Raw genomic sequence first — 49,139 nt, 5'->3', positions numbered from 1 at the left:
CATTCCAAGACCCAGCATACAGGAGGCGCTTTTTTCTTTCAAAGCTCAAATTTCTTCATTACAGGAATGGCTCCTCGAATTTCAGCTGACGTATAATTGGCGAATTGTTAACGAATCAGCAATGGTTTAACTTCATCAATAATCTTTTCTAACGCTTTTGAACATTGCTCGTACATCTGCTTTGTATTTTGTTCTTTGGTAGATAAGCCAAACATTTCGAGATCCGCTTCACACTTTTTCAATGTTGCAAGCAACGCGGCTTTTTTCTGGGGTTTCGGTACTTTGATCTGATCATCAAATAAATCAACGTATAGCTGGCCATAGGAATCCACCTGTCCAAGATATACGTTATCAATCGAAACACCTAATTTCTCCAGTTCCGTATCCAACCATTGCCTGTTTAGACCTATCGTGGCAAGCGGCTCGTCCATTATTTTTCCATCCATAATGACCGTTTGAGGCTCTTGTTCCGGCCCGACATTTACTCCAAGGTGTTTAGGCGTTAACGGTTGGTTTTCCTTGGTTAAAAGAACGCTAATGTCACCGCTCGGCTCCATGACTGCGAATTCAACATCGGCAGCTTTGAACACATTTTTTTTTCGAAGCTGTTCCATAAGTTCATCCGAGGTAATCCTTTCTTTTTTTAGGTTATCCTCCATGATCTTGCCGTCCTTAATGAGCACTGTTGCTTTGCCGTCGAATAGGTCTCTTGCCGTTTTGCTTTTCAGCTGTAAAAATTCAATCCCTAAAGAAACAACGGTCCAAACCGTCATCGCAACCAAGCCCAGATACCAAGTGGACTCCAGATCCAACGAAACGTAAGCTGCAAGGCTGCCGATCGTGATTCCGGTGATATACTCAAACAATGAAAGCTGTGATACCTGTCGTTTACCCAATATCTTCGTTAGGACAAAAAGAACCCCCATAGCCAATAACGTTCGCAAAGCGATTTCTACCCAATCCGGCATAATATCACCATTCCTTTCCGATCACATTAATCGACAAAGGTTAATATGTCCCTATTCCATTATTTTCATGCATTTCCATCTGAAAATTTTTCTAACGTATGCTTTTGTTGCGAGACGGAAATATTAATTTCGGTATGGGGAGAATGTAAGCATCTATTCCTATTACCTGTGAAACATTATCCTATCCTAAGGTAAAGGAGGTGACGTTCCGTGACAGTTGCTTCTCAAGTGAAAACGTGCGTAGCATCTTTAAAAAGTGCTCAGGCGAGTCTTGAACAATTTGCTTTGGAAACACAAAATCAAGAAGCAAAATCGCTCTTTACGAATGCGGCCCAACAAACCCAACAAATCGTGCAGCAAGTAGAAAGCCGCGTACAACAGTTGGAAAATGAAGAGCCTCAATATAAGGGGTTTTAAGAAAAACAGACAAACCATGAATATTGAGGACATGGCTTGTCTGTTTTCATCGGTGAACAGATTAGAAAAGAGATCAAACCCTACAAGTTGAGTAGGGTTTGATCTCTTTTCGCCACTATTCTTTTGTTTAGACAGCTAACCTTCTAGTCCCTGGGCAGCCGTTGAACCGCTAAAAAAACGAGAAGTATCACACCCATATATCCAAACAGCGGATAAAGATAAGTAAGTAAGGAGGTGAAACCGGCTTGACTAATCAAAAAACTAGCAAGTAATATGCCGAGAACTAACCAACTTTTAGGAAGATGATATAGACTTTGGATTTGACGAGAAATTCCGAAGACATTGCCTATCAATGTGGTGAATATTTCTCCATAGATTACGAGCAAAAACAATACATGAAAAAACTGCCCGAAATCTCGAATAATCTCGGCCATCGGAATATCGTATTGAAGAATCTCGGGCATCTTTGAGCTCATTGCAAAATGGCTGACAAGAAGCATAAAACCAAGACCAATGCCTCCCCAAAACCCTCCCCATTTTAATGCGCTTTCGTCATCCACCTCACTCCCTAGAGGAACCATAACGGCTAAAATAAAAGCAAAATTCAATCCTGCATACACAAACGGACTCACGAACCACTTCAAATTGTACAGTTGTTGGTTCTGCCAACCGACTATATCAAAAATATTGTCTATTCTGACAACCTTTACGACAAGGAGAATAGTGAAAAAAAGCATCATGGGAACGACTAACGAGTTTACGAACATAATTCCGCTGATTTCCTTCGTCATCACCAGATAACACAAAATGATGCTGATGATAATACCCAGTTGATAGGGTAGACGGAGTTGTTCTTCGAAAATGGTACCGGTACCTGAAAGCATCACGGCCGTTACCCCAAATAGAATAATAAAAGTCAAGGCATTTGCGACTTTGCCGAAACTCTTGCCAAACAGATAAACATTAAACTCCTGATATGAAAATGCTTTGATCTGGTGAGCTAGAATCATCATTTTAGTGCCGATCCATACAAAAAGAAAGGTGCTGCATAAAATGCCTAATACCCCATAGGCTCCGTATACCGTGAAAAACTGCATAATCGACTGTCCTGAGGCAAATCCGGCTCCCACCACGGTTCCCGTATATGTCGCGGCGATTTGTATTATCATATTTGTTTTTTTCTTCATATTTCACCCATGTCCTGGTAGAGAATAGAATCATTAAATTCTATGCTTAAAAAAATTGCTTATTCCAAAAGGAACTCGTTGTCAGCCGTTATGACGAGAAACGATAGTGGTCCGGTAGATCATCAATTAACAAACTTGAGTCTTTAACAATGACATGGTAAATATGCAGCTCATGAATCTGGGCATGATTTTTGGAATCGGTAAACTTATGGTTTTGGCCTTTATTTATCTACCGAGGATGAATCTGTGCAATCAACGCCCCGCTTGGCGATGCTCGAAGCCAGCAGATATAGCCCGACATAGATCGGAAATGAATAGATATTGCTTCCAGTGAATGGAATGATATAAATCAGCCATTTGTGAGATCGGCTCGGCCACAAAAGCGGAAAAACCCCCAAATAGGAGAGCCTTTATCAGCGGGTTCCGGCTTGTACTGGTTTAAGAACATCACTGTGGCGGGAAGAAGTGAAAAATTCCTTGGAAAATTGGCCGACATGAACGGTAGGACTTCCCTGTGATAATGCCAGAGTCCCATGGCAATCCCAAGCTGGTTCGGCCATGATGACACGATAATCATCGTAAACCCGGATAGTAGAAACTGTCCCGTAGCCCTCTTATCCCGAAATCCGATTCAAAATAGCCAGGAGTTCGAATCGATCGAAGAGCTTGCTGAGATGTCTGTCCAACGTCTTGTCGACTTCTTGGTGCAGCACGGCAGGAACCGTTTCGAAAATCCTGAAGCGGTCGCCAAGCCTTGCAGAAAGCCGCTCGCTCTTCGTATCGATTGCCCCAAGCGATGGCGGACTCTTTCAATCTCGCTATGGCTTCGAGTATCCCGTTCCTGCAGGCCAACATAATGAGGACGCATCCTTTTCGATTCCTGTGAATACGGTCATTATATTCAGCAACTTCTGAACAGGCAATCCCGCCAGAAGTTGGACGTTACCTTTCAGCGGAAACACAATACTGTCCACAAAGCAATGGCTAAATGGAAACTCATCCCTCTCCTCGACATTTGTTGGCGTTTTTCAATTATAGCGGTTGATTCTTAATGCAGACAGGTTTTGAACAAAATTGTTTCAGTCCATCCCAGTTGCCCCAGATGCAATTTTTGCATCGATTCGGTTGTCTTGGGGCAGAGGTAGTCCGGTTTTCAACGCTTGTACTGGATGTTGGTGACATGCAGGTATCCACCTTTCCAAATTTATGCAAACAGCATTTAAGTTGTCCAGAAACGAATTATCCTATTCCGCCAAGCAGCAATCCGCATCGTGAAAGTTCCACTTTGATCCAATCTACTCCAGCCCCCGCATACAAATATCAAAGACCGGATCTGTCCATATTGGACAACAGCCGGGCTTTGGTCCTATTTCGCAGGATAAGTTGTCTTCGAAAATTATACTTTGAATTTTCCAACTAACGCGCGAAGCGAGCAAAGCAATCACTTTCTCTCCGGCGACTTGAATTTCAGTTTTTCCTGCTAGTCCGGGTTATCGGCGACAAGTCCGAACAGAGCGTCATAGTACGTCTGCCAGTTTTAATTCCCGTTATTATAAGGATCCAAATATTGCGCTTCTCCGATTATCACAAAACCACGCTGGCCCGTTTCCATATCGACAAGATCTTATTCGATGGATTGAGCCAGGCTGTGTACTTCCATATCATGATTCGTAATAAACTCGGTTTCCTTCTGGAATGCAGCCATCTGCATCCGGTTTGCCCAGAAAGCGAGGGACAAAAATCCGAAAGGCGCTGAAATCGAATACAAACTGACCGGACGCACAGGGGGGGACATCACGGTTTCCTCCCGGTTACGCGCATCCGTTGCAACGTCTTCAAATAAGCTGGCCTTGTACGCATTTTGGATAGCGGCAAACGAAGCACTGTATCTTTCCAGTCGCTAGCAAAAAACGGGCTAAGTGGTTGCAAGTACGGCTGCCCGAGCGAAGTCAGTCCATGCAGGTGGATGCAGAACCAGATCAAACCAAGACCGATACCCCACATGCCAAGCCATGCCGCCAGAATCAACAGTGAAAATTGAAGAAGCTTGCTCGCATTTGTCATTAAATAATTGGGAACGAGAAAGGAGGCATGGCGGAAATGGCGATTACAATCACCATCACGTTGCTTGCGATTCCCGCCTCCACGGCTGCTTGACCGATGACAATACCGCCTACGATGCCGAGTGTTTGGCTGGATTTGGTGGGCATGCGCAAACTGGCTTTCTTTAATATTTCCAGAGTCAGCAGCATGAGCAGCGCCTCCCAGAACGGTGGATATGGAATTTCACTCCGTGATTACATCAGAAGAAATAGCATCTCCAAAGGAACCACCTGATAATGATGAACCGTCACCGCTACGTAAGCCGGGGTCAAAAACAAAGCAATTACAAACGCGACAAAACGAAGTCCCCGCAGGAAGGTGCTTACCAACCAGCGATGTACATAGTCTTCTGGGGATTGAAACAAATTAAGCTCAAGCTTTTGTCCAACTGCTCGGTTAGGCTGTCTTTAGGGCCGTACACAATCGATTCCTGCTCGGAAGAATCGATGGCGCGGCCCAACTGATTCTGCTTTTTGATTGCACAAACGTTCCCGATTTCATCAAAAACAAGGATTCCTCCTTGCAAGATGAGCTCTTCGGTTTGCTGCAGCGTCGTTACGTCCACCCGATCTTCGGAAATCACCTTTTGTCCTGCTTGTTCGTCCGGGGCGTGCAAAAGGGGAAGCACGATGTCGCTTTCGACCTGATTTTGATCCACAAAGGAACGGATGTAGAACAGCTTGACTTTCCGCCCTCCCGCATCCAACTCATGCACTTGTGCATCGTGAATATCGTGAAACAATTGCTGCACGTGCTGCGGAGACAAGTTACCTGCAGGAGGTTGGGTATCGGCTTCTTTTGGCGTATCGCTTTTGTCTTGCTTTTTAAACCAACCGATCCAACGCATCGTCTCCCTGCCTTTCGCGTTCAGTCCATGTATTATTTTTCCCGATATAACAAAAAACATGCTTCGCAGTTCCGGGTTGTTGGCAGTCTTGAGATTATGAGTCGGTTCGTGAAAAAACCACCGATTTTACTACCGGTGGCTTGAATCGTGAACATTTCGCAAACACTGATTCTCCCAGTTGTTGCAGAAGTCCTCATACACTTGCTCGACTCCGCTGTCGGATATCATGTGTCTGGCCAGAAAGTCGTACCAGAACTGATCGAAAGACAAGGGCATCCGGGTTCCATATTGGGAACGAAGGGTTACATAACGGTCCCAGATTTTGATTCGGAATGCTGCCAATTCATCACATCGCTCCATGTCGGTTCGCCTTTAAGCGGCGCTGGTATCGCTGGATATTTCTGACGTTTTCGCTCTTTCTTCGGCCAGCTTTTGAAATTGTTTTGCTCTTTCCAGATGAAAGGCACGCAATTGTTCGTGATATTGAGCCATTTTCATGTGCCAGTCGTACATTTGCCTGACATAAGCGGCGTGGTCATGCGTAAACATGGGCATTGCCTGTTTAGTAAACTGCATTTGAAAACATTCCTCCTTGGGTTAGGTAAAGTTGATCTTACAGCATTAGTCTATGGCAGGCGCATAGAAGAGACAACGGCATCCGCCCGGTTTCCAGTAATTTTTATCGGGTTGTTTGTCTAGACGCGGATGGAAACACAACCTCCCGTTCTTCAGCATAGGCTAAAAGGAAACCGAGATCGAGGAGGAGATTTCAACGTGTATGCTTATCCAAATGGAATGTACAGGGAAACGGCAAATTCCACATTATCTACAGTAACTTTGGTTGACCCGTATTTTTATCACACCTTGCGCTCGCTTCAAGGAAAGCCGGTGGTTATTGAAACGTTTCGAGGTCCTGTTCGGGGTACGATAACCGACGTGAGACCGGATCATGTTGGGCTGCAAACAGACAGTGCTTCTTTCTTCTTACGTACGCAGCAAATGATCTGGGTTATGCCTTCTTAGCGCTCCGGCGCGGCATGAGACAAACGTCCCCTGTCATAAAGATAATAAGAACCATCAATTTGGTAAGGGGATGATGTCCGCCATGTTCAAGCGCATCAATCGATTGCCCATTGCATTGCCTGTTCCCAAACATCCGGACGCTAACGCCGCCGCGGCCGTGCAGGAACTATTAGGCGGCCGTTTCGGGGAGATGTCTACGTTGAATAATTATTTGGTCCAATCTTCGAATTTTCGCAGCAAAAAAAAGCTGAAGCCTTTTTATGAACTTGTGGCCAGCATTACGGCGGAGGAGGTTGGCCATGTGGAATTGGTGATGAACTCCATTAATTTATGCCTGTCCGGTTCCACATTTCCGGCAGATCCGGATGAGTCCCCTCTGCGCAACGGGGTTGACAAACGCAATACCTACCATTTTATTGCATCAGCTCAAACCTCGTTGCCCGGCGATTCGATGGGCAAAGCATGGAACGGCGATTATGTCTTTAACAGTGGCAATCTGGTACTTGATCTGCTGCATAACTTTTTTCTCGAATGCGGCGCCCGCACCCATAAGATGCGCGTGTACGAGATGACAGATCATCCTGTCGCCCGCGAAATGACGGGTTACTTGCTGGTCCGCGGGGGAGTTCATGTGCTTGCTTACGCGAAGGCGCTCGAAATCATGACCGGAGTCGACTTAAAAAAAATGCTCCCTATTCCCAATCTTGAGAATCGGGCATTTGATGCGACCCGCAAATACGAAGAACAGGGAATTCATCGAAAGTTATATACGTTTAGCGATTCAGACTATGAAGATATCGCTCAAATCTGGAAAGGATCCCACCCTTCCGACGGAGAGCGATTGGAAGTCGTCAGAGGAGTTCCCCAAGGAGGGGAAGTGCCCGATCTTGAAGAAGTGCCGGAAGAATTTGCCCCTGGCATCTCGAATGAGGATTTTATGCAGATTGCCCAACGGCTGCAAAAGCTCGCCGGATTGTAAGGTGTTGCGTTCCTATACGGGTAAGGGTTGCTGCTTATATGGCATGTATACGAAACCTTTATTTATGTTTATTTCTATTAGCCGTGCGCGACTCCCAGCGTGCGGCTCGTCACATGGTGGTGGTCAAGCACAAGCCTTTATTTGAATGGTTTCAATTGCCTATCCCTTAGTTCTTGAATTTTATTTTCTAAATATTCGATGCGAGATTTTAGTTGTGCTTTCTCTATGACATGTTTTCTGCATATTTCCAGAAGTTTCTCGTTCTTTTCCTTCTCATTCTGAAGCGCCTGCTTAACTTTTTCATACCGATTCTCAAGCAATCTTTTGCCGCTTGGTCTGGTTGACGTTTCGATTGCAGTAGCTGCAATTTCTTCTGCCCCTTTTTCAATTTCCATCTGCAGCAAAATGGCTTGATCACAGCGTTCCTTAAGATCAGGACGATTATAGATCGTCTTTCGCTCAATGCCAGCTTTTTTAGCAATCGCTGATATGGACAGTTTTTTCTTTCCTTTTCGGAGGTTTGTTATTGCTTGTTCGATACGCTCCAGTGTAACGAGTTTATTTTCTTTAGAAGGGTCACTCATGCCATTCCCTCCCATTCGCTTGGTGTGATATTGTAATCTGAATGATTATCAATTCCGGAATAATTCACCTGGGTTTCCAACTCATCAATAATTCCTACGAGGTATTTTTCAATTGTCTTTAACTTGTTCTCATAAGGACCTCCAGCAGGTGCAGATGCCAATTCGCCACGAATTTTTTTCAACCGGCCTTTATGAACTTCAAGAAAGTCCGGAGTAGTCAAAAAATTGCGGCATCCTAAACATATCCCGTCGCCTTCACAAGGTTCATTTCGCATTGGATGGTGAAGACAAAGTCCATGTGACAAAATTTGAATCTTATGCGCTTTACGCAATTTATCAACTTGTTCGATGGTCTTTCCTTTGAATGGGTTAATTACTTTAAGTTTTTCTTTTATTTGAAGAGCCTGCTTACCAACAAGAACTGCGCCTTCATTGAATACTTTCGCGAACTTGTTCCTTACATCCTCTTGAAGCAGGTGTGTATAGTGCTGTGTACCTCTAATGGACTTGTGATTTAACAATTCCCGTATGGTTTCCAGAGAGGCCCCGCCTTTTAAAGCATACGTAGCGCAAGCGTGGCGGAATGTATGAGATGAAAAATCAGCAATATCTCCATTTTTATATCGGAGATTGTGTTTTTGAAGCCAGGGTCTTAGAAAATTCTTTGACCAATTTGCATGGGAAACTATACCCACGGGATATCCTTTGACATTACGTATTCGATTAAGAAATAAATACGGTAAGCCCGATTCTTTTCTTAACGGATCCGTGTATTTTTCAACTTTCGTAATGGCTTGTACGACAAGGGCATTCGCTGGTTTATACACCCTCGTAGGTTCGGCTTGCAGTTTACCGGTGTTGTATACTAATTTAGTTTCTCCGCCAATTGGCTCAATGGAGGCATTATACATCGTAATGATTTCGCTAATGCGAAGTCCAAGCTGCAATCCAACTACTACGCTAGCTGCAACAAGTATATTTTCGTCCATATCTAAATCACTTACTGCTTTACGCAATATCTGATCGATCAACTGTTCGTCCGAAATTTTATCAATGTTTACTTGCTCTGCTTGCTTGGCATCCTTCTTTAACGCTTTGTTATTAATAATGAGCTCATTGTACATACCCTGAACAAATCGAACATCTTTTGGAACATCCCAGCCTTTAATATTTCCCTTTAATAAGATTTCTTTTAACGCCAATGCACTTTTCTTGATTGAAACAGAACTTATTAACTGACCGCTTGTCTCGCTTTTCGCTTCAGGCAAATACGTAAAATACATCTCCAATAAAATCTGATCAATTTCTGAAAACGACTCCACTTCCGGCGCATATTCTTTTATAAATTTAGAAAATCGAACAACACCGTCTAAATTTCGTTTGGCAGTTGAAAACTTGCCCGTGGTTAACTCATGATGCATAAACCATTTTATTACTTCTAGCATTTTGGGCTTATCAACAACAAATTCAAAATCAATCATAAGCCTCTTGCCAGACAAATGCTCTACATTAATAAATCCGTTAAAATCCCATACATTGTCTGAGAATTTACTATTACCGCAACGGAAATCTGATTGGGGTATTAGGGGGTTGTAATCAAACAATTGAAGCTTTATACTTTCAACCACTCTGCATCGCCTCCAAACGCCCTATAATCGTTTCTAAGGCGTATTCAACAGTCTCAAGATGATGTGTCGTCCCGATATACTCCTGAGCCATATATGCCTCTCTGTTGGCTCTGAGACGATCCAAATGGTCTTTATGAATTGGTAAGTGTTCGGGAGTCGTGATAAACTTAGGACAGATCACGCACATATTAAATTTAGAGCATATCTTGCCCTCATTATTTATCGGCTTCTGACAAGCCCCATCAGGCAATGAAGCAGACAATAGCGTTTCCGTGTCGAGATTCTTTCCTTGACCAAGTTCCTTCTCATTGATTTCCTTGACTATCATGCCAATAAATCCAAGCTTTTTATATTCGCTTTCAACTTTTGGATTTTGGACTTTTGCATATAAGCTTGTGGAGTGCAATGATTCGTGACCTAGATATTCTTGAATTTCAAACATGCTCATGCCCTTATTTAGCATGTCCGTTCCAAGCGTATGCCTAAATGCGTGAAAGGTTAATGGGTATAATTCGCCATTGTTATCTCTGATATCATGCTTTTTGACAAACCGATAAAGTTTATCTCGAAATATTTTTTGGAGCAGTCTGGCGTACCGTATATTCCGTTTTTGCCAGTAAAGACAAATGTAGTTTGTTGCAAGTTCTTTCCTGGCCACTTCTGAGTATTGTTCAAGTAGTTGAACTGCCCGTTTGACTCGATTTGATACGGGGATATATCTGTCAGCCTTATTTTTCGGAGAGAAAACATACAATACGGGTTTTCCTGTAAAATCTTCAGTTATACAACCCTCGGTTAGGTCCAAAACCTCTGAAAGCCTTATTCCCGAATCGATGCCGATCTCCACAATAGACTTCAAGAGGATGTTATTCTCCTTTTTTAAAGCTATTTCAATCTGTTCCATTACATTATCGGGTATATACCTTGTCCTTAAAACATCATCTTGCTTCAGTGCTTGGTACTCATCTCCATCAAAAACCTGTCCCTCCGGAAAACCATCATACTCAAAAAACTGCCCATGTTCTACTACCCATTTTAGTGCAGACATAGCAACCGATCTTGTAGAGTTTGCTAAATGAATCTGTTGTAAATAATAAATATACATTTGAGTAATTTGGTGCGATAAATCGGCATAATCCATAATTTTCAAGTTGTATTCTTTCAGGAATTCAAAGAACCGTTTCAATGAATAATTATATCGATACAGTGTTTCGACGCTCGGCTTCCCTAGACTCATGCATTCAATTGTTATTTGCTTATGTATTTTCTTGAACCATTTATTTGGCAAATATGAAAATTCAAAAGATAATTTATCACCATAACTCGATTGATACGGAACCTCCCATCTATCAGTTTTTGTATCAACTGTTGAAATATACGCTCTACTCAATTCAACTCCGCGCTCCTTCTCTGACGCATGAAGCTTTCATATGCCGTTGTTTTCGCTTCAAGCGACAAATGTTGATACTTACTCGTAGACTTAACATCATTATGACCTAACCTATCTTGGACATAACGCATATCAAATCCCGATTCGGTGAGTTCGGTTCCATGGGTGTGCCTAAGCATGTGAGGAGTGCATTTTATACCCACTTGTTCAGATAGCTTATTGAAGAGCTTTGTTATCGTATCGCGGATCATATATTGGCCAGGGCTGGTTTCATGATTCACAAATATCGTAAGATGTTTTCCATCATCAGGGCGATGATACAAGATATAATCCTCTATGGCAAAGACAATATCTCTGCTGACGGGTATTTCCCTTTCTAGTGATTTGATGTTGTGGTCTTTATGGTATAGTGGATCATGCTCTTTTACCTTTATAACCCCAACTTTTGTTTGAATCTCATAATCACCTATACGAAGACCTAATGCCTCACTAATCCGGCAACCCGTTTCATAAAGAAATCTGAACAATAACTGATTTCGGGCATTTAAGCTCTCATCTGACTGTAACATCTCAAGTCCTTGATAGAGCTTTTCAACCTGTTCCCGAGTCAAACGCTTACCCTTAACTGATTTTTTCTCTTTAACTCGGAAGAAATTAAAACCCATATCTTTACGACTAACTTTCTGAACTAGGAAATGTCTGTTTTTTGAATCATCTTTATAAGTTAATGGGTTCTCCGTCACAAAGCCCCCAATCACTTCATAAAATCGATAAAATGAGGCTATTGTTGCCATATACTTATTCTTTGTCTTTGCAGATTTCTCTTTGTCCGTCTTTCCGACTTTCGTTTTCAAATACTCAAGCCAAGAAAACATATCCGCTTTCCTAACCTCGTAAAATTTAAGCCCCACTTCGTTTAACCAAGTGAAATATTCCTTTAAGTCTCTACTATAACCTTCGATTGTGTTCTCAGAGTGCCCCTTCTCTTCTAAATAGTGAAGAAACAATGTTATTTCCTCGACAATGTTGTAGTCCTCATCCACAACTACTACATTTCGTTTTCCGGCCTCATTGAGAGTTTTTTCAATTTTCAGATTACCCATATTCATCACCACCAAGATCAATACTATATGATGTTCAGCCAATGTTTTCCCACTTTAACCGAACTTGAGTGTATATATCATCCATCATCTATTATTATGGAGCTAATTGTCAATTATCATAGTTGAGTTCTGTTGAGTTCCGGACTAAACTCAAGAAACAAAAGGAACGATTCGCATATGCAATGCTCTTCCGCCGCGGGTACAATGAACTCTTTTGTGCTGCCATAGAAAAAGGTGTGTTGCCATAAGGCCAACACACCTTTTTCCTAGATATTATCCGTTGTGTACGGAAGCAACGCTACCGCCCTAGCACGTTTAATTGCAACTGTTAAAGCACGTTGATATTTTGCGCTTGTTCCAGTCACACGGCGAGGAAGAATCTTCCCCCGTTCACTAATGAACTTTTTAAGAACTTCCGTATTTTTGTAATCAATATGAGTAATTTTATTGACTGTAAAGTAGCAAACTTTTCTACGTTTACCTTTGCCACCTCTACGTGGAGCAAACTTTCTTTCGCCACGTTCTTCGTCATTTCTTTGTGCAAATGCCATTGTTATACTCTCGTTCCTTTCATTATGCATATTGGTCAAACGTAATAAGCTTTCTCTGGCTATCCCCAACTTCTCACTACGGGGCTGTACCCACATCTTGAAATAAGGATGGTCATCATCACTAGACTACATTGACTGTCATAACATATTACACATTTTACTCAACATCGTGCGATCTTAATAAACCGTGGATGCTGGTCGTAAATGAAGATTACCATTACACAGTTAAAATGCTTTAAAACCCCTTGTTTTACTGAGGTCTTAAAGCATTTTCTTGCTCTCAGATGTTACGCTCTCTAAAACGGCAAGTCGTCATCAGAAATGTTGATCGGCTTGCCTGCACTCGCGAAGGGATCACCAAACGGATCAAAGTCATTGTTTCTCTGACCGGATGGCTTGTTTCCGCCACCAAATCCTGGTCCTGGATCGTATCCTGCGTTGTCTCCGCCGCCTTCATTGCCTCGACCGCCCAAAAATTGAACGTTCTCCGCAACGACCTCTGTTACATATACGCGTTTTCCTTCTTTATTATCGTAGGAGCGCGTTTGAATGCGTCCTTCGATGGCAGCTTGTCTTCCTTTGCGCAAGTAGCTTGCACAAAGATCGGCAAGTTTTTGCCAAGCGACAATATTAATGAAATCGGCTTCTCTCTCGCCTGCCTGATTGGTGCGAGGACGATTGACAGCCACGGTAAAAGTAGCAACGGCAACGCCATTCGGCGTGTAGCGAAGTTCAGGATCTTTCGTCAGGTTGCCGATGAGAATAACTTTATTCATCTTGGTTCCCCCTCTGACCGCGACAATGATTACTTCTCATCACGAACGAACATGAAGCGGATTACGTCGTCGTTGATTTTCATCAGACGCTCAGCTTCCGCAACAGCATCAGCGTTCGCTTTGAAGTTCATCAGAACGTAGTAACCTTCACGGAACTTATTGATCTCGTACGCAAGACGACGTTTACCCATTTCTTGAAGCTTAGAGATTTCGCCACCGTAGTTGGTCACAATTTCACTGTAACGAGCTACATTGGATTTTACTTTCTCTTCTTCAAGGTCTGGACGCAATACATACATAACTTCGTATTGACGCATACCTTTTCACCTCCTTATGGACTTTGCGGCCCTGTACGGGCAAGGAGCGAGTGCTAAAACGAAACGCACAAAACATGCACTCCATAAATACTCGCATTATCGTATTATAGCAAAACGCCTATAGTGAAGCAACTATTTCGTACTAAACATTGAAGCGGAAATGCATGACATCTCCGTCAGCCACAACGTACTCTTTCCCTTCAAGACGGTACTTCCCGCGCTCTCTGGCTGCCGCAACCGATCCAGCATCTACCAGGTCGTCGTAAGCAATAACCTCTGCGCGAATAAAGCCGCGCTCGAAATCGGTATGAATCACGCCTGCCGCACCTGGAGCTTTTGTGCCCTTGCGAATGGTCCACGCGCGCACTTCCTGTACCCCTGCCGTAAAGTAGGTAACCAGACCGAGCAGCTTGTAAGCAGCGCGAATCAGGCGGTCCAGACCGGACTCGGCCAAACCGAGCTCTTGCAGGAACATTTCTTTGTCTTCGCCTTCCAGTTCAGCAATTTCTGCCTCGACCTTGGCGCTGATGACAACGACCTCTGCTCCTTCCTTCGCCGCATGCTCGCGAACAGCCTGCACGTGAGGATTGTTGTCTGCGTCATTGATTCCGTCCTCTGCCACGTTGCACACGTACAGCATCGGCTTGATCGTCAAAAGGTGCAGGTCGCGAATCCATTTGCGCTCTTCGTCGTCCAACTCCACGCTGCGCGCGGACTGGCCTTCTTCGAATGCAGCCTTCAGTTTTTCCAGCACGTCCAACTCCTGCTTGGACTCCTTGTCGCCGGATTTCACCTTGCGCGCGATACGGTCGATACGGCGCTCGACTGAATCCAGATCGGCAAAAATCAGCTCCAGATTGATCGTTTCGATATCGCTCAGTGGATCGACACGGCCTGCCACGTGCGTGATGTTTTCATCCTCGAAGCAGCGAACGACATGCGCGATCGCGTCTACTTCCCGGATATGTCCGAGGAACTGGTTGCCAAGCCCCTCGCCTTTGCTCGCGCCTTTTACCAGGCCGGCAATGTCCACGAACTCAAATGCCGTCGGAACGACTTTGTTCGGCACTACGATCTCTGTCAGCTTTGTGAGACGCGGATCCGGAACTTCTACGATCCCCACGTTCGGGTCAATCGTACAGAACGGGTAGTTCGCCGACTCCGCACCCGCTTGTGTAATGGCATTGAACAGTGTTGATTTCCCCACGTTGGGAAGCCCAACAATACCGCAAGATGCACCCATCTATATACACTCCCTTGTCATCGTCCTAACATCCTTTTAAGTATATAGATTTGGATTTAAGAATACAATTGTCTCCTTGTGGCAACTTTGGGCCCTGACAGGAAGCTCACCGTGCTGTCGGAATGTCCCCCTTTCCACTTCCACGATAGCTGATGGTGGTGGGACAAAAAAAGAAATGCTAGACTTACACTAGCAAAAAAACTGTTGACCCGATCACTCATTCATGTTCATGAGGTGAATACATAATGAAGCTTTTGCTTTTCGGCGCCACCGGCCGCGTCGGCAGCCATATTTTACGGCACGCGCTGGCAGATGGCCATGAAGCTACGATTTTGGTGCGCTCTGCGGACAAGCTCCCCCAGCCTTTGCCCGAAAACGTGCGCGTGCTTACGGGAAACGTCTTGAATGAACAGGACGTCAAACTGGCGATGCAGGGCGTCGATGCCGTTATCAGCGCCCTTGGCACAGATGGCACGACCACACTGTCGGAGGGCATGCCGCTCATCCTGCATGCCATGAAGCAGGAAGGCGTCTCCCGAATTGTCACAGTAGGCACAGCGGGAATTTTGCAAAGCAGAGTCTCCCCCGATTTGCTCCGCTACCAGTCCAGCGAATCGCGGCAAAAGCTGACCAGGGCCGCCGAGGAGCACCACAAGGCGTACTTGCTCCTGCAACAATCCGGACTGGACTGGACGATTGTGTGCCCGACCTATTTGCCTGACGGCAGCTACACAGGCAATTACCGGGTCGAGGCCGATTACTTGCCTGCAGATGGCATGCAAATTTCCGTTCCCGATACGGCGGAGTTTACGTACAGGCAGCTCGGCAGTTCTGATTATTTGCGTGTACGGGTAGGGATTGCTTATTAGTTACCGTTTGAATGAAGCACGAAACCTTTTCCTTTTTTTCCGTCCTATTAAATAGCTCAAAATGATGTGTCACTTTATGTGGGAGGGAAAATGATAAAAAAACTTTTGCTAGTATGCGCGAATAGCATCATCGCCATATGGTTCTTTCTCCTTTGGTGTAACAAGATGCTGCTTGCCAGTGATATTCCCATAAACATCAGTTATGAGGAGATGAAAAGCGAAATTATTGCCATTCTCGTTTCTACAGCCATTGCTGTCCTTTACGTGAAACTGACTCCCGGCAACCCACTATATTATTTCCTTATATTTCCTACCTTTCTTTGGGGCTTTTCCATGACTCAATCATTCATGTACAACTATCACAAATACGATACGATCATGGCTATTACCGGATTTCTTTGCAGTACGTTTATTTGGATTGTTTTATTTTGTACGGCTAGACGTACAGCCACGTCCCCGTAAATACGGTCCTAACAAGAAAAACGTTCTTGTTCTTGTTTCTTCGTGGCATAAGCTATTGTGTCACAGTTCGCAGCTGAAAAGTCCTTTGATTGCCCAAAAAAGGCTCCCTGCCGCTTACAGACAGGGAGCCTTTGCTTTGTTTATGCAGCGCTAAACGCTTTACTTTTCGTTCACCAGTTTTTCCAGCTCATTCAACGTCTCTTCGAAAATCTCCATGGCCTGCTCGATCGGCTTCGATGTAGACATGTCTACGCCCGCTGCCTTCAGCACTTCGATTGGCGGAGCAGAGCTGCCCGCTTCAAGGAAGTTTTTGCGGATACGGTCAACTGCCGGCTGTCCTTCATCCAGGATTTGTTTCGCCAGCGCCTGGGACGCCGCAAAGCTCGTAGAGTATTGGTACACGTAGTACTTATAGTTGAAGAAATGGGAAACGCGCGCCCATTCCATCGCGATTTCCTCGTCGGAAACCATGTCTTTGCCGTAGTACTTTTTGTTGATGTCGAGGTAGATTTTTTTGATCGCCTCGGCGTTGAGCGATTCTCCTGCCTGCTCCTTGTCGTGAATCGCTTTTTCAAACTCGGCAAATTGCGTTTGGCGGAACAAGGTCGAGCGGAAGTTCTCCAGGTAGTGGTTCAGGAGATACATTTTCTCTTCCTTCGTCTTCGCCTGCGCGTACATGCTCTTGAACAGCAGCGTCTCATTCATCGTGGAAGCCACTTCCGCCGTAAAGGTCGGATAGTTCGACGAAATGTACGGCTGGTTTTTGTTCGTGTAGTACGACTGCATCGCATGCCCCATCTCGTGGGCGATGGTGTACACGTCATCGAGTGTGCCCTGATGGTTCAAAAGCACGTACGGATGCGTGTCGTAGGCTCCCCACTGGTAAGCGCCGGTGCGTTTGTCGTCGGTCGAATAGACGTCTACCCAGCCGCCATCCAGTCCTTCCGCCAGCACCTTCACGTAATCGTCGCCCATTGCTTTCAAACCTTCGGTGACGATTTTTTTCCCTTCCTCGAAGGAAATGTATTTGTCGTCGGATGGAACGATCGGCACATAGATGTCGTACATGTGCAGCTCCTTCACTCCGAGCATTTTTTTCTTCAAGGCAATATAGCGGTGCAGCAGCGGCAAGTTGTCGTTGACCGTGTCGATCAGCTCATCGTACACCTTGGTCGGGATGTTGTTCGGCGTCAGGCTCGCTTCCAGCGCAGAGTTGTAGTTGCGTGCCTGCGCGTAGAAATTGTCTGCCTTCACTTTTGCTGCCAGTGTCTGTGCGAACGAATCCTGGAAGTCAATCAAGGCGCTGTAGTATGCCTTGAAAGCATCCCTTCTCACACGCTGGTCCTTGCTTTCCATATACGAAATGAAGTTGGCACGCGTCAGTTGGACTTCCTTGCCTTGTTCATCCTTGATTTTCGGGAACTTCACATCTTTGGACAGCATGCTGTAAATGTTGGTTGGCGCATTGCCCAGCGGAGAGGATTTTGCCAGCAGCTCCTCCATCTCTGTGGAGAGCGAATGCGGCTTGGTTCTCAGCATGTCCTCAATGAAAAGCTTGTACGGCGCCAAAGACTTGTCAGCGAGCAAGCTCTTCATTTTCTCATCCGGAATGGCAACGATTTCTGGCTGGAGCCATGCCGTTTTTTCCGAAACAAGCGTGTACATTTTCTCGGCGCGGTCTGCCAGCTTCTGCAGCTCAGAGTTGGCCGAGTTTACGTCCAGCGACATGTTGGCGTACACATACGCCTTGTCGTTGAGCCGCATCATGTCCACGTAATCATCGAAAGCAGCGAGCATCGCCGCAGCAGAAGTCCCCAGCTTGCCCTGGTGCTTGGTAAAAGCATTCGCCAAAGCCTCCACCTTGACTACGTCTTTTTCCCAATCCTGAACAGTCGGGTAAATATGATTCAGTTTCCACTTATATTGGTCTGGAATTTCAGCGCGGGTCTGATAATTTGGCTTTTCCGCAGCAAAAGCGACTGCCGGCGTGCTGTACGGAATAAATGGTACCGATACGGCCGAAAACGCAATAGCCAAAGCTGTAACTGATGCAAACACTTGCTTTTTCAAATCTCAATCGCCCCTTTTCCTTACTCTTTATCTTTTCCAATTTCTAGTTAGTGTAATTACGTTGTTGCACGTCCAAATTCCTTCTTATTAAGAAAAATATTTTAAATATTTAGGGCTTGCTGAACATATTGCATTTACGCCCATTGAGGCTGACGACACAGATTCAGCAGCAGTCTGAAAAGCGGCAAAAAGAGAACGCGCAGCTTGCGTTCGAGATTCATTACGAGCAGTTGAAGCGCAATAACGGTTTCGCTTGTCTCTCGAAGGCGTGCTCGAATACGCCCCAGTCCATAGGAGCGTTTGCCTTCTCCGAATTTTCCTTCAATCGCGTTACGGACGGAAGCATCCTGCCGTGCCTGCTTCCGATCTTGTTGTTCGTCTTTCTTTGGGCGTCCTAAGCTCGGACCGCTCAGACGGATTCCGTGTTGTTTGCAAAAGCGTAGGTTCTCTCGGTTTCGGTAGATTTGATCGGCAAGAATCGCTTCGGGATAGCATCCGTGTCGTTGAACATACGTGTCTACAGCAGCTTTCAAGGTCATGCTCTCGTTGAAGTTATCCCAAGACAGCTTTTCCATCCGGGCGTACCCATCCACCAGACTGATCGCCATTTTGGCTCCGAACTCCACAGGTGCATTCACTTTTCCGCGGACAATGGGACGTACATGTGGCTGGGAAAGACTCACGATGCGATCTTCCACCGAGTGGGAGCGTTTGTCGTACATCTCTTGTTGCTGGCGGTACAGTTCGGATATGACAAGCAGTTGCCGATACTGCCATGCACTCAGTTGAGTCAAGCTGGTTTTCTCTGCAAGCATTTTGATGATACGAAGGTTCCGCGAGACATAACGGAGCTGTTTTCCAATCGCTTTCCGTATGGCTTTGGCACCGGCCCGACGTTTCTTCGCAATCTCGAGGTAGCGTTTACGGGCTGTTTGACGATAGGTTCTCGGTTTCTTGTCCTTCCCGGCGAAAGGCTCATGAAGGACATCGATGATCGCTTCGAGTTTCTCTCGTGCTTCGTTCAACAATTTGAGATCGGTTGGATACGAGATGTCCGCTGGTGCGCAGGTCGCGTCGAGCATCAAGGTGCCTTTATTGCTCGCGGTCTCTTTCTTTTTGCCATCCTGTTTTACGGACGTCCCATCCTCAGCGCCATGACCGCCACTCGGAGGATCTTGGTGATCGTTCTTGTCTGGTTGCTTTTGACGTTCCGTTTCTTCTTCCAACATCCATTCGTTGATTTGATGGATCACATCTGCGCCGAGACGCTTACGGAAATGTGTCATCAGCGAATGATGAAAGGGTGGCTTATCCTGATAACCTGGCAAACCGATGAAGTATTGGTAATACGGGTTTTCCGTGATCTGTTGCACGGTTTCACGGTCATCCAACTGCTGGCGCTGTTGAATATACAAAGCGCCAAGAGCAACCCGAACCGATACCGGCTTTTGCCCGCGCATGGATTTTCGGAATGCCTTGGCATATTTCTCTTCCGCACGCCACCATGGAATCATCGCCGCAAGTTGAACCCAGCGGTTTTCTTTATTCAATTTGCCGCCAAACGGCAAGAAGAAATCTTCAAACAGTTGTAATTGACTCTCGGGTCGATGGTACATGGTTCTTCTCTCCACGTGCACAATTTTTTGCGGGAAATTCGCATTTTCCATGCATCTTATTTCGACTCAAGAGTACGTAAACCCTTGTAAAATCTACCGAAATTGATTATTCAGCAAGCCCTATTTACTAACAACAGTCAATTTATCCAGAGAAAATTCAGATTTGTGGATAATTTTGTGGATAACTGTCTATCCACAGCTTGTTTATTCCCAACCCCCTTTTCCGTTTTGCATTTTTCGACAAAAAGTTGTCCACATTTTCTGTGGATAGAGTGTGAATAACTTATTTTCGTCGGAACCAGGGCATTCGCCCATACCTATTTTCATGTTCCTACATAGCATGAGTATTGAAACTAGGGTAGGAGGTGTTAGCAAGTGGGTCTCTTTAACGGCTTCGACGATTTCGCGCTGATCCTGGTTCTTTTCATCCTTCTCGTAATCGTAGGTTGTGACTGCGACTAAGCTTCCCGCTGCCATCCGGCCTATCTGAAGGTAAGCTTGCACGACCATGCATCTTACCTTCCCCATTCCACATAGATCATTGACTGGCTACGCAGCCGACGGAAAATGATCGGTCATAACCTTAAAGTACAATCACCGGGAGATACATCTGATCGTACAAAAAGGAAAAAAGGATGCGCCGCTTGCTACGGGTTGCATCCTTTTTTTATCCACAACCAAACTTCCATTACTTCGCGCCACTCGTGAAACTCGACCATTGTGACTTATTCACATTGCCCGCCTGATCTTGCAGCAGGCCGCCAGCGAGACTGACCTGATAGCTCGTATGCGGCTGCCATTTTCCTTTTGGCTTGATCGACAGCATTCGCTTGCTCTTGTTCCAGGTGACGGTATGCGGGACAGCCTGGCCTTTTTCATCTGTCAAGCGCACAAGTCCTGCCGCCGTTTTGCTGGAGAGTGCTCCTCCGCTTGCCAGAGTCACTTCCTCCGCAAACTGCAGCGTCACTTTCTCCTCCAGCTTCACCTGCTTGGCGCCATGACCAGGCAAAATAATCGCCTGCGGAGCAATGTTATCCACGGGCTTTTTTGTCGTGAACGCAGCGGACAGCTCCGGGTTCAGCTCCCCTCGCGCATCCTTCAGCTTTTTGGCGAGCAGTGTGACGCGATACGCTTTTCCCGCCTCCAGGTTACCCACAGGGTCGATCACGATGCTTTTCGCTGTCTTGTTCCACTTGGCTGTGAACGGGACTTTCTTTTTCTTTTCGTCCACAAGCTGCACGATGGACAGCAACGACTTGTCCGTGATGTCACGCGAATTTGCCAAACGGACCGTCCCGGAAAACGTCAGCGTAATGACAGCGTCTGCTGCTACCTCTGTCGCTTTGTCCGTCGGCGAGACGCTTATCTTCCAGTTGCTTGCGTCCTTCGCCCATGCCGCCTGTGAAAACGCAAGCAGCATCCCCAGCACAGCGATCCATTGCATCCACAACCGTCTGGCACTCATCCTAACCATCCCTTTCGTCTGCGTGGCGAAAGCTTTTGGTCAGCTCCACCACTGTTTACGGACAGTGTAGAAAAAGACAGACGGTTCCTTCAAAAGTTTTTTGCTTTACTCTTTCGGCTCTTCCTCTGCGCGCACCAATATTTTTTTCAGTTTGCGTTCAAATTCAAGACGACCGATCATGACACTGTGGTCGCAGCCCGTACATTTGATTCGCACGTCCATGCCCATGCGAATGACTTTCCACGCATTTGTTCCGCATGGATGCGGCTTTTTCATTTGTACGATGTCCCCCAGCCCAAATTGCTTCCTTTCCATCTCTCTTCTCCCCTCTACTCTATGCTTGGCCTTGTGCCTTGCCCGACATCGCGACGATTTTCGGATACGGAATCTGAATGCCCCGTTTGGTAAACTCGGTGCGAATCATCGCCCGCAGGTTGCGATTGACGCCGTGGTGGGTGTTCGGCTTGCACTCGGCAGTCACCCGCATGACGACCTCAGACGGCCCCAATGCTTGTACGCCCAAAATTTGTGGCTCCGCCACGATATCTGTCAGCTCGGCTTGCGCTTTTGCCAGCACTTCTTTCAGCACTTCTTCAACCTGACCCAGATTTTCCTCGTACGCTACCGAGACATCCACAACAGCCAACGTATTTTGCAGCGAAAAATTGGTCACTTGCGTAATGGTTCCGTTCGGGAAAATAAATACTTCTCCCGTCCAACTGCGCACGCGTGTGATCCGCAGGCCAATCTCCTGTACGGTCCCGGTCATGTTATTGATCGTCACGACATCCCCTACAGCAAACTGGTCTTCAAAAATGATAAAGAAACCAGTGATAATATCGCGCACGAGACTTTGCGCCCCAAAGCCGACAGCCAGCCCGAGCACCCCTGCGCTCACCAACACAGGCCGCAAGTCGATCCCGATCAGTTGCAAGATCATCAAAATCGCCAGGAAATAAATCGTGTACTGAATGATATTGTTAACGAGCACGCGCATCGTATCGACACGGCGTTGATCCAGTTGGAGCTTGCCGCCTCCGTGGCGATGATGAAAAATGCGGTTGACTGTCGCGTGCAACAACGAAACAACAATACGCGAGGCAATGATGATCGCCAAAATTTTCGCCAGCACCATCCCTACAGTTACCCACATGTCGGCATCTGTGAGATAGTCGTAAATTTGGTTGTACAGCTTTTGAAAAAAGCCTTCTGCATTTGTAGTATTCATTCTGTCCTCTCCTTCTGTCTGCCGTATTCGTCAACCTCCTGGTATCGGCCAGCAAACTGACGAAAATATCCTCGAATGACTACTTGCTGCTCTTCCATGATCGTTTTCGCGCGAGAATAGTCAGGCAAAGGAAACTCAATGGAAAGGGCACAGCCAGCCGTTATCTCTTTTGGCGTCGGTCTTGTGTCGATATCAATATCTTCGTACTCCAGCAGCATTTCTGCACGCAAAGCTTGCTGTGTGGAATCAAATGCAATCAGTACAGTCTCTCCTTCCATCCCTCTCCCTCCTTCGTGTCCTTGTTTTCTTTTTCACAAGGCTTTGCTGACGTGCTTCTCTTATTTTACCCGTTCAATTTCCGGCTTGCCAGCTTCGCTGATTTTTCAAAACCTCCACAACCTTCCCATTAGCAGGTATAAAAATGACTTCCCGGTACTATACTGTGAATACTCTTCTATAACGTTTAGGCCAAGTCCGCAAGAGTGGGGGTAGCCATGAGTACATTTGAAAATCTCAAAAACTGTTCTTTGCCACCTTTTAAAGTGGAATACCGCAGTGAAAACGCAGACGATCATCTGGCTAGACACCTTGCGCAGCGCTTTCGCTTAAAACCGTATGATGAAGACATTGTAATTATATGTATCGGCACAGACCGTTCGACAGGCGACGCGCTTGGGCCGCTCGTCGGAACCAAGCTGCAAACTGCCGCGCCCAGTCATTTGCAAGTGTACGGAACGCTGGACGATCCGGTGCATGCGATGAATCTCAAGGAAAAACTCGATTCCATCCAAACGAACCACCCCAGCGCTACACTGATTGCCGTAGACGCCTGTCTGGGCCAATTCAGCCACGTCGGCAACATCAATGTCATCAGCGGTCCGCTAAAGCCAGGTGCCGGGGTCAAAAAGGAGTTGCCGCCTGTCGGTACGTTTCACATTACTGGAATCGTCAATGTCGGCGGCTTCATGGAGTATTTCGTACTCCAAAACACGCGACTTGCCGTCGTCATGAACATGGCCGAGATTATTGCCTCTGGTTTGGCCAAAGCCGCGACACTCGCTGCTGCGCCGAACCGTTTGGATAGTGTTTTGCACGACTGACCATCTTCCCTCGACCTTTTCAAATCAATAGCCATTTTCTTTGACTTGCCCGGTCCCTCTGCGGATGGCAAGTCTCTTTTTTTAGACGAAAATCACCTGTTGACCGGGAAGCATTTTCACCTGAACGGGGGTTTCCCCCATCAATTCGCCATCGGCATGAACCATGAGCGGCACAGCCGTTTCAATCGTGACCTGGCTCCCGCGGAAAAAGGAAACTTTCGGATGCGTGACATGGGTGCCTGTGTATATTTTCAAAAAGGCGCGCAGCAGCTCGCCCCGGCTTACATTGCTGACGACGCAAATATCCGTCAGGCCATCGTCGGCGACCGCCATTGGGCAAATTTTCATTCCCCCGCCGTAATTCGGAATATTGGCTGCTGTCACAAGCCAAACTCCCGACTTGTCGATCGTTTGCCCGTCGACCTGCAAGCTCAGATGGCCCGGCTTGAAGTTGCGCAGCTCCCGTAAAACGGAAATGACATAAGCCAGTCCACCCAGTCCGTATCGGTTCAGCCACGCTTTATATTGCGCTGCATCGGTCGCTTTCGCTACTTGCGCATCAAAGCCTGCTCCAATCGAATTTGCAGCAATTCGCCCGTTCATCAGCATCAGATCAATCCGTCTTTCTGCTTTTTCTGACAAAATTCGCTCCACTGCCTCGATCGGATCGTTGACAATGCCGTGCGCCCGGGCAAAGTCGTTCCCTGATCCAGCCGGCACCAAGCCAAACTTGCATGCTTGTCCGGACTGATAGATCCCGTTCAACACGCCATGAACGGTTCCGTCTCCCCCTATTGCAATGATTTTATTTACTCCCTCTTTTTGAATCAACTCTTTTGCCAGCTTTTCCGCGTCTCCCTCTCCCGATGTCTCCCTCACGGAAAAAACCGCTCCTAAGCCATTTACAGCAGGCTCTATCCTCTCCCATACTCTCTTCCCTTTGCCATTTCCCGCCACGGGATTGACGATAAAACCCACCATTGACTTTCTCTCCCCACAAGACGCTTTCCGTTCTAATGGTCATTATCGCACGACATTTTCTTTTGATGATAGCGGTTTTTTTTATGCCAAACTTACATGTCGCATTCCTTTCGCTCCGTTGTTCCTCGCTGTATGGTTTACAGTGGCATGGCCCGTTCGTCGCGTCAAAAAAAGTAAGTCTCAGCAGCTCCGTTTACTGTTTACTTGGTCTCACACTATTATTGCGAGTTGTTGTGGACAGTCCCTTGAAATCAAATGGCTATGTGTGTGCCTTTTGCAGTAGGTCATTTCAAACGGCACAGCGCACGGCTACCTGTCATGCTCTCTGGTTTCTGGTTTCTTCTTTCTGCCTTTTCCCTTTGTCCTGCTTCATTTCTCTTCCCCACTCTTCCTACTTGCTCCCTAGCTTTTACTCCGAACCCCCGACTCCCCCTACAGCTTTGCCTTTGCCTGCTCCCATCTTTAAAATGTCCGCCCTGAGTTCTACGCGCCCCATCGCCCTGCATGAAAAAAAGACCCCTCCTGCACGCTACCCGCGCACAGAAAAAGTCTTTTCCCGCTATCTTGCCATCTTATAAAAAACTGGACAACCACTGGCTAATCGGAACTCCCAATGCTGCAATCACCAGTGCGGGCAGCATGTTCGCTACATTGATATTTTTGATCTCCAAAATGTTGATCCCAATCGCGATAATCATCAAGCCACCCACTGCCGTTACTTCTGCCAGCATCGCATCGAGCATCGTTTGGCTCACCACACTGTAAATTTGGGTAGCCAGCAACGTCAGCACACTTTGGTACAAAAACACAGGTACTGCTGAAAATATGACGCCAATCCCTAGCGTCGAAGTGAAAATAATCGCGGAAAAGCCGTCCAGAAGCGCTTTGGTGAACAAAATGTCGTGGTTGTTTCGCAACCCGCTGTCCATCGCTCCCAAAACAGCCATTGCGCCGATACAATAGACCAGAGTAGCTGTTACAAACCCGGTGGCAATACTGCCTTTTCCGCCGCCAACCTTCCGCTCCAGCCAGTGCCCCAGACGATTCAAGCCTTTTTCAATCCCCATCAATTCCCCGATAATTGCCCCCAAAACAATGCTGACGATCACCAATAAGAAGTTGCCCGATCCAAGGCTCATCTTGACGCCCAAAATCATCACAGCCAGCCCGATTCCTTGCATGACTGTATGTCGGATCGAATCGGGAATCCTCGTCAAGAGCCTCCCCAACAAAGCTCCTACTATGATGGCGCCAGCGTTTACCAGGGTTCCTAACAAGATCACGTGTGTGTCCTCCTACCGCTACCTTACGAAAACGCCGATGCTATCTCTCTAACAGCGTTCATAAGAGCTTCTACGTCTTTCTCTGTATTGAACATCCCAAAACTGGCCCGCACCGCTCCCCGCTGCTCGGTCCCTGCCGTATGGTGCCCCAGCGGCGTGCAATGATAGCCCGATCTCGTTGCGATTCCGTATTGTTGATCGAGAATAAAGGATACCTCCGATGCATCCACCTGCCCGATGTTGAACGCGATTACTGCGACCCGCTCTGTTTCAATTCCCGGACCGTACACCTCTACTCCAGGAATTTGCTGCAGACCTGTGATCGTTTGCTTGGCAAGCTCCCATTCATGCTGGCGAATGTTTTCCACGCCTTTTTCCAGGACAAATTCGACCCCGGCCAGTAATCCTGCCAAACCGACTGTATTCAACGTCCCGCTCTCGTAGCGGTCCGGACGCGTAGTCGGTTGCTCAATCGCTTCTGATTGACTGCCAGTTCCCCCATGCAGCAACGGCTCCAGATCAATGTCGCTGTGCACATACAATCCGCCTGTCCCTTGTGGACCATACAGCCCTTTGTGCCCGGGAAACGCCAGCATGCCAATATTCATTTCTTCGACGTGAATAGGCAGCACTCCCGCCGACTGCGAGGCGTCTACCAGAAACGTGATACCCTTCTCTTTGGCCAGTTTGCCCAACTCTGCAATCGGCAAAATAACACCTGTCAGGTTGGAAGCGTGGCTTACGACCAGCAGACGCGTGTTTGGCTGGATCGCCTTGGCAAAATCGTCAACATGAAAAAGATGATCGCCTCTAGGCTCGACAAAAGTAGCTTCTACCTGATGGACGCGGCGCATATATTCAATAGGACGTCTCACTGAATTATGCTCCACTGACGAAGAAATCACATGATCGCCCGGCTTTAGAAACCCTTTGATCGCCTGGTTGAGTGCTTGTGTCGCATTTAGATAAAAAAAGAGGTTATTCGGGTTTTGAATCCCAAACAACCGCGACAACTGCACTCGTGTCCGAAACACGGTCTTGCTCGCTTTCATCGCCAAGGTATGTCCACCCCGGCCAGGGTTGGCGGCAAAATCTTCGATGACTTCAGCCATCCGCTCTTTCACGCCGGGTGGCTTCGGCCAAGTTGAAGCTGCGTTATCCAAATAGATGATCGCCATGACTACCTCCTGGACTTACTTCTCATCATTCAGTATCTCAATGATCCGCTGCAAATCTTCCTGCGAATAAAAGTCAATTTCGATCTTGCCGCGTTTCGCGCCTTTTTTAATTTTCACGGCGGTTCCAAAGCGACTGCGCAGCCGTTCTTCCAGCTCAACCAAAATTGGCTCGCTTTTTGCCGGCTTTTTCTTCTTTGTTTCACGTGAAACACTCAACTGTTTGACCAACTCTTCCAGTTGTCGCACGTTCAGCCCTTTTTCCACTACATCCTTCGCAAGCTGCTTTTGCACTTTCTCATCTGAGACACCCAAAAGCGCCCGAGCGTGGCCCATGGACAACTCTGCTGCTGAAACCATTTTTCGAATGCTTTCCGGAAGTTGCAACAGCCGCAGCATGTTCGCTACATGCGGTCTGCTTTTTCCGATTCGCTGAGCAAGCTGCTCTTGGGTATAATCGTGGTGCGCGATCAGCTTTTCATATGCTTCCGCTTCTTCCAACGGATTGAGGTTTTCCCGCTGCAGATTTTCAATCAGCGCAATTTCCATCAACTGCTGATCGGTGTAGGCTTTGACGACTACCGGAACCTGCTTCAAGCCCGCGAGCTTCGCTGCACGCAAGCGTCTTTCTCCCGCTACCAGCTCGTAACCCTTGATGCTTTTCCGGACAATCAGCGGCTGGATAATGCCATGTTCCCGTATCGAGTTTGCCAATTCATCAATAGCCGATTGTTCGAATTCTTTACGGGGCTGATACGGGTTGGGACGAATCTCACTGACGGAAACCTCTTTTACTTGCTCCCCTTCTTCAATGAGATTGGACGTAATAAGTGCATTCAGCCCTTTTCCCAAACCTCTACTCATACCCCTACCACTTCCTTCGCCAAGTCAGAATAAACTTCTGCACCACGCGAGCGTGGATCGTACGTTATAATGGCTTGTCCATGTGATGGCGCTTCGCTCAAACGAACATTTCGCGGAATAATCGTTTTGTACACTTTCTCCTGGAAGTACTTTTTCACTTCCTCAATCACTTGCAGCCCCAAATTCGTGCGTGCATCCAGCATGGTCAGCACGACGCCTTCAATCGCCAATTGCGAATTGAGATGCTTTTGTACCAGGCGAATTGTGTTCAACAGTTGGCTCAACCCTTCCAATGCGTAGTATTCACATTGAATCGGGATCAAGACCGAGTCAGCAGCAGTCAGGGAGTTGACTGTCAAAATTCCCAAGGAAGGCGGGCAATCGATAATGACAAAGTCGTATTTGTCCTTCACAACCTCCAAGGCTTTTTTCAGACGAACCTCCCGGGATATCGTTGGAACCAATTCAATTTCTGCTCCCGCCAATTGAATCGTCGCCGGAATAATCATCAATCCTTCAATCTCGGTAGGCAGAGTCGCATCTACGGGGCTGATGTCGTTAATGAGAACATCATAAATACAATAGCGGACATCGGCTTTGTTTACTCCGATACCACTGGTTGCGTTCCCTTGTGGATCAATATCCACCAGCAGCACCTTTTTCCCCAATGCGGCCAGACAAGCACTTAGATTGACGGACGTAGTCGTTTTCCCGACGCCGCCTTTCTGGTTCGCAACCGCAATGATTTTACCCAACTTCTCCACCTCATTTTTCTCGTGTAGGAAAGCTTGTGATTTTGCCTAGCAAGATACAATCGCCAGCTTTCCGGAACGCCTTCAAGAATATCTGGTTTGTGCCAAAAGACTCGTGATCGGTTATCTTCAACTGCCTATGCTCTGCCTGATCCGGCTGGACCCGGGCAGATTCTTTAACTATCTAAGAACTTTTCAATGTGGGGCCTGTGACGTTGCCTCTGAAATGTGTGTATCAGGTAGCGTTATGGAAAAGCTTTTTGCGGGATGGCGGTTGTTGTTTCCAACCAGGAAGAAGCTTTCGGACAGCTTTTTCAGGCTTCCATCCGTTCCAAACTTCCCCTTCTGAAGCAAAAAGCTGCGCTAGCTTGTCTGTTATACACAAAACGAAACCTCATCGCGAAACAACGACTACCCCAAAACGTAAAAAAAGCTTGGTACTACCCATGTTACCAGATTTATTGCTTGCCCGTACGCTGTTTTTTTGATATTGAGACAATTTGTCCTTAATTTTGTCCGAACAGTTCCGATTGTCCCCTTTTTGCCAGAAAAAGATGCTTCTTACGCAAGCAAAGCTTGGAAAAAACGGTCAAGGCCGCGCATGCAAACTCCCAAAAAGAATCGGTCGTGCAGGTAGTCGGGCACAGTCGTAAGTGCTCGCTGCTCCGATCTATTACTTTTCTCATTCGGATTTGCCCAAAAAGAAAGGCGACCCTGTCGCCACGCCCTTGCCGTTTTTTCGTTTTATGTTTTGATATGTTCTTTTTTTATGGGAGTGGCTTTCTGTTCTCTATTATCTATTATTATAGAGACAGAGGTATAGTGGGGCAGGTGTTGCCGTTCATGCTCTTATGTTGCGATTCTTGGCGTTTTTTCGGACTGTTGGCTTTCTAAAGGGTACGGGACACGATTTGATTTCAACTCGCATGGATTTCGCGAGGTCACGCGGGCGGGCACGACGGCACTTTAGTTCGTAAGCTTTTGCAAAAGCATGATCCGCAGCGTCACTTCAACTCGTTAGGTTTTTGTAAGGACATCGTTTTCAACGGTACTATCGCTCGTAGGCTTTTGGCAATGCCAGATTTACAACGGCATTTCAACTCGTAGGCTTTCGCGAGGACACGATTCACAACGCCATTTCTCGCAAGCTTTTGGCAATGCCATGATTCGCACGCCATTTTAGCTCGTCAGCTTTTGGCAATGCTATGATTCACACGCCATTTCAGCTCGTAACCATTTGGCAAGCCACGGTTCACAGCGCCGCTTCTATTCGAAATCTATTCGTAAGATCACCATTCACGACGGCACTTCAACCCACAATCTTTTCTCACAGCCTTCATTCTCGCCGCCCTTTTAACTCGACAACTTTTGCAACGCTCCGCCCTTAAATCGCAGGCTTAGCGCAAGGGCACGATTCGGAATATCACTTCAACTGGCGAGCTTTTCCCAAGTCTACGATTTTTGACGCTATTCAACTCGCAAGCTGTTTCCCAAGTCCACCATTCACAACGCAACTTCAACTCACAAGCTTTGCGCAAGGCAACGATCAAAACCGCCTTCAAATCGCAGACTTTTTGCAAGGCCGCGATTCTCAATACGTGTTCAACTCGTAGGCTTTCGCTAGGACACGATTCACCATGCCCACAACTCATGACGAAGCCCATCTCGCCCAAAAGCCACTACCCGAAATCGACTACGCCCTTCTTGCAAAAACAGCCCTTCTCATAGAAGAGAAGGCAGCTAAGCCCTTCGCCTACCATACTTCGTACACTTGCTTCCTACTTGTTATTTTTCGGAATCCGAATGGTGAATTGATAAAATTCATCATGGTCTTCCTCGTTCGTCTCTACTGGCAAGCCCGTCTGCATGACCATGTCAATCGACTGGCGCACTGTATTGATCGCGATGCGGGCATCTCTGGAGAATGCTTTCCAGCGCGGTTTTGACTCTTTTTCCGCCTTTGGATTTTCCGCCGCTTCCAGAAGCTGCTTGACGCGCACCTCTGTCTGCTTGACATTCCACTCTCGCTCCAGGATTTCTGCCAGCACTTTTACTTGCAGTTCCGCGTCCTTGAGTGGAATCAATGCTCGCGCATGGCGCTCTGTCACCTGGCGAGTCAACAGCGCATCTTGCACCTCCTGCGGCAAATGCAAAAGTCGCAGCTTGTTGGCGATGGTCGACTGCCCTTTTCCCAGACGCTGCGCCAGACTCTCCTGCGTCAAATCGTGCAAATCGATCAGCTTCTGATAGGCAACAGCCTCTTCAATCGCCGTCAGTCCTTCGCGCTGAAGATTTTCAATCAAGGCAATCGAAGCTGTTTGTGCATCGTTGAAATCTTTGATGATCGCAGGAATTTTCTCCATGCCTAACTTTTTTGTTGCGCGCAAACGCCGTTCTCCGGCAATCAACTCGTAGCGGCCGTCTCTCACCCGGACAACGATCGGTTGAATCAGCCCATGAGTGCGAATCGTTTGACACAGCTCGTCGATTTTCTCGTCATCAAAAACCGTTCGAGGCTGATATGGATTTGGCACAATCTCTTCGACTGGAAGCTGCCTGATTTCTTCATTATCTGTCTTGTCTGTCAATCCAAAAATCCGAGAAAATGAATCCTTCACTGCCATAGAAAAATCCCCCACTTCTACCCGTTCCATCGCGCTAATGTAAAACCACTGCTGCTCTGTGCGTAAAGCTTTCGAGACTCCAGCTCTCTAAGCATCTGCCGAAGAACTGAATGCCAAGCGGCACGGGCTTCTTCATCAGTCATTCCAAGCCTCGCCGCCAAGTCGACGCGACTAGCTGCGCTGCCTTTGCATCATCACCTGCAAAAAGTAATCCTGCGACGCCAAAAGCTGTCTGTAATCAACCGTTTTGCTTAAACAGGCAATCCTGTACAAATTTTTGCGTGGTGAAAACGAAAAACATCCCTCCACGTGAAAAAAAGGTCCTGTCCATTCACATGGCAGAATCTCGGCAAAAAGCTATTTGTCTTTCTGGTGTAAATATCGGCTGGAATTGACTGTTAAAACATATACACATTCGCTAGTCCGCGCGCCTTGCCATTTTGTCAGGCATGACGAAGTGCATCAGCGCCCGCTTCAGGCATTTTTTCGCTAAAAACCCTCCGCTATGCTGCCAGCAGCCGCTCAGAGTTGCATGGGACTGATCGAGTCTTCCCTATACCGTTAAGTGGATGCTGCTGTCCGGTGTCCACTGTGAAACGAGGCTAGTTCTTCAGAGCTAGTTTCCGTCCCCCTCGCCTTTCAGATCGTTAGCCACTTAACGCAGAAATGCCCCCTTCCTTGCATTCCCCCATTTTCATTGGAGAATTGCGGTCAACACCCGCGAACAAGGTTCCCAAGCACTACACGATGCACTTCCTGCCAGACTCGTATTGCCTATCCGATCGTTTTGAAAAATCCCCTTTGACCTATTGCCATTTTCTCTGTAAATGACTTAGTTTTCTTTTATATTAGTAATTCTGCAAGCTTCGCCCAATTCCTGCTTGGGAAAAACGTTTCACGTGAAACATCAATCGTGATCGTGGTCATAGAAATTGGCTTTGCCACTGTGTTTTCCCCGCTCTTCCCCACCTATGCTCTCATCGGTAGGATGTGAAATCTTGGTGACAGAAAAGAGCTTGGGAAACAACCGATGGAAGTCCAGAGTCAGGTAAGCAAAAAATGCAGCTACAATCGCCGTTATGTACATGCCCGCACTAAACATCAGTCCGATCGCCGACGCCACCCACATCCCGGCCGCAGTCGTCAAGCCTTTCACTGAGCCGTTGAATTTGATGATCGCCCCCGCCCCCAAAAAACCCATGCCCGTAACCACCTGTGCAGCTACCCTGCCGGGATCGTTGTTCACCCCGCTGGATTGAAAGCCGTAAATGGAGGCCAGTCCAAACAGACAAGATCCGAAACAAACGAGGCTGTAAGTCCGAAAGCCAGCTCCTCGTTGCCTGCTCACGTCCTTAATAAAACGCTCCCGCTCCCACCCCATGATGGCTCCCGCCAAAAAGGCAAGGAACAGCCGCAACAAAATAGTCGGAAGCTCCGGTGGAAAAAGGGAAGTCCACGCTTCTTCCATATCTATCATCCTCTCAGAACGGTAATCGTTATCGTCACTGTTACTCGTATGTATATGCGCCCTGAGAGAGCTGCATGCGCCTAAGCGGTAGATTCATTTTGGCGTGTAAGGACTCGAATGTTGGTTGGTCGCGGGTAAAAGGACTTCTCATAAAGGACCGAAGAAGCTTTGGAGGTCGACTGTCCGCTCGCGCAGGCCACGACTACCTCCACCCGAACTCGCCTCTGCTCACGAGAGTAAGTCGCTTCGTTCCAAACGTTCTGCCGTGAGAAAAGAAAACTTCGCCAACCAAGCCAAAACAGCTTATGGGTCCGAATGTCTGGCTGGTGTCTGGCTGGCTGTCCACCTGCCTGCCTGTCTGCCTGCTCGCCCACCCCACAACCACCTACACTCCAATTTTCCTCTCTACACACACATATCCCCTTTAACCTCGCGCTAATCGTTCCTCGCGCACCATAGCCATATAAGAAAAAGAACTTTGACCAAAGCAAAAAAGCCCCAAAAGTTTTCAGGCTGCTTTTCAGACCGCTTTTCAGCCTGTTCCCCAGGCCGCTAGCCACTCTAACTCCCCAAGACCACGCCCGCCTCGCTCAAAAACACCTCCCCACTTACAACACATGCCCACCCCCTCCGTTCCAATCCCACCAATACCGACTTACGCTCTCCCGACCAATAACGACCGATAGCAAAAAAACTCCACCAAAAACCCTTTAACTCCCTTAGCCCCCTAAAACAATAAAAACCACCTTATCCCCGCTCATCTTCCCCTAACTCTCTCTCCACTTCCCAAAACAAAAAAAGACCGCAGCCCCGCTCTGCGATCTTCTCCAATCCTCTTACTATACCAACGGCTTCTTAGCCGGAACCCCCGCCTTGCGCGGATAGTTTTTCGGCGTCGCCTCTATTTTTTCAATGATGACGATGTTGCGCTCCCCTGCGTCCTCCAGCAGTTGGAACGTCTCCACCTTTCGCGTTTTGCCGCCCAACGTTTTGATCGCCTTTTTCGCTTCGTTCAACTCAGTCGTAATATCTGCCCCTTTGAGAGCGATAAAATGGCCCTTCGGCTGGGCAAATGGCAGACAAAATTCAGCCAGCAAGTTCAGCCGTGCCACAGCGCGGGCAACTACGAGATCGAACTGCTCGCGATAGCCGGCCTCTTGTCCGCGATCCTCTGCCCGTCCATGGACGGGATGAACGTCTGCCAGCCCCAATTCGCTCGCCACATGCTGCAAAAAGCTCATGCGCTTGTTCAGCGAATCAATAATCGTCATTTTCAGATGCGGGAAGCAAATTTTCAGCGGGATGCTCGGGAAGCCGGCACCGCCGCCAATATCTACGACCGACTTTACCTGGTCAAAAGGGAAGTAAAAGGCAGGCGTGATCGAATCGTAAAAGTGCTTGATGTACACTTGCCCCTCTTCGGTAATGCCCGTCAGATTCATTTTCTCGTTCCATTCCACAAGCAGACGGAAAAATTGGTCAAACTGCTCCTTCTGACGATCCGTTAACGAAATGCCTTGCGCTGCGAGAGCCTCGGCAAACTGTTCTTTGGTCATTTAGCTGATCTCCTTACTCCGCTGCACCTGCGCGTTTATACTCCAGATACACCATCAAAACGGAAATGTCTGCAGGAGTTACCCCTGCGATGCGCGCCGCTTGCCCGATGTTCAAAGGGCGGATTTTGGACATATTTTCCCGGGACTCTTTGGACAAGCCGGAAATCTGATGGTAGTCGATGTCTGCCGGAATGCGGCGTTCCTCCATCTTTTTCATCCGTTCGACCTGCTGCAAAGACTTTTTAATGTAGCCGTCGTATTTGATCTGGATTTCTACCTGCTCTTTCACTTCCTCCGGCAACGCTTGCGGCGCGGGAACCATCGCTTCGATATGGCTATAAGTCAGCTCCGGGCGGCGCAGCAGTTGCGCCAGCTCAATCACCTCTGTCAGTTCTGGCGAGCCCGCTGCACGCAACACTTCCTGTACATGCTCCATGTCGGGACGCACGCGCGTATTTTCCACGCGCTCCTTTTCCTGCTCGATCAAGCGGCGTTTTTCGGTAAAACGCTTGTAGCGTTCTTCGCTAATCAAGCCGATTTCGTAGCCGATGTCGGTCAGACGCAGGTCGGCATTGTCATGACGCAAAAGCAGACGATACTCGGCGCGGGAAGTAAGCAGACGATAAGGCTCATGTGTCCCTTTTGTCACCAGGTCGTCGATCAAAACGCCAATGTACGCCTCTTCCCGGCCCAAAATGACTGGCGGTTTGCCCTGAACCCGGCGCGCTGCGTTGATGCCCGCCATCAGCCCTTGGCCCGCTGCCTCTTCATACCCCGAAGTTCCGTTGATTTGACCGGCCGTAAACAGGCCAGGCAATTTTTTCGTTTCCAAAGACGGCCATAGTTGCGTCGGCACAATCGAATCGTACTCGATCGCATAGCCTGGGCGCATCATTTTGACTTCTTCCATCCCCGCCATCGAACGCAGCATCGACAATTGCACGTCTTCCGGCAAGCTTGTAGACAAGCCCTGCACGTACATTTCTTCCGTATTCCGCCCTTCCGGCTCCAGGAAGATTTGATGGCGCGGTTTGTCGTTAAAGCGCACGACTTTGTCCTCAATAGACGGGCAGTAACGCGGTCCGGTCCCTTCGATCATGCCCGAGTACATCGGAGCACGGTGCAGGTTCGAATTGATGAGCCCGTGCGTCTCCTCATTGGTATATGTCAGCCAGCAAGGCAACTGGTCCATGATAAACTCCGTTGTTTCATACGAAAAGGCGCGTGGCACCGAGTCTCCAGGCTGAATCTCCATTTTGGAAAAATCGACGCTGTTTTTGTGCACGCGCGGAGGCGTACCTGTCTTGAAGCGCGTCATTTCAAAGCCGAGTTCTTTCAGATGATGGGCCAGGCGAATCGACGGACGCATGTTGTTCGGGCCGCTCTCGTACTGCAAATCGCCGAGAATGATTTTTCCGCGCAAATACGTTCCGGTCGTCAAAACAACCGATTTTGCCTTGTACCGCGCCCCTGTCTGGGTGATAACCCCTACACAGACACCGTCCTCGACGAGCAGCTCCTCTACCATCGCTTGACGGAGGATCAAATTTGGCGTATTTTCAATCGTTTTTTTCATTTCATGCTGATAGGCGAATTTGTCCGCCTGCGCGCGCAAAGCATGTACAGCAGGACCTTTTCCCGTATTGAGCATGCGCATTTGAATGTGCGTTTTATCGGTATTGCGTCCCATTTCGCCGCCGAGGGCATCCAGCTCCCGCACGACGTGGCCTTTTGCCGGTCCACCTACCGACGGGTTGCACGGCATGTACGCAACAGCGTCCAGGTTGATCGTCAAAAGCAACGTGCTGCAGCCCATGCGCGCCGCCGCCAAAGCCGCTTCACAGCCGGCATGACCTGCCCCGATTACGATGACGTCAAACGAGCCCGCTTCATACGCAGGTACAACGTTCATTTTTGTTTTCCCCCTTACTCGTGAGTGACTCTCTCGCACACGACTTCCTTTTAAACAGGACGATGTGTCCTCCAAATACTTCTATGCTGCGTCCATTTCGCTTCGATTACTTGCCCAGACAAAACTGAGAGAAAATCTGGTCGATCAAATCTTCGCCGACACTCTCCCCAATCACTTCGCCGAGCAGCTCCCACGACTTTTTGATGTCGATCTGGATCATGTCGACAGGCATCAAATCATCAATTCCGGCCAGCGCCTCGTCAATCGCTTTTTCAGCCTGGCGAAGCAGTTGAATATGACGGGCATTGCTCACATAGGTCAAATCATCCTGCTGCACGCGTCCACTGAAGAAAATGTCTCCGATCGCCTGCTCCAGCAAGTCGATCCCCTTCTCCTCACGCGCTGAGGTCATGATAAGCGGCTGCTGCGGGAAATGACGCTTGATCTCTTCCAGGTCCACTTTTTGCGGCAAGTCGAACTTGTTTACGATCACGATGACCTGAAAGCCTTTTGCCGCTTCAAAAATCGCATAGTCGTCAGCCGTGAGCGGCTCATTGTAATTGACGACGAGCAGAACAAGATCAGCCTTTTGCAAAAGCTGACGCGATTTTTCCACCCCGATTTTCTCCACGATATCTTCCGTATCGCGAATCCCTGCCGTATCAATGAGACGCAGAGGAACCCCGCGCACGTTGACGTACTCTTCAATCACGTCACGAGTCGTTCCGGCCACATCGGTGACGATTGCTTTTTCCTCCTGAACGAGACTGTTCAGAAGAGAGGACTTTCCTACATTCGGCCGCCCGATAATCGCCGTAGACAAGCCTTCGCGCAATATTTTCCCTTGCTTGGCTGTCTGCAAAAGCCGCTGAATCTCGCCTTTTACCTCCTGGCATTTTCCGCGCAGGAAGTTTTGCGTAAACTCCTCGACGTCATGCTCGGGATAGTCCAGCGTTACTTCTATATGCGCCATGGCTTCAATCAAATTTTGGCGCAACTGTCGAATGAGCCGCGACAGCTTGCCCTCTACCTGGTTCAAAGCCACCTTCATCGCTCTGTCTGTTTTCGCCCGGATCAAATCAATCACGGCCTCAGCCTGAGACAAATCGACGCGTCCGTTTAAAAACGCACGCTTCGTAAATTCGCCCGGCTCCGCCAGTCTGGCGCCGTTATCCAGAATCAGCTCCAACACCTTTTCAACGGACACGATTCCTCCGTGGCAGTTTACCTCCACTACATCCTCTCGCGTGAACGTACGCGGAGCCTTCATCACAGACACAAGCACCTCTTCCACCCGTTCACCCGTTTCTGGATCGTACAGGTGACCGTAGTGGATCGTATGGCTATCCACTGTGGACAACCGCTGTTTTCCTTTATATATCTTATCCACAACGTCGATCGCTTCCGCACCGCTTACCCGAATGACGGCGATGCCGCCTTCGCCCATCGGTGTCGCAACCGCTGCTATTGTATCGAATTTCATGACCTTCACCTCAAGCTTTCCAATCAGACAAGTCAGCCACTAACTTACTAGCTTAACAGATCGCCCTGAAAAATTCCAAATGAAAGTGCAAATTTTGCACGCTCTCCTTCCCCAACCAGAAAAAGCAACCCCGCCGTCCAAGGTTGCTGTCCGTTCTCGTTATCCACAGTATGATCTTTTTGCGAAAAGCTCAACCCTTCCCGCGCTTATCCACAGTGGACAACTGTTTTTGGCGGCCACGCTGCAAGCGCGCACGTCGCAATTTGTCGATTTTCCTCGCTCTCGCGCCCGCTCCAACTGGCGAACCGTTCTCCGTCTATTTCGAGCGAAGCCAAAAAAAGAAGCCTAACGAGAGGCTTCTTTCGGTGCAATGACGATATATCGGTTTGGCTCGTCTCCTTCGCTGAAGGTGACGACATCCGCTCTTTTTTGCAGGAAGGCGTGAATTACTTTGCGCTCCGCGGCTGACATCGGCTCCAGCCGCACGTCCCGCCTGGTCGACAGAGCCTTTTTCGCGACACGGTCAGCGAGCTGCTCCAATGTTTCCTTGCGGCGCATCCTGTAATTTTCCGCATCCAAGGTGATGCGTACATGTTTGTCCGCATGACGGTTCGCTACGACGTTTACGAGATACTGTAAGGAATCCAGAGTTTGCCCTCTGCGGCCAATGATAATTCCCAGGTTGCTGCCCTGGATATCAAACAGGATGCCCTCTTCATTAGTACGAGTCTCCACTTTGGCGTTCACCTTCATGTTAGACAAAACATCTTGAAGAAAGTCACGTCCCTGTGCAACCGGGTCAAAATGAAATTCCACTTCCACTTTGGCGTCCTTGGCCCCAATCAGTCCAAAAAGGCCCCTGCTCGGCTCCTCCAGAACGCGAATACTCGCCTTTTCACGCGGTACACCCAATTCCAGCAAAGCTTTTTGCACAGCATCGTCTATCGTTTTTGCCGTAGCTACCACCTTTTTCACTTGGAGGTTCCCTCCTTGGGAGTAAGCTTATTGCCTTTATCACGATACAGGAAGTACGTTTGTACGATGGTAAACAGGTTGCCGTAAACCCAGTACAGAGACAGCGCAGATGGCAATGTGACGGCGATGGCCAAAATCATCAGCGGCATCATGACCAGCATCATTTGCATTTGCGGGTTGCCCTGTGTCGCTTGTCCCATCATTTTCGACTGCAAGTACGTCGTAATCGCAGCGATGATCGGCAAGATGTAGTACGGGTCTTTTTCACCCAAAGTCAGCCAGAGGAACGTTTGCGTCTTGATTTCCTCCGTCCGGATGATGGCATGGTAAAAGGCGATCAGGATAGGCATTTGCACCAGCATCGGCAAGCAACCCGCGAGTGGATTGACGCCGTTTTTCTGGAAGACAGCCATTGTTTCCTGTTGCGCTTTTTGCGGATCGTTTTTATACTTCTCACGAATTTTTTGCATCTCCGGTTGAAGCTCTTGCATTTTCTTGGAGCTCTTGATTTGCTTGACCATCAATGGCAGCACAATCAAACGGATGATGACTGTCGCTACCAGGATACCGAAACCGTAGTTGTCTCCAAGCACCAAAGCGCTTTCTTTAATCAACCAGGACAAGGGATATACGAGATACTTGTCCCAGAAGCCGGTTGCGTCAGGGCCGATAGGCTCAGCAGTCGCCGGGTTACAGCCTGACAGCACAAGAACCAGCATAGTCAGCATTAGCATGCTGAGGGTACGTCTACTCAAGGGTGATCCTCCTTTTCCCCGCTTCAATGAGGTATGCTTATTTGCGTTGATCCGGAACTGGATCAAACCCGCCCGGGTGGAACGGATGACATTTCAGGATGCGACGAAGAGCCAGCCAGCCTCCACGCCACGCCCCAAACCGGCGAACCGATTCGATAGCGTAGTGCGAGCAGGTGGGCGCGAATCTGCATGTAGGAGGTTTCAGCGGAGAAATAAACAACTGGTATCCGCGGATCAACCAAACCATGACTTTCGCAATCATCGTTTCACCCTCTTTTTCCATTATGTACGGGTGCCCGTTTGATTACTTTGGCGCGCTTCATCACGTGCAACAGAGATTGCTCAATGGCTTCAAGCGACATGGCTTCCACTCCCGGACGGGCGATGATGACAAGATCGAGGCCGAGTGGAATGTCTGACTCCAGCCGCGCTACCGCTTCGCGAATCAGCCGTTTGACTCTGTTGCGGATAACAGCGTTACCAATTTTTTTGCTGACAGAAATTCCGGCGCGAAAAGCAGCCTGTCCCTCTTGTTTGGCTGAATACAGGACAAATTGCTTGTTGGCAGCCGAAGTTCCTCGTTGAAACACTGCTTGAAAGTGCTCATTTTTTTTGAGCCGGTGTGAACGATGCAAGGTAAACAACCCCTAACATCACAATTATAGTAGAAAACGTAAACAGCATCTACCAGTATATCCTTGTTTCGTCCACTTTTTTCCCCAAAGTCTGCGCACTTTGTGCGAAAATCAAAAAACACCAGGGAAAATCAGGGAAAATTAGTCTATTTTTGCGATCAGCTCGGCCTTTGCCCTGCGCAGCTCAGAGACTCCCAGCTCATCCATCTGGAAAAAACCAAGTTCCAAAAGCGCCTCGCCCAACTCGGGCGGCAGCTCTCCCCAATGCTCCTCCCACCAGTTGCCCTCGTCCGTGCTGGAATACAGCCACACGGCCTCGGAAAACAGCAGAAAGCCCGCCTCTACGTACTGGCCTTGTCGCAGCAGCCTGTCGATCTTTCGCTTCAATAGAACGTCATTCTCTGCTCCCAGCGAAAACGTCTTCTGACCGCGGCGCGTTTTCAGATGGGCACGATAGGCCGCAAGCACCGCCAGCCCATCCATGAGCGCCTCTTTTGTCTGATACGTCTCCGCAAAACACTGCTCAAGCGCTGTCCATTCGCCCAGCTCCCGCAGCAACTGATACAGCGCACGATCGCTGAGCTTTCCATGCGAAACGCAAGCGATCAGTTGCAAAGCTTCCAACCAGCCGGCCCACTCAAGCAGGGCAACTGAATAAAAGCGTCCTTCTGCAAGCGCCTCATCTCCGCTCCGCTCATACGCCGCAATCGCCGCCTTCACCTGGCCAATCATCTTTTGCCGAGCCTCTTCCGATTCGAGGTAATCTTGCATCTGCACAAACCAGCCCGCAAAACGAGCCGTGGGATCGGCAATCAGCCGGGCCTCCTGCAAATACCGCCACGCCCACGGGTTGGCACGCACGTCCTCTATCGTCGGCACTGAATGCACGTGAAGCTGAATCAGTTGCCCGCGAAACTGGCGGTTTTCACTTCGATGTTCAGAGGCTCCCTCCATGAACACATTCAGGTCGAGATCGCTGAAGGCGTCTGCCTCCCCCCTCCCGACCGAACCGCCCGCATAGGCGCATACCATCCCCGAAAGCGATAGCTGCTCGACAAAGTCACGGCCCAACTCAATAAAAAAGTCGGTTTCATCCTTATAAGGCTTCATCGGTTCCTCCCGCTCTTTGCTATGCTGCAAGAGCCTTTCCATAGCTAGGTAATGATTCTCCCCCAAGAAAGGTTCCACATCGCGGTTAGACTTCCTCTTCACACCTTAAAAAGAATTTTCCGACATCATTGCGCAAACAAAAAGGCCACTGGAAATGTGGCCTTACGCGGAAAGAACTTTTCTACCTTTTTGACGACGAGCAGCCAAAATTTTACGGCCGTTTTTTGTGCTCATGCGCTTACGGAATCCATGATCCTTTTTGCGCTTGCGATTGTTAGGATTAAAAGATGGTTTCATTTCGTATTACACCTCCGTCTCGCACAGACATTCTTTTGCATTATAAGGACATATAGTAAAAAAGTCAAGCGACAGTGGAATTTCGTTACCAAGGCAAATATCCCCATAAAACTATTTCCCGGATCTGTGGATATCATCTTATCCACAAAAGCAGATTTCGACAAGTTTATCTACAGCTTGTACACAAAATATAGATATGTGAATATGTGCCTGGTACCAGTGGTTGTGTTTGTGGATAAGTATGAAAAAACCATTGATGCCATGCCTTATATCTGTTATTATGTTTTTGTTTTGAAGCGTGAATAACTCCGATAGGCTAATCGGTTTTTCCACAGGGTGTGGATAAGTTTGTGGACAGATTCCTTCCTATGTGTATGTCGTTACTCACAGGGATGCGGATAACCGTCTGCTTTTTTTCTCTTCTACGAGCGGAATCCCTATTTTTCGACTTTTTTTATCCACAGTCGCTGTAAACGACCGTGTTGACAATTGGGTCACACATATGAGGTTTTTTGCAATTGCTATCGTTTGTTTCTTATCGGTGATTTTATTTTTCGGACGGCCCAAAAGGAGGGATTCTGGTTGGATGCAGCGATTAGCGAACTATGGCGCAAAGTTCTCGCCAAGATAGAAAAATCGCTAAGCAAACCAAGTTTTGATACCTGGCTCAAAGCGACGAGAGCAACAACCTTGGAAGAAGATGCACTGATCGTCGTCGCGCCCAACGACTTTGCGAGGGATTGGCTTGAAACCAGGTACGCTCAACTGATTACCGATACACTATATGAAGTGACAGGTATCAATATGAAGGTAAAATTCGTCGCCCTGCAAAATCAGGACGCCGCATTTGCCGAAGAACAACCAGCCCCGCGGGTGAAAATGAGCGCTCCGCCCTCAGCAGCGGATGACCAGCCACCCAGCATTTTAAATCCCAAGTACACCTTTGACACCTTCGTCATCGGTGCCGGGAACCGATTCGCTCACGCCGCTTCGCTTGCGGTCGCTGAAGCTCCTGCTAAAGCTTACAATCCTCTCTTCATTTACGGAGGAGTCGGACTTGGCAAAACCCACTTGATGCACGCAATTGGCCATTATGTCATTCAACACAATCCATCGGCGAAAGTGGTCTATTTGTCGTCAGAGAAGTTCACCAATGAATTCATCAACTCTATTCGCGACAACAAGGCCGTCGAATTCCGCAATAAGTACCGGAGTGTAGACGTTCTTTTAATTGATGATATTCAGTTTTTGGCAGGCAAGGAATCGACGCAGGAAGAGTTTTTCCATACGTTTAATGCCCTGCACGAAGAAAGCAAGCAGATCATTATCTCCTCTGACCGGCCTCCCAAGGAGATTCCGACTCTGGAGGATCGTCTGCGCTCCCGCTTTGAATGGGGACTCATTACCGACATTCAGCCGCCAGATTTGGAAACGCGGATTGCCATTTTGCGCAAAAAGGCAAAAGCTGAGAATCTCGACATCCCGAATGAGGTAATGGCGTACATCGCGAACCAGATCGACAGCAACATCCGCGAGCTGGAAGGCGCCCTGATCCGCGTCGTGGCTTACTCTTCGCTGATTAATCGCGACATTGATACGCAGTTGGCCGCTGAAGCGCTGAAAGACATCATTCCGTCTTCTCGCCCTCGCGTCATTACGATCATGGACATCCAGCGCGCAGTCGGAGAAGCCTTTAGCCTCAAGCTGGAAGACTTCAAGGCGAAAAAGCGAACCAAAACCGTCGCTTTTCCGCGGCAAATTGCCATGTATTTGTCTCGCGAGCTGACAGATGCCTCTTTGCCGAAAATCGGGGACGAATTTGGCGGACGCGACCATACGACCGTCATTCACGCACACGAAAAAATCTCTCGGGCGCTGGCAAGCGACCCGCAGATGCAGACTACGATTCAGTCGCTCATTGAAAAGTTAAAAGCAAACCATTAAACCTGTGCATAACGCAAAAAGCCTATACACAACTTACCCACATGTGTATAGGCTATCTTTTACGTTATCAATCCACATATCCACAAATCCACAGGCCCTATTACTACTTCTGTTTAAAAAGATTTATCCTAATAAGATATGATAAAGACGCAGCCATTATGCATAGCCACTTAAAAAATGGCGCAGATAGAGGGAGGATCACGTTGATGCATATTACCGTTCAGCGAGACAAGCTGTCTAACGCCGTGTCACATGTCAGCAAAGCGGTTTCCAGCAGAACCACTATTCCGATTTTGACTGGGATTAAGATAAAGACGGATGATGAGGGACTTACTCTGACTGCAAGCGATTCGGATGTATCCATCGAGGTGCAGATTCCTTTGGAAGAAGCGGGAGAATGGGGAGTAACGATCCATCAGCATGGGAGCATTGTTTTGACAGCGCGCATTTTCAGCGAAATCGTGCGCAAGCTGCCAAGCAACGAGATTCACATTCAGGTAGACGACCGTCTCGTTACGCAAATCCGTTCGGGACAAGCCGAATTCACCATTAACGGAATGGATGCCAGCGAGTATCCTCAACTGCCGCATCTGGAAGAAGACAAAGTTTTCAGCGTTCCCTGTGACTTGCTGAAAGCCATGATCCGGCAAACCGTTTTTGGCGTCTCTACTTCCGAAATGCGTCCGATCTTGACTGGACTCATGTGGTCCCTGGAACAAGGCAAGCTGCGCTTTGTCGCTACTGACAGTCACCGTCTGGCCAGCCGTACTGCGATGGTAGAATGCCCGGAAGACTTGTCCTTCCACAACGTAGTCGTGCCAGGAAAAAGCTGCAACGAACTGGTGAAAATTCTCGATGACGACCAAAACCCGGCTGACATCGTCGTAGCCGACAATCAGATTTTGGTGAAGTCCAAGCACATTCTGTTCTATTCCCGTCTGCTGGAAGGAACTTACCCGGACACGACCAGAATCATCCCGCAAGGCAGCAAAACCGAGATTACCGTCAGCACCAAGGAATTTTTGCAATCAATCGAGCGCGCTTCCTTGCTCAGCCGCGAAGGCAAATCGAACGTGGTCAAGCTGGTTACATTGCCGGACGGCAGCGTGGAGATCACTTCCAACGCACCGGAAATCGGTAAAGTTACGGACATTTTGACGCCAAAAGCCACGAATGGCGAAGAGCTGAAGATTTCCTTCAACGCGAAGTACATGATTGACGCCTTGCGTGCGATCGACAGCGCCGAGATCAAAGCCAGCTTTACCGGCCCGATGAGTCCGTTCGTGATTCGTCCGACAGACCACGACTGGATGCTGCATTTGATCCTGCCAGTCCGTACTTACTAGGTCTTTTTCGTAAAAAAGTTCTTTTTCGTAAAAGAAAGGAGCCAAACCATGCGTGAGGTTTCCATCAACACCGAATACATTGCGCTCGGCCAATTTTTGAAGCTGGCTGACGTCATTGACACAGGCGGCATGGCTAAAGCGTTTTTGGCAGAAGTGCCGATCAAGATCAATGGCGAGTTGGACAACCGGCGCGGCCGCAAGCTATATCCTGGCGATGAAGTGGCGATTGAAGGCCATGGCCGCTTTCAAGTGGTACGCCGCTGAGAGGAGAGCGTGATTCTTGTTTCTCAAGAACCTGTCGCTAACCAACTATCGCAACTACCAATCCTTGTCCTTGGATTTTGACGGACCGATCCAGTTGTTCATCGGGAACAACGCCCAAGGGAAAACCAATGCACTCGAGTCGATATACGTTCTGGCTCTGGCCAAATCCCACCGCACGCCCCGAGACAAGGAGCTGATTGCGTGGGATGCCGATTACGCCACGATCCGTAGCGATGTTCTTCGTCGCTACGGTTCTGTTCGTTTGGAGCTGCAGTTGACAACCAAGGGAAAGCGGGCCAAAATCAACGGAATGGAGCAGCAAAAGCTGAGCGCCTACGTGGGAGCTTTGAACGTAGTCATGTTTGCGCCGGAGGACCTGTCCATTGTAAAAGGAGCGCCTGCCCAGCGTAGGCGCTTCATTGACATGGAAATTGGCCAAGTTTCGCCCACCTATCTGTATTATTTGAGCAACTACAACAAGGTGCTGGCTCAGCGGAACCAACTGCTGAAGGACTTGGCGATGAAAAAAAGCCATTCGCTGGAAATGCTGGCAATTTGGAATACCCAACTGGCCGATTTAGCGGTAAAATTGTTGAGGAAGCGATTTGAGTTTCTGCGCAAGCTGGAGGTGTGGGCGCAGGAGATCCACACCGGCATTACCAACGGCAGGGAAATGCTTTCTTTGCATTACGTGAACTCATCGCCCGTTACGGATGAAATGTCGGCAGAGCAAGCGGTTGAAAAAATGCTGGCTGCCTATGAAGAGGTTCGCGACCGGGAAATTATGCGCGGAAGCACGCTGATCGGACCGCACCGCGATGATTTTTCACTCAAAGTGAACAACATGGATGTCCAGACGTACGGTTCGCAAGGGCAGCAGCGCACGAGCGCCCTGTCCATCAAATTGGCCGAAATTGAGCTGATTAAAGAAGAAGTCGGGGAATACCCCGTTCTTTTGTTGGATGATGTCTTGTCAGAGTTGGATGAACATCGGCAAACCCTGCTGCTCGAAACCATTCAGGATCGGGTTCAGACGTTTGTAAGCACGACAGGTGTGGAAGGCTTAAAGCATCAGGTTCTCCAGCAAGCCTCTCGGTTTTACGTGAAGGAAGGGACAATCTCGGGAGAAAGGTAGGGGTCAGGGATGTTTATTCACATTGGTGGAGATACTGTGGTGAGCACTAAGGAAGTTATTTCCATCCTCGACCATCAAACCGTGAAATCCTCGAAGGTCAACAAGGCTTTCCTGGAGGAAAAGCGGAAAACGATTGTCGATCACAGCGTGGAAGAAACAAAATCTTATGTAATCACCCAGGACGCCATTTACTGTTCACCTATTTCTTCTCTGACGCTAAAGCGACGCGCTCAGTTCGTGGACAGCTTGGATCAGTTTCCCTTTGTACAAGCTGAAGTGGAGGAGTTGACAGAGTAGTGGATCAAGTGACGACGAACGATACAAACTATGATGCGAGTCAGATTCAGGTTCTGGAAGGTCTGGAAGCTGTTCGGAAACGTCCCGGCATGTATATCGGCTCGACCAGCAGCCGCGGTTTGCATCACCTGGTATGGGAGATTGTCGACAATGCTATCGACGAAGCGCTTGCCGGTTATTGCGACAACATCTTGGTGGTCATTCATCCGGACAACTCCGTATCTGTAACTGATAACGGCCGGGGAATCCCGACCGGCATCCATGAAAAAACCGGGAAATCAACCGTTGAGACGGTTTTGACTGTCCTGCACGCCGGCGGAAAATTCGGCGGTGGCGGATACAAAGTCTCCGGCGGTCTGCACGGGGTAGGTAGCTCGGTAGTGAACGCGCTATCTGAATGGATGGAAGTAGAAGTAAAGCAAAACAACAAAATTCACTATATGCGCTTTACAGTCGGAACGCCTGATGCTGATCTTGCCGTCATTGGCGAGACAGAGGAGACGGGAACAAAAGTCACCTTCAAGCCAGATCCGACGATTTTTACGGAAACGACTGTTTTTGAATACGACGTTTTGCAAAAACGTATTCGCGAGCTCGCCTTCCTCAACAAAGGGCTGCGCATTACGCTGAAGGATACGCGCCCGGACCAGGAGCGAGAAGAATCGTTCCACTATGAGGGCGGTATCGTACAGTTCGTGGAATACTTGAATAAAAACCGGGAACCGTTGCACGAAGAGGTCATTTACTGCGAGGGCGAAAAAGACGGCCTTTTCGTTGAGGTTGCTCTGCAGTACAACGACAGCTATGTGAGCAACATCTACTCGTTCGCCAACAACATCAACACGCATGAGGGCGGAACGCACGAAACAGGCTTCAAGACAGCTCTTACCCGTGTCATTAACGACTACAGCCGCAAATTCAATCTCCTGAAGGAAAAAGATCCGAACCTCTCCGGCGATGACGTGCGCGAAGGGATTACGGCGATCATTTCCGTGAAGATTCAGGAGCCGCAGTTTGAAGGGCAGACGAAAACCAAGCTCGGCAATTCGGAAGCGCGCAGCATTACCGAATCTGTCTTTGGCGATCGCTTCAGCACCTTTATGGAGGAAAATCCGGGCGTAGCGAAAAAAGTGGTGGAGAAAGCCCTGATGGCTTCCCGTGCTCGTGAAGCAGCGCGGAAAGCCCGTGAAATGACTCGCCGTAAAAGTGCGCTCGAAGTCAGCGCTTTGCCGGGTAAATTGGCGGACTGCTCTTCGAAGGACGCTTCGGAATCCGAACTGTTCATCGTTGAGGGGGACTCCGCGGGCGGTTCTGCGAAGTCCGGCCGCGATCGCCATTTCCAGGCCATTCTTCCTTTGCGTGGAAAAGTGCTGAACGTAGAGAAAGCGCGCTTGGACAAAATTCTCGGCAACAACGAGATTCGCATGATTATTACTGCGCTCGGCACCGGGGTAGGCGAAGATTTTGACATTACAAAAGCGCGCTACCACAAAGTTGTGATTATGACGGACGCGGACGTGGACGGCTCGCATATTCGCACGCTGCTGCTGACGTTCTTCTACCGTTACATGCGTCAGCTCATCGAAGCGGGGTACATTTATATCGCGCAGCCGCCGCTCTACAGCATCAAGCAAGGCAAGACGCTGCATTACGCGTATAACGACAAGCAGCGCGATGAAATACTCGCGACCCTCAAGGCTACACCGAAGCCAAGCGTCCAGCGCTACAAAGGGTTGGGCGAGATGAATGCTGACCAATTGTGGGAGACGACAATGGACCCTGCCATGCGCACGCTCCTGCAAGTGAACCTGGAAGACGCCATGGAAGCAGACATGGTGTTTGAGACGCTCATGGGCGACGAAGTAGAGCCGCGCAGGGAGTTTATCGAGCAACACGCGGCATCTGTAAGGGATTTGGACATTTAAGCTTTGAAATAGATTCGGTATATGGCAAGAAGGCTCAGCGATCCAGGCGGTATGAAAATGGCTTCAACAGGCGGTTTGCGCTGAACGAAGCTATTATTTTGCTGAGCTTTGGATAGCTGAGTCTGCCTTCTTGCAAAAAAATTCACTGCCGCACGATAAAAAAATCAAAAATTCTATTGCAATGAATTAAAATGTATGCTAGATTAAAGATCCAGGAAGTGATACGGGCCTATAGCTCAGTTGGTTAGAGCGCACGCCTGATAAGCGTGAGGTCGGCTGTTCGAGTCAGCCTAGGCCCACCACTTATACAAGGCGATAGCGCCGGATGCGACATCGCTTCTCCATTTTTTGGAAAATGGGGCTGTAGCTCAGTTGGGAGAGCGCCTGCCTTGCAAGCAGGAGGTCATCGGTTCGATCCCGTTCAGCTCCACC

The 49,139-nt window shown here is 48.3% G+C and carries 49 protein-coding genes, 2 tRNA genes and 1 pseudogene; 13 read left to right on the top strand and 39 right to left on the bottom strand.

What is annotated here, in order from left to right:
• Positions 1–107: 107 nt before the first annotated feature.
• Positions 108–968, bottom strand: a complete 861-nt coding sequence (locus tag AC3WJN_RS18610) for a DUF421 domain-containing protein (protein WP_171506667.1) — start codon at positions 966–968, stop codon at positions 108–110.
• A 210-nt stretch (positions 969–1,178) separates the two neighbouring features.
• On the opposite strand from AC3WJN_RS18610, the gene AC3WJN_RS18605 reads away from it, so the two are divergent.
• Positions 1,179–1,385, top strand: coding sequence for a DUF1657 domain-containing protein (locus tag AC3WJN_RS18605; RefSeq protein WP_007781230.1), 207 nt, complete (start codon positions 1,179–1,181; stop codon positions 1,383–1,385).
• 143 nt (positions 1,386–1,528) lie between these two features.
• On the opposite strand, the gene AC3WJN_RS18600 is transcribed toward AC3WJN_RS18605, so the two are convergent.
• The 7 genes and pseudogenes from AC3WJN_RS18600 to AC3WJN_RS18570 all read right to left on the bottom strand — a co-directional run bounded on the left by AC3WJN_RS18600 (position 1,529) and on the right by AC3WJN_RS18570 (position 6,098).
• Entirely contained in the window at positions 1,529–2,572 is a 1,044-nt protein-coding gene (locus tag AC3WJN_RS18600; protein WP_028407029.1) for a YkvI family membrane protein, read from the bottom strand.
• A 349-nt stretch (positions 2,573–2,921) separates the two neighbouring features.
• Positions 2,922–3,149, bottom strand: a complete 228-nt coding sequence (locus tag AC3WJN_RS18595) for a CBO0543 family protein (RefSeq protein WP_285844152.1) — start codon at positions 3,147–3,149, stop codon at positions 2,922–2,924.
• Positions 3,150–4,109: 960 nt separating this feature from the next.
• The gene (locus AC3WJN_RS18590; protein WP_081494688.1) at positions 4,110–4,184 is read right to left on the bottom strand and encodes a CHASE3 domain-containing protein; all 75 of its coding nucleotides are present in this window, start codon (positions 4,182–4,184) and stop codon (positions 4,110–4,112) included.
• 12 nt (positions 4,185–4,196) lie between these two features.
• The gene (locus AC3WJN_RS18585; protein ID WP_007779739.1) at positions 4,197–4,367 is read right to left on the bottom strand and encodes a hypothetical protein; all 171 of its coding nucleotides are present in this window, start codon (positions 4,365–4,367) and stop codon (positions 4,197–4,199) included.
• Positions 4,367–5,004, bottom strand: a pseudogene (locus AC3WJN_RS18580) (spore germination protein). Before AC3WJN_RS18580 ends, AC3WJN_RS18585 begins: the two are co-directional and overlap by 1 nt.
• Positions 4,998–5,582: a spore germination protein gene (locus AC3WJN_RS18575; protein WP_007779748.1), complete on the bottom strand. Its 585-nt coding sequence runs from the start codon at positions 5,580–5,582 to the stop codon at positions 4,998–5,000. The pseudogene AC3WJN_RS18580 and the gene AC3WJN_RS18575 overlap by 7 nt, the downstream one beginning before the upstream one ends.
• Positions 5,583–5,894: 312 nt before the next feature.
• Complete coding sequence (locus tag AC3WJN_RS18570; RefSeq protein ID WP_005828380.1) at positions 5,895–6,098, bottom strand: hypothetical protein; 204 nt, start codon at positions 6,096–6,098, stop codon at positions 5,895–5,897.
• Positions 6,099–6,227: 129 nt separating this feature from the next.
• Here AC3WJN_RS18570 and AC3WJN_RS18565 point away from each other — a divergent pair, with 129 nt between their 5' ends.
• Together AC3WJN_RS18565 and AC3WJN_RS18560 are read left to right on the top strand one after the other, a co-directional pair.
• Positions 6,228–6,545 carry a YuzF family protein gene (locus AC3WJN_RS18565; RefSeq protein ID WP_310670640.1) on the top strand — a complete coding sequence of 106 codons (318 nt, stop codon included), beginning with the start codon at positions 6,228–6,230 and terminating at the stop codon, positions 6,543–6,545.
• Between the two features lie 82 nt (positions 6,546–6,627).
• Positions 6,628–7,524, top strand: a complete 897-nt coding sequence (locus tag AC3WJN_RS18560) for a manganese catalase family protein (protein WP_005828378.1) — start codon at positions 6,628–6,630, stop codon at positions 7,522–7,524.
• Between the two features lie 137 nt (positions 7,525–7,661).
• Here AC3WJN_RS18560 and AC3WJN_RS18555 read toward each other — a convergent pair whose 3' ends face one another.
• The 8 genes from AC3WJN_RS18555 to ychF form a co-directional block, all read right to left on the bottom strand.
• The gene (locus tag AC3WJN_RS18555) at positions 7,662–8,108 is read right to left on the bottom strand and encodes a DUF6262 family protein (protein ID WP_005828377.1); all 447 of its coding nucleotides are present in this window, start codon (positions 8,106–8,108) and stop codon (positions 7,662–7,664) included.
• Entirely contained in the window at positions 8,105–9,736 is a 1,632-nt protein-coding gene (locus AC3WJN_RS18550) for a tyrosine-type recombinase/integrase (RefSeq protein WP_005828376.1), read from the bottom strand. Before AC3WJN_RS18550 ends, AC3WJN_RS18555 begins: the two co-directional genes overlap by 4 nt.
• Positions 9,729–11,126, bottom strand: a complete 1,398-nt coding sequence (locus AC3WJN_RS18545; protein ID WP_005828375.1) for a tyrosine-type recombinase/integrase — start codon at positions 11,124–11,126, stop codon at positions 9,729–9,731. Before AC3WJN_RS18545 ends, AC3WJN_RS18550 begins: the two co-directional genes overlap by 8 nt.
• Complete coding sequence (locus tag AC3WJN_RS18540; RefSeq protein WP_237716596.1) at positions 11,123–12,271, bottom strand: tyrosine-type recombinase/integrase; 1,149 nt, start codon at positions 12,269–12,271, stop codon at positions 11,123–11,125. Before AC3WJN_RS18540 ends, AC3WJN_RS18545 begins: the two co-directional genes overlap by 4 nt.
• A 224-nt stretch (positions 12,272–12,495) precedes the next feature.
• On the bottom strand, positions 12,496–12,780 hold the full coding sequence (rpsR, locus tag AC3WJN_RS18535; RefSeq protein WP_023559051.1) for a 30S ribosomal protein S18: 285 nt from the start codon (positions 12,778–12,780) through the stop codon (positions 12,496–12,498).
• 296 nt (positions 12,781–13,076) lie between these two features.
• The gene (locus AC3WJN_RS18530; RefSeq protein WP_007779761.1) at positions 13,077–13,556 is read right to left on the bottom strand and encodes a single-stranded DNA-binding protein; all 480 of its coding nucleotides are present in this window, start codon (positions 13,554–13,556) and stop codon (positions 13,077–13,079) included.
• A 29-nt stretch (positions 13,557–13,585) separates the two neighbouring features.
• Positions 13,586–13,873 carry a 30S ribosomal protein S6 gene (rpsF, locus tag AC3WJN_RS18525; protein ID WP_005828370.1) on the bottom strand — a complete coding sequence of 96 codons (288 nt, stop codon included), beginning with the start codon at positions 13,871–13,873 and terminating at the stop codon, positions 13,586–13,588.
• A 142-nt stretch (positions 13,874–14,015) separates the two neighbouring features.
• Positions 14,016–15,116 carry a redox-regulated ATPase YchF gene (gene ychF, locus AC3WJN_RS18520; protein ID WP_005828368.1) on the bottom strand — a complete coding sequence of 367 codons (1,101 nt, stop codon included), beginning with the start codon at positions 15,114–15,116 and terminating at the stop codon, positions 14,016–14,018.
• 245 nt (positions 15,117–15,361) lie between these two features.
• Between ychF and AC3WJN_RS18515 the strand changes: the two genes are divergently transcribed.
• Complete coding sequence (locus AC3WJN_RS18515; protein WP_005828367.1) at positions 15,362–15,985, top strand: NAD(P)-dependent oxidoreductase; 624 nt, start codon at positions 15,362–15,364, stop codon at positions 15,983–15,985.
• 621 nt (positions 15,986–16,606) lie between these two features.
• Here the strand turns inward: AC3WJN_RS18515 and pepF are convergent.
• The 7 genes from pepF to AC3WJN_RS18480 all read right to left on the bottom strand — a co-directional run bounded on the left by pepF (position 16,607) and on the right by AC3WJN_RS18480 (position 23,104).
• Positions 16,607–18,517: an oligoendopeptidase F gene (gene pepF, locus AC3WJN_RS18510; protein ID WP_005828363.1), complete on the bottom strand. Its 1,911-nt coding sequence runs from the start codon at positions 18,515–18,517 to the stop codon at positions 16,607–16,609.
• A gap of 134 nt (positions 18,518–18,651) precedes the next feature.
• Positions 18,652–20,133, bottom strand: a complete 1,482-nt coding sequence (locus tag AC3WJN_RS18505) for an IS5 family transposase (RefSeq protein ID WP_007779768.1) — start codon at positions 20,131–20,133, stop codon at positions 18,652–18,654.
• Between the two features lie 204 nt (positions 20,134–20,337).
• Positions 20,338–20,643 carry a hypothetical protein gene (locus AC3WJN_RS18500; protein WP_005828362.1) on the bottom strand — a complete coding sequence of 102 codons (306 nt, stop codon included), beginning with the start codon at positions 20,641–20,643 and terminating at the stop codon, positions 20,338–20,340.
• Between the two features lie 178 nt (positions 20,644–20,821).
• Positions 20,822–21,598: an Ig-like domain-containing domain gene (locus AC3WJN_RS18495; RefSeq protein WP_007779775.1), complete on the bottom strand. Its 777-nt coding sequence runs from the start codon at positions 21,596–21,598 to the stop codon at positions 20,822–20,824.
• Positions 21,599–21,703: 105 nt separating this feature from the next.
• On the bottom strand, positions 21,704–21,913 hold the full coding sequence (locus tag AC3WJN_RS18490) for a DUF951 domain-containing protein (protein ID WP_005828358.1): 210 nt from the start codon (positions 21,911–21,913) through the stop codon (positions 21,704–21,706).
• 19 nt (positions 21,914–21,932) lie between these two features.
• Positions 21,933–22,826 carry a mechanosensitive ion channel family protein gene (locus AC3WJN_RS18485; protein WP_007779784.1) on the bottom strand — a complete coding sequence of 298 codons (894 nt, stop codon included), beginning with the start codon at positions 22,824–22,826 and terminating at the stop codon, positions 21,933–21,935.
• Positions 22,823–23,104: a putative Se/S carrier protein gene (locus AC3WJN_RS18480; RefSeq protein WP_005828354.1), complete on the bottom strand. Its 282-nt coding sequence runs from the start codon at positions 23,102–23,104 to the stop codon at positions 22,823–22,825. Before AC3WJN_RS18480 ends, AC3WJN_RS18485 begins: the two co-directional genes overlap by 4 nt.
• A gap of 216 nt (positions 23,105–23,320) precedes the next feature.
• On the opposite strand from AC3WJN_RS18480, the gene yyaC reads away from it, so the two are divergent.
• Positions 23,321–23,926: a spore protease YyaC gene (gene yyaC, locus AC3WJN_RS18475; RefSeq protein ID WP_005828352.1), complete on the top strand. Its 606-nt coding sequence runs from the start codon at positions 23,321–23,323 to the stop codon at positions 23,924–23,926.
• A gap of 81 nt (positions 23,927–24,007) precedes the next feature.
• Here yyaC and AC3WJN_RS18470 read toward each other — a convergent pair whose 3' ends face one another.
• The 16 genes from AC3WJN_RS18470 to rpmH all read right to left on the bottom strand — a co-directional run bounded on the left by AC3WJN_RS18470 (position 24,008) and on the right by rpmH (position 41,796).
• Entirely contained in the window at positions 24,008–24,907 is a 900-nt protein-coding gene (locus AC3WJN_RS18470) for a diacylglycerol/lipid kinase family protein (protein ID WP_007779789.1), read from the bottom strand.
• 572 nt (positions 24,908–25,479) lie between these two features.
• Complete coding sequence (locus tag AC3WJN_RS18465; protein ID WP_005828347.1) at positions 25,480–26,190, bottom strand: DUF554 domain-containing protein; 711 nt, start codon at positions 26,188–26,190, stop codon at positions 25,480–25,482.
• Between the two features lie 23 nt (positions 26,191–26,213).
• A complete protein-coding gene (locus AC3WJN_RS18460) occupies positions 26,214–27,368 on the bottom strand; it encodes an aminotransferase class V-fold PLP-dependent enzyme (RefSeq protein WP_005828345.1) in 1,155 nt (384 codons plus the stop codon).
• Positions 27,369–27,383: 15 nt separating this feature from the next.
• Positions 27,384–28,229 carry a ParB/RepB/Spo0J family partition protein gene (locus tag AC3WJN_RS18455; protein WP_005828344.1) on the bottom strand — a complete coding sequence of 282 codons (846 nt, stop codon included), beginning with the start codon at positions 28,227–28,229 and terminating at the stop codon, positions 27,384–27,386.
• Positions 28,226–28,984: a ParA family protein gene (locus AC3WJN_RS18450; protein WP_007779793.1), complete on the bottom strand. Its 759-nt coding sequence runs from the start codon at positions 28,982–28,984 to the stop codon at positions 28,226–28,228. The genes AC3WJN_RS18455 and AC3WJN_RS18450 overlap by 4 nt, the downstream gene beginning before the upstream one ends.
• A gap of 1,775 nt (positions 28,985–30,759) precedes the next feature.
• Positions 30,760–31,605, bottom strand: coding sequence for a nucleoid occlusion protein (noc, locus tag AC3WJN_RS18445; protein ID WP_007779796.1), 846 nt, complete (start codon positions 31,603–31,605; stop codon positions 30,760–30,762).
• 907 nt (positions 31,606–32,512) lie between these two features.
• Entirely contained in the window at positions 32,513–33,073 is a 561-nt protein-coding gene (locus AC3WJN_RS18440) for an MgtC/SapB family protein (RefSeq protein ID WP_005828340.1), read from the bottom strand.
• An 839-nt stretch (positions 33,074–33,912) separates the two neighbouring features.
• On the bottom strand, positions 33,913–34,629 hold the full coding sequence (gene rsmG / locus AC3WJN_RS18435; protein ID WP_007779804.1) for a 16S rRNA (guanine(527)-N(7))-methyltransferase RsmG: 717 nt from the start codon (positions 34,627–34,629) through the stop codon (positions 33,913–33,915).
• Between the two features lie 13 nt (positions 34,630–34,642).
• Positions 34,643–36,541, bottom strand: a complete 1,899-nt coding sequence (mnmG, locus tag AC3WJN_RS18430; RefSeq protein WP_005828336.1) for a tRNA uridine-5-carboxymethylaminomethyl(34) synthesis enzyme MnmG — start codon at positions 36,539–36,541, stop codon at positions 34,643–34,645.
• A 106-nt stretch (positions 36,542–36,647) separates the two neighbouring features.
• Complete coding sequence (mnmE, locus tag AC3WJN_RS18425; protein ID WP_005828334.1) at positions 36,648–38,024, bottom strand: tRNA uridine-5-carboxymethylaminomethyl(34) synthesis GTPase MnmE; 1,377 nt, start codon at positions 38,022–38,024, stop codon at positions 36,648–36,650.
• A 345-nt stretch (positions 38,025–38,369) separates the two neighbouring features.
• Positions 38,370–38,999: an RNA-binding cell elongation regulator Jag/EloR gene (gene jag / locus AC3WJN_RS18420; protein WP_005828332.1), complete on the bottom strand. Its 630-nt coding sequence runs from the start codon at positions 38,997–38,999 to the stop codon at positions 38,370–38,372.
• Positions 38,996–39,754 carry a membrane protein insertase YidC gene (gene yidC, locus AC3WJN_RS18415; RefSeq protein ID WP_007779807.1) on the bottom strand — a complete coding sequence of 253 codons (759 nt, stop codon included), beginning with the start codon at positions 39,752–39,754 and terminating at the stop codon, positions 38,996–38,998. The genes jag and yidC overlap by 4 nt, the downstream gene beginning before the upstream one ends.
• Before the next feature lie 37 nt (positions 39,755–39,791).
• On the bottom strand, positions 39,792–40,016 hold the full coding sequence (gene yidD / locus AC3WJN_RS18410) for a membrane protein insertion efficiency factor YidD (RefSeq protein ID WP_005828328.1): 225 nt from the start codon (positions 40,014–40,016) through the stop codon (positions 39,792–39,794).
• Positions 40,017–40,020: 4 nt separating this feature from the next.
• Entirely contained in the window at positions 40,021–40,389 is a 369-nt protein-coding gene (gene rnpA / locus AC3WJN_RS18405) for a ribonuclease P protein component (protein ID WP_005828326.1), read from the bottom strand.
• A 141-nt stretch (positions 40,390–40,530) separates the two neighbouring features.
• Positions 40,531–41,499: a nucleotidyltransferase domain-containing protein gene (locus tag AC3WJN_RS18400; RefSeq protein ID WP_492329310.1), complete on the bottom strand. Its 969-nt coding sequence runs from the start codon at positions 41,497–41,499 to the stop codon at positions 40,531–40,533.
• A gap of 162 nt (positions 41,500–41,661) precedes the next feature.
• Positions 41,662–41,796, bottom strand: a complete 135-nt coding sequence (gene rpmH / locus AC3WJN_RS18395) for a 50S ribosomal protein L34 (protein WP_005828322.1) — start codon at positions 41,794–41,796, stop codon at positions 41,662–41,664.
• Positions 41,797–42,378: 582 nt separating this feature from the next.
• Between rpmH and dnaA the strand changes: the two genes are divergently transcribed.
• The 8 genes from dnaA to AC3WJN_RS18355 all read left to right on the top strand — a co-directional run bounded on the left by dnaA (position 42,379) and on the right by AC3WJN_RS18355 (position 49,137).
• A complete protein-coding gene (dnaA, locus tag AC3WJN_RS18390; protein WP_005828320.1) occupies positions 42,379–43,740 on the top strand; it encodes a chromosomal replication initiator protein DnaA in 1,362 nt (453 codons plus the stop codon).
• Between the two features lie 206 nt (positions 43,741–43,946).
• A complete protein-coding gene (gene dnaN / locus AC3WJN_RS18385) occupies positions 43,947–45,086 on the top strand; it encodes a DNA polymerase III subunit beta (RefSeq protein ID WP_005828319.1) in 1,140 nt (379 codons plus the stop codon).
• 48 nt (positions 45,087–45,134) lie between these two features.
• The gene (gene yaaA / locus AC3WJN_RS18380; protein WP_005828317.1) at positions 45,135–45,350 is read left to right on the top strand and encodes a S4 domain-containing protein YaaA; all 216 of its coding nucleotides are present in this window, start codon (positions 45,135–45,137) and stop codon (positions 45,348–45,350) included.
• Positions 45,351–45,366: 16 nt separating this feature from the next.
• Positions 45,367–46,485 (top strand): DNA replication/repair protein RecF, encoded by a 1,119-nt coding sequence (gene recF / locus AC3WJN_RS18375; RefSeq protein ID WP_005828315.1) that lies wholly within the window; start codon positions 45,367–45,369, stop codon positions 46,483–46,485.
• A gap of 9 nt (positions 46,486–46,494) precedes the next feature.
• Complete coding sequence (gene remB, locus AC3WJN_RS18370; protein WP_005828313.1) at positions 46,495–46,782, top strand: extracellular matrix regulator RemB; 288 nt, start codon at positions 46,495–46,497, stop codon at positions 46,780–46,782.
• Between the two features lie 8 nt (positions 46,783–46,790).
• Entirely contained in the window at positions 46,791–48,707 is a 1,917-nt protein-coding gene (gene gyrB / locus AC3WJN_RS18365; RefSeq protein WP_369750389.1) for a DNA topoisomerase (ATP-hydrolyzing) subunit B, read from the top strand.
• A gap of 225 nt (positions 48,708–48,932) precedes the next feature.
• Positions 48,933–49,009, top strand: a tRNA-Ile gene (locus tag AC3WJN_RS18360).
• Between the two features lie 55 nt (positions 49,010–49,064).
• Positions 49,065–49,137 (top strand) — tRNA-Ala (locus tag AC3WJN_RS18355).
• Positions 49,138–49,139: the final 2 nt, after the last annotated feature.

This window comes from Brevibacillus sp. FW306-2-1A-C05A, from assembly GCF_058781555.1.
This window is presented reverse-complemented; position numbering and strand designations above follow the sequence as displayed.

Bases quoted from the DNA above. Each gene is read 5' to 3' on its own strand.
- AC3WJN_RS18515 (WP_005828367.1), top strand. From the start codon at position 15,362: ATGAAGCTTTTGCTTTTCGGCGCCACCGGCCGCGTCGGCAGCCATATT.
- AC3WJN_RS18500 (WP_005828362.1), bottom strand. From the start codon at position 20,643: ATGGTCGTGCAAGCTTACCTTCAGATAGGCCGGATGGCAGCGGGAAGC.
- yyaC (WP_005828352.1), top strand. From the start codon at position 23,321: ATGAGTACATTTGAAAATCTCAAAAACTGTTCTTTGCCACCTTTTAAA.
- rsmG (WP_007779804.1), bottom strand. From the start codon at position 34,629: ATGACCAAAGAACAGTTTGCCGAGGCTCTCGCAGCGCAAGGCATTTCG.
- rpsF (WP_005828370.1), bottom strand. From the start codon at position 13,873: ATGCGTCAATACGAAGTTATGTATGTATTGCGTCCAGACCTTGAAGAA.
- AC3WJN_RS18585 (WP_007779739.1), bottom strand. From the start codon at position 4,367: ATGTCCCCCCCTGTGCGTCCGGTCAGTTTGTATTCGATTTCAGCGCCT.
- AC3WJN_RS18560 (WP_005828378.1), top strand. From the start codon at position 6,628: ATGTTCAAGCGCATCAATCGATTGCCCATTGCATTGCCTGTTCCCAAA.
- mnmE (WP_005828334.1), bottom strand. From the start codon at position 38,024: ATGAAATTCGATACAATAGCAGCGGTTGCGACACCGATGGGCGAAGGC.
- AC3WJN_RS18595 (WP_285844152.1), bottom strand. From the start codon at position 3,149: ATGATTATCGTGTCATCATGGCCGAACCAGCTTGGGATTGCCATGGGA.
- AC3WJN_RS18600 (WP_028407029.1), bottom strand. From the start codon at position 2,572: ATGAAGAAAAAAACAAATATGATAATACAAATCGCCGCGACATATACG.
- AC3WJN_RS18575 (WP_007779748.1), bottom strand. From the start codon at position 5,582: ATGTTTTTTGTTATATCGGGAAAAATAATACATGGACTGAACGCGAAA.
- AC3WJN_RS18470 (WP_007779789.1), bottom strand. From the start codon at position 24,907: ATGGTGGGTTTTATCGTCAATCCCGTGGCGGGAAATGGCAAAGGGAAG.
- AC3WJN_RS18555 (WP_005828377.1), bottom strand. From the start codon at position 8,108: ATGAGTGACCCTTCTAAAGAAAATAAACTCGTTACACTGGAGCGTATC.
- mnmG (WP_005828336.1), bottom strand. From the start codon at position 36,541: ATGAACGTTGTACCTGCGTATGAAGCGGGCTCGTTTGACGTCATCGTA.
- AC3WJN_RS18400 (WP_492329310.1), bottom strand. From the start codon at position 41,499: ATGAAGCCTTATAAGGATGAAACCGACTTTTTTATTGAGTTGGGCCGT.
- AC3WJN_RS18440 (WP_005828340.1), bottom strand. From the start codon at position 33,073: ATGGAAGAAGCGTGGACTTCCCTTTTTCCACCGGAGCTTCCGACTATT.
- rpmH (WP_005828322.1), bottom strand. From the start codon at position 41,796: ATGAAACCATCTTTTAATCCTAACAATCGCAAGCGCAAAAAGGATCAT.
- AC3WJN_RS18495 (WP_007779775.1), bottom strand. From the start codon at position 21,598: ATGAGTGCCAGACGGTTGTGGATGCAATGGATCGCTGTGCTGGGGATG.
- AC3WJN_RS18565 (WP_310670640.1), top strand. From the start codon at position 6,228: ATGGAAACACAACCTCCCGTTCTTCAGCATAGGCTAAAAGGAAACCGA.
- AC3WJN_RS18530 (WP_007779761.1), bottom strand. From the start codon at position 13,556: ATGAATAAAGTTATTCTCATCGGCAACCTGACGAAAGATCCTGAACTT.
- AC3WJN_RS18480 (WP_005828354.1), bottom strand. From the start codon at position 23,104: ATGGAAGGAGAGACTGTACTGATTGCATTTGATTCCACACAGCAAGCT.
- dnaN (WP_005828319.1), top strand. From the start codon at position 43,947: ATGCATATTACCGTTCAGCGAGACAAGCTGTCTAACGCCGTGTCACAT.
- ychF (WP_005828368.1), bottom strand. From the start codon at position 15,116: ATGGGTGCATCTTGCGGTATTGTTGGGCTTCCCAACGTGGGGAAATCA.
- AC3WJN_RS18490 (WP_005828358.1), bottom strand. From the start codon at position 21,913: ATGGAAAGGAAGCAATTTGGGCTGGGGGACATCGTACAAATGAAAAAG.
- AC3WJN_RS18485 (WP_007779784.1), bottom strand. From the start codon at position 22,826: ATGAATACTACAAATGCAGAAGGCTTTTTTCAAAAGCTGTACAACCAA.
- AC3WJN_RS18505 (WP_007779768.1), bottom strand. From the start codon at position 20,133: ATGTACCATCGACCCGAGAGTCAATTACAACTGTTTGAAGATTTCTTC.
- AC3WJN_RS18460 (WP_005828345.1), bottom strand. From the start codon at position 27,368: ATGGCGATCATCTATTTGGATAACGCAGCTTCAACTTGGCCGAAGCCA.
- AC3WJN_RS18455 (WP_005828344.1), bottom strand. From the start codon at position 28,229: ATGAGTAGAGGTTTGGGAAAAGGGCTGAATGCACTTATTACGTCCAAT.
- yidD (WP_005828328.1), bottom strand. From the start codon at position 40,016: ATGATTGCGAAAGTCATGGTTTGGTTGATCCGCGGATACCAGTTGTTT.
- AC3WJN_RS18570 (WP_005828380.1), bottom strand. From the start codon at position 6,098: ATGCAGTTTACTAAACAGGCAATGCCCATGTTTACGCATGACCACGCC.
- rpsR (WP_023559051.1), bottom strand. From the start codon at position 12,780: ATGGCATTTGCACAAAGAAATGACGAAGAACGTGGCGAAAGAAAGTTT.
- noc (WP_007779796.1), bottom strand. From the start codon at position 31,605: ATGGCAGTGAAGGATTCATTTTCTCGGATTTTTGGATTGACAGACAAG.
- remB (WP_005828313.1), top strand. From the start codon at position 46,495: ATGTTTATTCACATTGGTGGAGATACTGTGGTGAGCACTAAGGAAGTT.
- yaaA (WP_005828317.1), top strand. From the start codon at position 45,135: ATGCGTGAGGTTTCCATCAACACCGAATACATTGCGCTCGGCCAATTT.
- AC3WJN_RS18610 (WP_171506667.1), bottom strand. From the start codon at position 968: ATGCCGGATTGGGTAGAAATCGCTTTGCGAACGTTATTGGCTATGGGG.